Origin of the sequence: Paenibacillus sp. FSL R7-269, from assembly GCF_000517865.1 — a bacterium.
In the GTDB taxonomy this organism is placed as follows: domain Bacteria; phylum Bacillota; class Bacilli; order Paenibacillales; family Paenibacillaceae; genus Paenibacillus_AQ.
Map to the genome: position 1 here is coordinate 1 of NZ_ASPS01000040.1, position 57671 is coordinate 57671.

The 57671-nt window shown below is 53.0% G+C and carries 57 protein-coding genes and 1 riboswitch (1 of these 58 running past the window's edge); of the genes, 54 read left to right on the forward strand and 3 right to left on the reverse strand.

Annotation, left to right across the window (positions count from 1 at the left end; genetic code table 11):
• Window positions 1-305 precede the first annotated feature (305 nt).
• Window positions 306-725, forward strand: coding sequence for a hypothetical protein (locus tag C162_RS18500; RefSeq protein WP_036696346.1), 420 nt, complete (start codon window positions 306-308; stop codon window positions 723-725).
• 84 nt (window positions 726-809) lie between these two features.
• Here the strand turns inward: C162_RS18500 and C162_RS18505 are convergent, their stop codons facing one another.
• On the reverse strand, window positions 810-1334 hold the full coding sequence (locus tag C162_RS18505; RefSeq protein WP_036696350.1) for a hypothetical protein: 525 nt from the start codon (window positions 1332-1334) through the stop codon (window positions 810-812).
• A 210-nt stretch (window positions 1335-1544) separates the two neighbouring features.
• On the opposite strand from C162_RS18505, the gene C162_RS18510 reads away from it, so the two are divergent.
• The 10 genes from C162_RS18510 (at window position 1545) to rsmI (ending at window position 9447) form a co-directional block, all read left to right on the forward strand.
• The gene (locus C162_RS18510; RefSeq protein ID WP_036696352.1) at window positions 1545-1730 is read left to right on the forward strand and encodes a sigma factor G inhibitor Gin; all 186 of its coding nucleotides are present in this window, start codon (window positions 1545-1547) and stop codon (window positions 1728-1730) included.
• A 217-nt stretch (window positions 1731-1947) separates the two neighbouring features.
• Complete coding sequence (locus C162_RS18515; protein ID WP_036696353.1) at window positions 1948-3735, forward strand: aminotransferase class I/II-fold pyridoxal phosphate-dependent enzyme; 1788 nt, start codon at window positions 1948-1950, stop codon at window positions 3733-3735.
• On the forward strand, window positions 3736-4377 hold the full coding sequence (tmk, locus tag C162_RS18520) for a dTMP kinase (RefSeq protein ID WP_036696355.1): 642 nt from the start codon (window positions 3736-3738) through the stop codon (window positions 4375-4377). It abuts the gene before it with no gap.
• Window positions 4378-4491: 114 nt separating this feature from the next.
• Window positions 4492-4821, forward strand: coding sequence for a cyclic-di-AMP receptor (locus tag C162_RS18525; protein WP_036696358.1), 330 nt, complete (start codon window positions 4492-4494; stop codon window positions 4819-4821).
• 38 nt (window positions 4822-4859) lie between these two features.
• Window positions 4860-5303, forward strand: coding sequence for a YaaR family protein (locus tag C162_RS18530; protein WP_036696360.1), 444 nt, complete (start codon window positions 4860-4862; stop codon window positions 5301-5303).
• Between the two features lie 16 nt (window positions 5304-5319).
• The gene (holB, locus tag C162_RS18535; protein ID WP_036696363.1) at window positions 5320-6294 is read left to right on the forward strand and encodes a DNA polymerase III subunit delta'; all 975 of its coding nucleotides are present in this window, start codon (window positions 5320-5322) and stop codon (window positions 6292-6294) included.
• 149 nt (window positions 6295-6443) lie between these two features.
• Window positions 6444-7244 (forward strand): PSP1 domain-containing protein, encoded by an 801-nt coding sequence (locus C162_RS18540; RefSeq protein ID WP_036696365.1) that lies wholly within the window; start codon window positions 6444-6446, stop codon window positions 7242-7244.
• 31 nt (window positions 7245-7275) lie between these two features.
• A complete protein-coding gene (locus tag C162_RS18545) occupies window positions 7276-7638 on the forward strand; it encodes an initiation-control protein YabA (RefSeq protein ID WP_036696367.1) in 363 nt (120 codons plus the stop codon).
• A gap of 130 nt (window positions 7639-7768) precedes the next feature.
• Window positions 7769-8545: a tRNA1(Val) (adenine(37)-N6)-methyltransferase gene (locus C162_RS18550; protein ID WP_156949656.1), complete on the forward strand. Its 777-nt coding sequence runs from the start codon at window positions 7769-7771 to the stop codon at window positions 8543-8545.
• Window positions 8542-9447 (forward strand): 16S rRNA (cytidine(1402)-2'-O)-methyltransferase, encoded by a 906-nt coding sequence (gene rsmI, locus C162_RS18555; RefSeq protein ID WP_036696369.1) that lies wholly within the window; start codon window positions 8542-8544, stop codon window positions 9445-9447. Before C162_RS18550 ends, rsmI begins: the two co-directional genes overlap by 4 nt.
• A gap of 600 nt (window positions 9448-10047) precedes the next feature.
• Here rsmI and C162_RS18560 read toward each other — a convergent pair.
• Window positions 10048-10302 (reverse strand): AbrB/MazE/SpoVT family DNA-binding domain-containing protein, encoded by a 255-nt coding sequence (locus C162_RS18560; RefSeq protein WP_019914502.1) that lies wholly within the window; start codon window positions 10300-10302, stop codon window positions 10048-10050.
• A gap of 275 nt (window positions 10303-10577) precedes the next feature.
• Between C162_RS18560 and C162_RS18565 the strand changes: the two genes are divergently transcribed.
• The 13 genes from C162_RS18565 (at window position 10578) to C162_RS18625 (ending at window position 23248) form a co-directional block, all read left to right on the forward strand.
• A complete protein-coding gene (locus tag C162_RS18565; protein ID WP_036696372.1) occupies window positions 10578-11861 on the forward strand; it encodes an HD domain-containing protein in 1284 nt (427 codons plus the stop codon).
• A 54-nt stretch (window positions 11862-11915) separates the two neighbouring features.
• The gene (locus C162_RS18570; RefSeq protein ID WP_036696374.1) at window positions 11916-12686 is read left to right on the forward strand and encodes a TatD family hydrolase; all 771 of its coding nucleotides are present in this window, start codon (window positions 11916-11918) and stop codon (window positions 12684-12686) included.
• Between the two features lie 199 nt (window positions 12687-12885).
• Window positions 12886-13114: riboswitch (cyclic di-AMP (ydaO/yuaA leader) on the forward strand.
• 287 nt (window positions 13115-13401) lie between these two features.
• Window positions 13402-14562: a 3D domain-containing protein gene (locus C162_RS18575; RefSeq protein ID WP_036696377.1), complete on the forward strand. Its 1161-nt coding sequence runs from the start codon at window positions 13402-13404 to the stop codon at window positions 14560-14562.
• Between the two features lie 161 nt (window positions 14563-14723).
• On the forward strand, window positions 14724-15275 hold the full coding sequence (gene rnmV / locus C162_RS18580; protein WP_036696379.1) for a ribonuclease M5: 552 nt from the start codon (window positions 14724-14726) through the stop codon (window positions 15273-15275).
• Window positions 15272-16156: a 16S rRNA (adenine(1518)-N(6)/adenine(1519)-N(6))-dimethyltransferase RsmA gene (gene rsmA / locus C162_RS18585; protein ID WP_036696381.1), complete on the forward strand. Its 885-nt coding sequence runs from the start codon at window positions 15272-15274 to the stop codon at window positions 16154-16156. The genes rnmV and rsmA overlap by 4 nt, the downstream gene beginning before the upstream one ends.
• A 74-nt stretch (window positions 16157-16230) precedes the next feature.
• A complete protein-coding gene (yabG, locus tag C162_RS18590) occupies window positions 16231-17139 on the forward strand; it encodes a sporulation peptidase YabG (RefSeq protein WP_036696383.1) in 909 nt (302 codons plus the stop codon).
• A gap of 270 nt (window positions 17140-17409) precedes the next feature.
• Complete coding sequence (gene veg, locus C162_RS18595) at window positions 17410-17685, forward strand: biofilm formation stimulator Veg (protein WP_036696386.1); 276 nt, start codon at window positions 17410-17412, stop codon at window positions 17683-17685.
• A gap of 225 nt (window positions 17686-17910) precedes the next feature.
• On the forward strand, window positions 17911-18090 hold the full coding sequence (locus C162_RS18600; protein WP_036696389.1) for a small, acid-soluble spore protein, alpha/beta type: 180 nt from the start codon (window positions 17911-17913) through the stop codon (window positions 18088-18090).
• A gap of 158 nt (window positions 18091-18248) precedes the next feature.
• Window positions 18249-19103, forward strand: a complete 855-nt coding sequence (gene ispE, locus C162_RS18605; RefSeq protein WP_036696392.1) for a 4-(cytidine 5'-diphospho)-2-C-methyl-D-erythritol kinase — start codon at window positions 18249-18251, stop codon at window positions 19101-19103.
• 111 nt (window positions 19104-19214) lie between these two features.
• Window positions 19215-20042: a pur operon repressor gene (gene purR / locus C162_RS18610; RefSeq protein WP_036696393.1), complete on the forward strand. Its 828-nt coding sequence runs from the start codon at window positions 19215-19217 to the stop codon at window positions 20040-20042.
• A gap of 210 nt (window positions 20043-20252) precedes the next feature.
• Window positions 20253-20540: a septation regulator SpoVG gene (gene spoVG, locus C162_RS18615; protein WP_036696395.1), complete on the forward strand. Its 288-nt coding sequence runs from the start codon at window positions 20253-20255 to the stop codon at window positions 20538-20540.
• Window positions 20541-20784: 244 nt separating this feature from the next.
• Window positions 20785-22185, forward strand: coding sequence for a bifunctional UDP-N-acetylglucosamine diphosphorylase/glucosamine-1-phosphate N-acetyltransferase GlmU (gene glmU, locus C162_RS18620; protein WP_036696398.1), 1401 nt, complete (start codon window positions 20785-20787; stop codon window positions 22183-22185).
• Between the two features lie 109 nt (window positions 22186-22294).
• Complete coding sequence (locus tag C162_RS18625) at window positions 22295-23248, forward strand: ribose-phosphate diphosphokinase (protein ID WP_019914487.1); 954 nt, start codon at window positions 22295-22297, stop codon at window positions 23246-23248.
• Between the two features lie 103 nt (window positions 23249-23351).
• On the opposite strand, the gene C162_RS18630 is transcribed toward C162_RS18625, so the two are convergent.
• Window positions 23352-23558, reverse strand: a complete 207-nt coding sequence (locus tag C162_RS18630) for a hypothetical protein (protein ID WP_379254216.1) — start codon at window positions 23556-23558, stop codon at window positions 23352-23354.
• A gap of 84 nt (window positions 23559-23642) precedes the next feature.
• On the opposite strand from C162_RS18630, the gene pth reads away from it, so the two are divergent.
• The 30 genes from pth to folP all read left to right on the forward strand — a co-directional run.
• Window positions 23643-24203: an aminoacyl-tRNA hydrolase gene (gene pth, locus C162_RS18635; RefSeq protein ID WP_036696402.1), complete on the forward strand. Its 561-nt coding sequence runs from the start codon at window positions 23643-23645 to the stop codon at window positions 24201-24203.
• A 90-nt stretch (window positions 24204-24293) separates the two neighbouring features.
• Window positions 24294-24524 carry an anti-sigma-F factor Fin family protein gene (locus tag C162_RS18640; RefSeq protein ID WP_036696405.1) on the forward strand — a complete coding sequence of 77 codons (231 nt, stop codon included), beginning with the start codon at window positions 24294-24296 and terminating at the stop codon, window positions 24522-24524.
• Window positions 24525-24656: 132 nt separating this feature from the next.
• A complete protein-coding gene (gene mfd, locus C162_RS18645) occupies window positions 24657-28181 on the forward strand; it encodes a transcription-repair coupling factor (RefSeq protein ID WP_036696407.1) in 3525 nt (1174 codons plus the stop codon).
• A complete protein-coding gene (locus C162_RS18650) occupies window positions 28168-29217 on the forward strand; it encodes a peptidylprolyl isomerase (RefSeq protein ID WP_036696411.1) in 1050 nt (349 codons plus the stop codon). The genes mfd and C162_RS18650 overlap by 14 nt, the downstream gene beginning before the upstream one ends.
• Window positions 29218-29604: 387 nt before the next feature.
• On the forward strand, window positions 29605-30147 hold the full coding sequence (gene spoVT / locus C162_RS18655) for a stage V sporulation protein T (protein ID WP_036696414.1): 543 nt from the start codon (window positions 29605-29607) through the stop codon (window positions 30145-30147).
• 208 nt (window positions 30148-30355) lie between these two features.
• Window positions 30356-32008, forward strand: a complete 1653-nt coding sequence (locus C162_RS18660) for a putative polysaccharide biosynthesis protein (RefSeq protein ID WP_036696417.1) — start codon at window positions 30356-30358, stop codon at window positions 32006-32008.
• A gap of 72 nt (window positions 32009-32080) precedes the next feature.
• The gene (gene mazG, locus C162_RS18665; RefSeq protein WP_036696420.1) at window positions 32081-33580 is read left to right on the forward strand and encodes a nucleoside triphosphate pyrophosphohydrolase; all 1500 of its coding nucleotides are present in this window, start codon (window positions 32081-32083) and stop codon (window positions 33578-33580) included.
• Between the two features lie 286 nt (window positions 33581-33866).
• Window positions 33867-34139, forward strand: a complete 273-nt coding sequence (locus tag C162_RS18670) for an HU family DNA-binding protein (protein WP_036696423.1) — start codon at window positions 33867-33869, stop codon at window positions 34137-34139.
• Window positions 34139-34417 carry an RNA-binding S4 domain-containing protein gene (locus tag C162_RS18675; protein WP_036696426.1) on the forward strand — a complete coding sequence of 93 codons (279 nt, stop codon included), beginning with the start codon at window positions 34139-34141 and terminating at the stop codon, window positions 34415-34417. The genes C162_RS18670 and C162_RS18675 overlap by 1 nt, the downstream gene beginning before the upstream one ends.
• Window positions 34418-34558: 141 nt before the next feature.
• Entirely contained in the window at window positions 34559-34843 is a 285-nt protein-coding gene (gene yabP, locus C162_RS18680) for a sporulation protein YabP (RefSeq protein ID WP_036696429.1), read from the forward strand.
• Entirely contained in the window at window positions 34840-35403 is a 564-nt protein-coding gene (yabQ, locus tag C162_RS18685) for a spore cortex biosynthesis protein YabQ (protein ID WP_036696431.1), read from the forward strand. The genes yabP and yabQ overlap by 4 nt, the downstream gene beginning before the upstream one ends.
• Before the next feature lie 30 nt (window positions 35404-35433).
• The gene (locus C162_RS18690; RefSeq protein WP_036696434.1) at window positions 35434-35769 is read left to right on the forward strand and encodes an FtsB family cell division protein; all 336 of its coding nucleotides are present in this window, start codon (window positions 35434-35436) and stop codon (window positions 35767-35769) included.
• Window positions 35770-35894: 125 nt separating this feature from the next.
• Window positions 35895-36395, forward strand: a complete 501-nt coding sequence (locus tag C162_RS18695) for a S1 domain-containing RNA-binding protein (protein ID WP_036696437.1) — start codon at window positions 35895-35897, stop codon at window positions 36393-36395.
• Window positions 36396-36966: 571 nt separating this feature from the next.
• Complete coding sequence (gene spoIIE / locus C162_RS18700; RefSeq protein WP_036696440.1) at window positions 36967-39474, forward strand: stage II sporulation protein E; 2508 nt, start codon at window positions 36967-36969, stop codon at window positions 39472-39474.
• 734 nt (window positions 39475-40208) lie between these two features.
• Complete coding sequence (locus C162_RS18705) at window positions 40209-40955, forward strand: hypothetical protein (protein ID WP_036696441.1); 747 nt, start codon at window positions 40209-40211, stop codon at window positions 40953-40955.
• The gene (locus C162_RS18710; RefSeq protein WP_442792452.1) at window positions 40945-41883 is read left to right on the forward strand and encodes a serine/threonine protein kinase; all 939 of its coding nucleotides are present in this window, start codon (window positions 40945-40947) and stop codon (window positions 41881-41883) included. Before C162_RS18705 ends, C162_RS18710 begins: the two co-directional genes overlap by 11 nt.
• Window positions 41884-41973: 90 nt before the next feature.
• The gene (gene tilS / locus C162_RS18715; protein WP_036696447.1) at window positions 41974-43416 is read left to right on the forward strand and encodes a tRNA lysidine(34) synthetase TilS; all 1443 of its coding nucleotides are present in this window, start codon (window positions 41974-41976) and stop codon (window positions 43414-43416) included.
• A 46-nt stretch (window positions 43417-43462) separates the two neighbouring features.
• Window positions 43463-44002 (forward strand): hypoxanthine phosphoribosyltransferase, encoded by a 540-nt coding sequence (gene hpt / locus C162_RS18720; protein WP_036696450.1) that lies wholly within the window; start codon window positions 43463-43465, stop codon window positions 44000-44002.
• Window positions 44003-44113: 111 nt separating this feature from the next.
• Complete coding sequence (gene ftsH, locus C162_RS18725) at window positions 44114-46159, forward strand: ATP-dependent zinc metalloprotease FtsH (RefSeq protein WP_036696453.1); 2046 nt, start codon at window positions 44114-44116, stop codon at window positions 46157-46159.
• 246 nt (window positions 46160-46405) lie between these two features.
• Complete coding sequence (gene nadA / locus C162_RS18730) at window positions 46406-47344, forward strand: quinolinate synthase NadA (RefSeq protein WP_036696456.1); 939 nt, start codon at window positions 46406-46408, stop codon at window positions 47342-47344.
• 39 nt (window positions 47345-47383) lie between these two features.
• Window positions 47384-49000 (forward strand): L-aspartate oxidase, encoded by a 1617-nt coding sequence (gene nadB / locus C162_RS18735; protein ID WP_036696459.1) that lies wholly within the window; start codon window positions 47384-47386, stop codon window positions 48998-49000.
• Window positions 48990-49862 (forward strand): carboxylating nicotinate-nucleotide diphosphorylase, encoded by an 873-nt coding sequence (gene nadC, locus C162_RS18740; RefSeq protein ID WP_036696463.1) that lies wholly within the window; start codon window positions 48990-48992, stop codon window positions 49860-49862. The genes nadB and nadC overlap by 11 nt, the downstream gene beginning before the upstream one ends.
• Complete coding sequence (locus C162_RS18745) at window positions 49862-50629, forward strand: type III pantothenate kinase (RefSeq protein WP_036696465.1); 768 nt, start codon at window positions 49862-49864, stop codon at window positions 50627-50629. Before nadC ends, C162_RS18745 begins: the two co-directional genes overlap by 1 nt.
• Before the next feature lie 51 nt (window positions 50630-50680).
• Window positions 50681-51565, forward strand: coding sequence for an Hsp33 family molecular chaperone HslO (gene hslO / locus C162_RS18750; RefSeq protein WP_036696468.1), 885 nt, complete (start codon window positions 50681-50683; stop codon window positions 51563-51565).
• 9 nt (window positions 51566-51574) lie between these two features.
• Entirely contained in the window at window positions 51575-52519 is a 945-nt protein-coding gene (locus tag C162_RS18755; RefSeq protein ID WP_051493677.1) for a peptidylprolyl isomerase, read from the forward strand.
• A 174-nt stretch (window positions 52520-52693) separates the two neighbouring features.
• A complete protein-coding gene (gene cysK / locus C162_RS18760; protein WP_036696469.1) occupies window positions 52694-53632 on the forward strand; it encodes a cysteine synthase A in 939 nt (312 codons plus the stop codon).
• Window positions 53633-53806: 174 nt separating this feature from the next.
• The gene (locus tag C162_RS18765) at window positions 53807-55429 is read left to right on the forward strand and encodes an anthranilate synthase component I family protein (protein WP_036696472.1); all 1623 of its coding nucleotides are present in this window, start codon (window positions 53807-53809) and stop codon (window positions 55427-55429) included.
• Complete coding sequence (pabA, locus tag C162_RS18770) at window positions 55426-56007, forward strand: aminodeoxychorismate/anthranilate synthase component II (protein WP_036696474.1); 582 nt, start codon at window positions 55426-55428, stop codon at window positions 56005-56007. The genes C162_RS18765 and pabA overlap by 4 nt, the downstream gene beginning before the upstream one ends.
• Window positions 56004-56882 (forward strand): aminotransferase class IV, encoded by an 879-nt coding sequence (locus C162_RS18775; RefSeq protein ID WP_036696476.1) that lies wholly within the window; start codon window positions 56004-56006, stop codon window positions 56880-56882. Before pabA ends, C162_RS18775 begins: the two co-directional genes overlap by 4 nt.
• On the forward strand, window positions 56879-57671 hold the 5' portion of the coding sequence (folP, locus tag C162_RS18780; RefSeq protein WP_036696478.1) for a dihydropteroate synthase. Its footprint extends 65 nt past the window's final position; 793 of the gene's 858 nt are visible here — the first part of the coding sequence; its start codon is at window positions 56879-56881; its stop codon lies off the right edge, out of view. The genes C162_RS18775 and folP overlap by 4 nt, the downstream gene beginning before the upstream one ends.

Sequence of the window (57671 nt, forward strand, 5' to 3'; positions counted from 1 at the left end):
ACTTGGACCGAAGGGTCCTGGGAGAGTAGGACGTTGCCAAGCACACATGAGCCATTGTCGACAATTCGACAATGGCTTTTTTGTATATCCGCGTATATAAAAAGCGGGAAGGGGTATGGTGCTTTAGTATAAAAACGCTTACAAACGAGTGACATTTTTGTTACCGACGAGGCGATGGTTCCAAGTATAATGGGAAAGTGCAATAAATAAGCAAAAGCCTTAATACGAATGAACTACGTATAAATTCTATCTTGGAATTTTCTTGCGTCTTTAGATGCATGGTAGAGGTAAGGAGGATTTAAGGTATGAAGCGAACTCAACCTTTGTGGATATTAGTTATTCTTTGTATAGTCGGAGTAATGCTGGCGGGTTGCGGAACGAAGGAGCCGGCTTGGGAGACTTTTAACGGTGCACTTAATGAGGAAGACTTCCCCGTGCCCAAAGAGGCAAGCTCACCCGACAGAACAACTACAAACGTAGCTATGGACTATGTACGGTACTCCCTGCCGGGGTTGAAGGAGAAGAAAGGCGTTCCGGAGCCTTATCTTGCTGCCATTAAGGCGTGGGGCTGGGAAGAGCAGGAACAGAAAGCAGACGATTCCGGAAGCTCCCGTGTTTTTCAGAAAGAAGGACTTATTGTACATCTGACCGTGCATGATGACTATTTCATCGTGATGATTCCGAAGGAAAAGAAGGTCACAACCAAAGGCTTGAAGAACAGATAAAAAATCGCCGTCCGGTTATGGATGGCGATTTTTTGTGTGCATGCTTGGCCGCTTAAATACAGAGCTATGTATATCTGGTTGGGATCACTGGGCGTAATAGGAGGCGTCTGCTGCATTGAACTTGAGCATCCCATCTTTGGCTACACTCTTTAACCGCAGCAGCGCATACAGACGGGGGAGCAGCAGCCACAGGTGGCATACCGCCAGCGAAGCCGTGAAGGCGGGCGGAGCCCAGACGATGAAGAGTGCGGCTATACAAAGACCGATCCAGAGGTTATGCAGCTGTACGGAGCGGAAGATGCCGTAATTGATATATTGATCAGGCATGTAACCGGGCCAGGGCAGGCGCAGGGACAATTTCCAGCGCTTGGCGATAGGGTGTCCGCTAATCAGCAGGACGGAGCGTGAGATGACATACTGAATCCACAGCATGACAGGTCCGGCTATAATCATGAACAGGATACTCAGCCAGGAGAGAAAGACACTTTCGAGCACAAGACATATAAAGGGTAGGGTGATATAGACCCGCAGCAGTAATGCTGTAATAGTAATTTTTTTGATAAGCTTGTATTGATAGAATGTAGCGGCACCTTTGGTGTTTGGTTCCATACCTGGAATTCGGACCTCCTCGCAAGTTCTCTTGTTATTATTATCGGCCTGCTCCTGTGTTTTATTAAACAACGGGCTCAGATTCACAGAATGGGTATCAGGCGAATATATATATTTTAGGCTATGAAGGATTAGGAAAAAACTATGAAAAGGTTTAAAATGATAGAAGGTGTACCATACTGTTCTTAAAAGAGTCAAGGTGGGATGAAAATGGAACAGCAAACAGGGCAGGCTTGCATTATCTGCGGGCAGGAAAAGGAAGAGGGCATTGTGATTGTCTCGCATTTCATCTGTGAAGACTGTGAGAGTGAGATGGTGCGTACGGAGGCTGAGGATGTGAAGTACAACTTTTTCATTAGCCGGATGAAGAAGATCAATCTGCGTATGCATGCTTAATGCACGAATTGCAGTACCTGTAACAAGCAACATATAAAGAGCGGGCGGTGAATCTGTGTCGCGTTGGCTGCAAATACAAAGTTCCTCTTAACGGCTTCTCCGCCCTGACCGGGTGAGGGGAGCCGTTTTATTGCTTGTGGGGTCCCTTGCGGAAGTGATAGGCGTTTGGGTGTAATTGCGTTAAAATAGAAGGTAACCCCCAGGGAAGGAAGAATCTATGGACAAGCTACAGCCTGGCAGGGCACCTGTATACGAAATGCTGGAACAATATAGACTTAAGGGTAATATATCTTATCATGTGCCGGGACACAAGAACGGGGAGGCTTACCGGCGTACTGTCAGTGCAGAGAGTGCGGGGTATCTCACGGAAGTAATGCGTTACGATGTGACGGAGATTACCGGAACGGATGATCTTCATCATCCGGAAGGGGTAATAAGGGAAGCACAGGAGTTGGCCGCCGATTGTTATGGCGCGGAGGAGAGTTATATGCTGGTGGGTGGCAGCACCGCCGGCAATCTGGCTCTGATCCTGACGGTGTGTGCAGAGCCCGGAAGGCTGCTTCTCTTGCAGCGCAACGTCCATAAGTCCGTAATCCATGGACTGATGCTGGCAGGAGCGCGTGCAGTCTTCCTGGAGCCGCAGATTGATCCGGGCAGCGGACTCGCCGTGGCTCCGTCTGCTGAGACGGTGCAGGCGGCGCTGAATGCCTATCCGGAGGCAGCCGGTGTCATGGTCACAATGCCGAACTACTACGGCATGGGCATTGACCTTGCGCCCCTCGCGCAGGCCTGTCACACAAGCGGCGTGCCGCTGTTGGTAGATGAGGCGCACGGGGCGCATTACGGACAGCACCCGGCGCTTCCAGCCGGGGCGCTTGCCGGGGGCGCAGACGGAGTGGTGCAGTCCACGCATAAGATGCTGACCGCGCTGACGATGGGCGCCATGCTGCATGTGCAAGGGCCATGGCTGGACCGCGCGCTGCTGCGGCAGCGCCTGGCCATGGTGCAGAGCTCCAGCCCATCGTACCCCGTGATGGCTTCGCTCGATCTGGCCCGGCGCCTGCTGCACAGCCAGGGCGCCAGTGCCTTCACGGCGGGGCTCGCCGCCGTGGATGTCCTGCGGCGCGGCCTGGCGGCGCTGCCGCGCTTCGGGCTGCTGCAGCCGGCTTCGCTGCAGCAGCCTGTCTGCGGCGAGGCGGGCGCCGCAGGAGCGAGTACGCCGCCGCTGCGCGGGGCGGCGTACGTGACCCAGGACCCCTTTAAGGCGGTCATTTATGACGCCGCAGGGGTCCTGGGGGGCTTCGAGCTGCAGCGCAGGCTCGAAGAGAGGGGAATCGTGCCGGAGATGAGCGACGACCGGCACGTGGTTCTGGCCTTCAGCCTCGGCTCGAAGGCTGAAGAGGCAGCGGAGCTGCTGACAGTGCTGCAGGACATTGCAGCGCTGACTTCCTTGGCAGAGCCGCAGACAGGCGGGACCACTGCCTCATCAGACCTTGATCATATTGCTGGCTCTGATCATATCTCTGATCCTGAACCTGTCTCTGGTCTAGATCTTACCGCTGGGCCCGGCCAGTCTACTTACTCAGACACTGCCTCAGCTCCCGCTCCCCAAGGCGGAGAATCCTTCTCCAGCTCACGGAACGCAGCCCAGGCAGTGTCATATAATAGCAGAGAAGGGGACTCAACCTTCTCCGGCGATATTTCCACGTGGAACAATTTTGACATTCCGGCAGCATCAGCTCCGGTTGCGTTCTCAACCCGGCCGGTCGCTGCCGGTGAGACAGAGAGCATAGAGCTTGAGGCAAGTGTGGGCAGGATTGCGGCAGAGATGGTTATTCCCTATCCGCCTGGCATTCCGCTCCTGTATCCAGGAGAGAGCATTACAGCGTCTGTCTGTGACAGGCTGATCCGTCTGCGTACAGGCGGGGCGAAATTCCAGGCCTGTACTGATCCGGCCTTACAGCATATTAAGGTATACAACATTCAGAAGGGCGGAGAAGCATAAGTGAAGCGAGAAGGATTCTTCATTACACTGGAGGGAGGCGACGGCTCCGGCAAAACAACCGTACTAGGCAGGGTGGCAGCTTATCTGCAGAACCATTCCATGCCCTATTTAATCACCCGTGAACCGGGAGGGATTGAGATTGCCGAGAAGATCCGCTCTATTATCCTCGACCCGGCGCATACGGCCATGGATGCCCGGACAGAGGCACTCCTATATGCGGCAGCAAGAAGCCAGCATCTGGCGCAGGTAGTCGAGCCTGCCTTGCAGGAGGGAATTACCGTGCTCTGCGACCGTTTTGTAGATAGCAGTCTGGTTTACCAGGGTTACGCCAGAGGGCTGGGCATCGAAGAGGTGCGGGGGATTAACCGGTTTGCGACTGGCGGGAGAATGCCCGATCTTACCTTTTACCTGGATGTAGATCCTGAAGTGGGCCTATCTCGGATTGCCGCCAATCAGAACCGGGAAGTGAACCGGCTGGATCTGGAGAGCCTTGAGTTCCACCAGAAGGTAAAAGCGGGCTATGAGCTGGTTATCGGCTCCGATCCGGAGCGGATTGTAGTGCTTGATGCCAATCGTCCCATCCATATGGTGGAGCAGGATATTGTACGTGTACTGAAGGACAGGATATTAAAGGATTTCTAAGGTGTTTTGTCAAATAGAACATAGAGGTATAATGAATGAACAGGGCTTCTCTGCAGATTGAACTAATGCTGTGCGGAAAGCCTGTGAACATAACTAATAGGAGGGGATACGAAGATGAATTTGATCATTGCAATTATCCAGGATAAAGACAGCAACCGGCTATCCAGTGAACTGGTGAAGGCGAACTTCCGCGCCACCAAGCTGGCCAGTACAGGCGGATTTCTCCGTGCGGGTAACACTACCTTTTTGATTGGGGTAGATGATATTCAGGTAGACGCAGTACTCAATGTAATCCGTAACAGCTGCAAAGTGCGTGAGCAACTGGTCACTCCGGTCACGCCGATGAGCGGCACGACAGATTCCTATTTGCCGCTTCCTGTCGAAGTGCAGGTGGGCGGAGCTACCGTATTCGTACTTCCCGTCGATCGTTTCGAGCATTATTGAGCATAATGAGCATTAGACCATAAGGGCGGTAGATATCCTTGAAAATCAACCCGGGCTACAGGCCCTTAAAAAGCGAAATGCTGACCACGGAGGCTGAGAGGCGGCCGGTCCAGCAAAAAAACTTCAACGATGTATTTCAACAGCAAAGCCAGCAGAAAACTATAGATGAGTTGAACCGTCAGATTAAAGATATCCAGTTGCAAGGCGACCGGCTCTCCAAATCCATGACTGTACGTGAGCTGTCGATCTACCGGAACCTGATCAAACGGTTTCTGGAGGAGACGGCCCGCCGTGGAGTGATGCTGAAGGACACCAAAGGCTGGGACCGGCGGGGCCGCGGCAAACGCTACAAGCTGCTTGAGGAGGTTGATGCCGCTCTGCTGAATATGGCAGATGATCTGCTCGACAGCGAGCAGGGCCGGATCGATCTCCTGGGACGGGTTGGAGAGATCCGCGGGCTGCTGATTAATCTTTCTTTCTGACAACTTGGAGGAACCTATGTCTTTTCATGAACTATTAGGCCAGGAGGACGCCAAGCGGCTGCTTCAGAATGCCTTACGTAAGGATGCTGTCAGCCATGCCTATCTGTTCACGGGTCCGGCAGGCAGCGGGCAGGTGAAGATGGCACTGACGTTCGCCCAGGCGATATTCTGTACCGCCAGCAAGGATGATGCCTGCGGAGAGTGCCTGGAATGCCGCAAGGTGGAGCATGGCAATCATCCTGATCTGACCCTGCTGCGTCCCGATGGGGCCAGTATTAAGATCGACCAGATTCGTGAGCTTCAACGTGTTTTTTCCTACCGCTCGGAAGGGATTAACCCGAAGGTCTATATTATAGAAGGAGCGGACAAAATGACGGTGCAAGCCGCCAATAGTCTGCTGAAATTTCTGGAGGAGCCGCCAGCCCCGGCGGTTGGTATTCTGATTTCGGATAACAGCAGTTCCCTGCTTCCGACGATCCAGTCCAGAACCCAGCGCATTCCGTTTAGCCCGCTGCATCCAGATATTATGCTGCAGGCGTTGTCCGGCGAAGGGGTTCCGGTGCCGCTGGCGCGATGCGCGGTATCGCTGACTGCCGGTCTTGACGGCTGCAGGGAACTTTTGGCACAGAATTGGTTTGCAGAAATGAGAAATCTAGTGTTACAATTAGCGAAGGAGTCTCTGGGCAAGGGCAGCACTGCGGTGGCAACCGCGGGTTCGAAGCTGTTCAAGACCGGACTTGGTGAACATTTGGATACTCTATTCAGCATGTTCCACTTATGGTTCAAAGATATGCTCTACTTCCTGTACCGAAAGCACGAAAGTATCGTTTTCATAGATCAGTTAGACTTTATTTCGAGGGCTGCCCGTCAGAGGAGTACGCAGCAGTGGGTGGCTTATATGGAATATGCGGCGGAGAGCAAGCGGAAGCTGCGTTCCAATGCCAATGCCCAGCTGTGTCTGGAGCAGTTTTTAATCCGGCTGGAAAGCTAGAGGTTCGGGTTATTTATAATAGATCCTCCGGGATATAATCCTCAGCCCTGGAAAGACCGGGTATAGCGGACGAGGAAGGACAAGCATGGATCATCAGGGAAGCAGTCTTGCTTAAGGGTTCCTTTACCGTCAAACAAGGGGGTTAATTTTTGTACAGCGTAGTAGGTGTCCGCTTCAAAAAAGCGGGTAAAATATATTATTTCGATCCGCTTGATTTCCCGATTGAACGCGATCAATGCGTAATTGTTGAGACTGCAAGAGGGGTCGAATACGGTAAGGTTGTCGTAGGCAAAAAAGAGGTGCAGGAAGCAGACGTTGTACTGCCGCTCAAGAAAGTCATGCGTATTGCCGGCGAGACCGACGCGCGCGTGGTGGAAGAGAACAAGGGTGCAGCGAAGGATGCTTTTACCACCTGTTTAAATAAAATCCGCGATCATGGCCTCAAAATGAAGCTGGTGGATGTGGAGTTTACGTTTGACCGCAACAAGATTATTTTCTATTTCACGGCCGAGGGACGCGTGGATTTCCGCGAGCTGGTGAAGGACCTGGCCAGCATTTTCCGTACCCGCATTGAGCTCCGGCAGATTGGTGTGCGTGATGAAGCCAAGATGCTGGGCGGACTAGGACCATGCGGACGTGTGCTCTGCTGCTCCTCTTGGCTTGGTGATTTCGAGCCGGTGTCCATCAAGATGGCGAAGGATCAGAATCTGTCGCTTAACCCGACCAAAATCTCGGGATTATGCGGACGGCTGATGTGTTGTCTGAAGTTTGAGCATGATAATTATGAGAGCACGAAGGAAGAAATGCCGGCCGTAGGCAAAATGGTCGTTACTTCACTGGGTGACGGCAAGGTAGTCGGTATCAATGCCGGTAGCCGCACGGTTCATGTGCAGCTGTTTGAAGTGGGTAAAGTTAAAGAACTTCCAATGGATGATGTTGTCGTCAAGTAAACCATTATAAGGTTACTTTCGGGGTGGAAACTTGGAGAAGAAAAATATATTTATACACATGCAGGAGATGGAAGCGCAGATGGATGAGATGCGCACCACTCTGAGCGATTGGAAGCAGACGGTCAAAGAGCTGATGGAAGCGAATCAGAAGCTGAGTCTGGAGAACGAGCAACTTCGTATCATATTGAAAAGGGAAGCGCCTGTAGATAAGGCCGCGCTGTCTGCAGAGGCGGAGGCTATACTTGCTGCCGAAGGGAAAGAGGAGGTTGTCGGGGAAGGCTACGATAATCTGGCCCGGCTGTATCACGAAGGCTTCCACATCTGCAATGTCTACTTTGGGCATTTGCGGACGGAAGGCGATTGTCTGTTCTGCCTTTCTTTTCTTAATAAATGAGGATATCCAGCCGTAGGAGATTGTCGCCTACGGTTTTTTTGAATGTAAGGCTATGCTTCCGAAGTAAGTTTTGTTTCGAAGAATATACAGATTGAAGCATATGCTCAACAAAAACTTTTAGGAGATTACAATGACCCATTCAATGAACAATACACCTGTATCCTTGCATGAAGCAGAACGGATTGATGATCTGCTCACCCATGATCTGAGAATTATCCAGAGTGACGAAGTATTTAGCTTCTCGATGGATGCCGTGTTGCTGGCACGGTTCGCCAGTGTACCGCCGCGCGGACGGGTGCTTGACCTGTGTACGGGTAACGGGGTAATTCCCATGCTACTGTCTACACGGACGAAGGCTTCTATTGAAGGAATCGAGATTCAGCCCCGTCTGGCGGATATGGCCCGGCGTAGTGTATCGCTTAACGGTCTGGAAGAGAAGGTACAAATTCATGAGGGCGATTTGCGGGAACTTCATCTTACAGCGGGCTATGGCGTATACGATGCGATCACGGTGAATCCCCCCTATATGCCGCTGAACGGGAGTGATCTGAAGCTGAATTCCCATCAGGCGATGGCCCGTCATGAAATCGGTTGTACTCTGGAGGAGGTCATTCAGGCCTGTGTCCGGCTGGTCCGTACCGGAGGCAAAGTCAGCATGGTGCATAAGCCGCAGCGCCTTGTAGATATTATCAGTCTGATGCGGAAGCACCGGCTGGAGCCGAAGCTGATCCGCTTTGTGCATCCCCGCGCCCATCTGGAAGCGAATATGGTTCTGATTGAGGCTGCGCGTGACGGGAAGCCCGAGGTGCGTTTACAACCGCCTTTAATCGTATATAATGAGGACAATCAATATTGCCCTGAGATTATGGATATTTATTACGGAAACAAAGAGGATACGAGCCAATGACCATACAATGCCAAAGCAGCTTTCAAAACAACCATGACGGAGCGAAGCCCGAAGGATGCGGGTGCCTGTATCTGGTGGCTACACCGATCGGCAATCTGGAGGATATGACTTACCGGGCAGTGCGCATGCTGAAGGAATGCGATATTATCGCCGCTGAGGATACGAGGCAGACGCGTAAGCTGCTGAGCCATTTTGAAATTACACCGTCCATGCTGTTCAGTTACCATGAGCATAACAAGGCGGCCAGTGGGCCGGAGCTGATACGCTATATAATAGAAGGTAAAAATCTGGCACTTGTCAGCGATGCTGGTCTGCCGGCGATTTCCGACCCTGGTGCCGATCTGGTAGCTCTGGCTGTCAGCCATCAGATTCCGGTGATTCCAGTGCCTGGGGCGAATGCCGCATTGTCGGCTTTGATTGCCTCAGGACTGCCTACCGCCAGCTTCACATTCATCGGCTTCCTGCCTAGGGAGCGCAAGGATATCCGGGCTGTTCTGGCACCTCTGCGTTCTGCCCAAGGGACACTTCTCTTCTATGAATCACCTCACCGCGTTGCCAAGACACTCGTTCATTTGCAGGAGGCCTTCGGCAACCGCCGGATTACACTGGCTCGTGAGCTGACTAAGCGGTATGAGGAGTTCCTGCGCGGAAACATTGAGGAGTGTCTGGCCTGGCTGGAGGAGCATCCCCCGCTTGGCGAATACGTGATCGTACTTGAGGGAGAGAGTAAAGAGGAGGCGGAGTTGGCCGAGTCTTCCTGGTGGCGCCAGCTTAGTACCGGGGAGCATGTGGCTCATTATGAAGCCTCAGGTTTAACACGTAAGGATGCTATGAAAAAGGCAGCGTCTGACCGTGGCCTGTCCAAGCGCGATATTTATAATGAACTCCTGGAGCGGGAATAAGGGATAAGGCTGACACCAAGTTGGAACTTATAAATGGGTTATATAATCAGTGAAACCATTGAAATAAATGTATTATGAACACTTTTATGGTTGAAAATCTACCTTAAACTAGTTTTAGATGTAGTTTATACATTTATGTGTATAGGTAAATAGATATTATAAAGGTTTTATCTGGATATAAATACATGAAGTACTACTAACCTGCCCGGGCGGACATTATACCAGTAAATAACTGTATAGAATACAGCTATCCAAATTTTCCATCCGAAAATATTCTACTTTGTATAGCCAGTAACCAGTGCAGTTAAGTGTATCCCGCACGGAGAGCGCTCCCTCGTAAAGCCGTATCCTGTAGGCAGAACGCTCCGATGTAAAGTGTATCCCGCAGGGAGGCCGAACAGGGTCGGTCCACCACCGAACCCCGCTTCCTTCCGCGCTAGCTACAGAGATCCACCAAGCTTCCGGGTGTCCAGAGGGCTGGGGCCCTCCCTGTAGAGAGGGTAGACATAAAAAAATACCTCCCGCGCGAACGGGAGGCCAAGGAGATATAAAAAGGTTAGAATTAACAATTGGATTAGTTCCTATTATACCCTATTTATTTTAGTTTGTCACAGGGGTAGGGATAGCCGAAATGCATTCATGACAAACAATTTTACCTTTGAAGTAAGTTACATTCTCAGCATTGCCGCAGAAAATGCAAGCAGGCTCGTATTTCTTAAGCATGATCCGCTCACCGTCCACGTAAATTTCGAGCGCATCTTTTTCCCCAATGCCTAGGGTACGACGCAATTCTATTGGAATAACGACCCGTCCAAGCTCATCTACCTTACGTACAATTCCTGTTGATTTCATCATTACAATCGTTGCTCCTCTCAATGTTCAAAAGCGTCATTATTCGACATTCTTCACTGTTTTATGATATTTATAATACCAACCATTCCCAAAACAGTCAACCTTTTTTCAGGCGAATTTTAAGGAATATTTTGAGACTACATTTACTCCGCGTTTGATAGGGCAACTGAGTCTAAAATAGCTTATTAAGATGTTTGTCGATTTGGCAGTATATGAATCGCTAATATTCGACAAAGAGCGACAATATATTATATAAAACAAGAAAAGGAGATGATTTCATGAAGCAACCGCTGTCAGAAGAGAAGGTATTTAAGGACCCGGTTCACAACTACATCCACGTACAGGACACTATTATCTGGAGACTGATCAATACTATGGAATTCCAGCGTCTGCGGCGCATCCGGCAGCTTGGGACCTCCTATTTGACCTTTCACGGGGCAGAACACAGCCGCTTCTCCCATTCTCTGGGGGTATATGAGATTACGCGGAGGATTATCTCCCAGTTTGAACGGAGCGGCTACAAGGACTGGATGCCGGAGGAGAGACTACTTACCCTGTGTGCGGCACTGCTGCATGATTTGGGGCATGGACCCTTTTCCCATTCTATAGAAGAAGCTTTCGAAATGGATCATGAAGACTGGACCTGCCGTATCATTCTGGAGGATACAGAGATCACTGCTATTCTGCGTGATGTGGCTGAAGATTTCCCCGATAAAGTGGCCTCAGTCATCTCCAAAACCTACGAGCATGAAATTGTTGTCAATTTGGTGTCGGGACCACTTGATGCTGACCGAATGGATTATCTGCTCCGGGATGCATATTATACGGGGGTGAATTACGGAACCATCGACATCGACCGGATTCTGCGGATGCTACGTCCTTATGACGGCCGGGTGGTTGTGAAGGAATCGGGGATGCATGCGATTGAGGATTACCTAATGTCACGGTATCAGATGTACTGGCAGGTCTATTTCCACCCGGTAACCCGCAGCTCAGAGATTATTCTCAGACAGATTCTCCGCCGGGCCAAGGAGCTGGTGCAGCAGCAGCATGCTTTCCGCTTCATGATTGAGCCCTTAAGTGATCTGTTCAGCGGAGAGGTAACGGTAGGGCAGTATCTGCTGCTGGATGAAGCCTTGATGCAGACTGCCTTCATGCAGTGGACGCTGGAGGAGGATGACATCCTGAGCGACTTGTGCAGCCGGTTTATCCATCGTAAACTGTATAAATATGTGGAAATGGAGCATTTGGATTCTGACACAATTGACGAAATCCGCCGCAGCTTCGCCGGTGCGGGACTCCGGCCCGATTATGACCTGGAAATTGATTATCCCACCGATCTTCCCTATGATGTGTTCCGTCCGGGAGAGGGCTTTGACAGCAAGCAGATCCTGCTTTTGGACAAGCATGAGCGGCTGAGGGAAATCTCCGAGGTATCGGACATTGTACGCTCCATCAGCGGTATTCACCGCGGCAGATACCATCTGTATTTTCCACAGGACAGGCTGCAGAAAGCCCTTTCACAGTTGCCGCCGTCCATCGCAGAGATTTTTGCCAAATAATCAGATCAAGCTTGGAATTATAGATAACACAACAGGCCGAAAGGATGTAATGTAATGCAGTTATTCGACACCCATACCCATCTGGATGCTCCACAATTCGACGAAGACCGCGAAGAGGTCATTGCCAGAGCGCTGGAAGCCGGCGTCAGCAAGATGATCAACATTGGCTTTAACCGGGACACGATACCGACGACCATGCAGCTTGCCGAGAAATATGATTATATTTTTGCAGCCGTAGGATGGCATCCCCAGGATGCCATCACGATGAGGGACGGAGACCTGGAATGGATCGCCTCCTTATGCTCTCATCCCAAGGTGGTTGCCATCGGTGAGATCGGGCTGGATTACTACTGGGACACCTCCCCTAAGGATGTACAGCATGATGTATTCCGCAAGCAGATCGGTCTGGCCCGTGAGCTGAAGATGCCAATCTGTATTCATAACCGAGATGCTCATGAAGATGTGATCCGTATCCTCCGCGAGGAGAAGGCGGGCGAGGTTGGCGGCGTAATGCACTCCTTCTCCGGCAGCTGGGAAAGTGCCAAGATGTGTCTTGAACTAGGATTCCATCTTTCTTTTGGTGGACCGATTACGTTCAAGAATGCCCGGGTGCCCAAAGAGGTGCTTGCCCAGACTCCGCTAGACCGGCTGCTGATCGAAACCGACTCCCCATATCTAACTCCGCACCCCTTCCGGGGCAAGCGAAATGAGACCGCTCATGTGAGGCTGGTAGCGGAGGCGGCCGCGGCAATAAAAGGGATTGAATTACAGGAATTGGCTGAAATTACGTATGCGAACGCACTGGAACGATTTGGGATACTCTGAAAACGGGAGTAAAAGCGGTGAAAAATGAAGTATAGCGGATGTATTAAACTTTTTTGACTGAAAAACGGCCGATTATTACAATATTTTAATCATTTTTTTACGTAAACGTGGTTGAATCGTCCTTTACAACATGTATCAAAACAGGATATCATCTTTTCAGTGCAGTGAGCTGTTGTAACTGTGACAGTCACTAATTTCATGGATCGTCTCGCTGAGTCTCCGTATGGAGAACGGGGGAACCAATAATGCGCTGCCGCATGAACGTACAAGAGTACTGGCACAGAATTGCCGCAGGCATTATTTGATTTCTTTACGTGGTCTTTGGGGTGAATTTGAGGGCAACCGCCGTGAGCGGGTGACCTGAGATAGGGCGTCTCTCTTATGTCCGAACCCGACAGCTAACCCCGTAAGCGCAAGTAAGAGAGGAAACCTCGTGCATAAGCATTCCGACGTATTCGACACCGGGAAGCCACGAAAGAGTCCTCTAAGAACTCTTTTTTAGGCTTCTTTTGTTTTGAATAATGAGAATGCTCCCGGCATACTGTTATATAACAGATCTCCGGAGTAACTATGCCGAGCAGGCGATCCATGAGCAGGAAACGCTGAAGCAAGTGCGGGCGTATCCTGTTGCAAACTCAAACTTAGTTTCGTCAGAAGTGATACAGTCACCTTGATATAACTTGGACGACGGGGCTATGTAAGGAGGATGGAAAGAGTGGGCGTATTCCAACCAGAGGTATCCCATGATTCGCAATCATCCAGCAGGTCTTTCGCATTACGGTTGAAGCAAGTGAATCCCCGCGTAGTTTTACTTGCCGGTGTGGCATCGATTGTTATCGCACTGTTAATACTGCTGTACGTACACGGTCAGAGCAAAAAAGAAATTACCCTAGTAATAGACGGACAGGTACAGACACTGGAGACGCGGGAAACGCTGTTCAGTGATATGCTGGCTAAGGAACAGATTTCGCTGCAGGCGCATGATGAATTATCTATTGGCCTTAGTGATGAAATAAAAGACGGCGACCGTATCGTGATTAACACTGCGCAGAAGTTCGCTCTTACCGTAGACGGAAAGACCGAGACGTTATTTACGACCGAGGATACTATTGGTCAGGCCATCGACAAGCTGGGCTATAGCCTGGAAGGCTTAGACAAGATTTACCCTTCGCTAGAAACCGCAGTATCTGCAGACATGGAAATCAAAATTGTCCGGATTAACAAGCATGTGGTTCAACGGACAACTAATTTGCCTTTCCGGGTCATTAAGACAGCAGACCCCTCATTGACCAAGGGAACCGTAAGAGTGGCACAGGCAGGTAAGCCGGGCGTAATGATTCAGCACATCGAGAAGATCTATCAAGATGGCGAGCTGGCATCCATGCGCATGATCGGCAAGGAAGTACAGACTGTTACCAAGGACAAAGTCATTGCCATTGGAACCAAGCCGCTTCCTAAGCCCGTCGTAGTTACTGCCAAAGTCTCCAAACCTGTAACAACCTCCAACTCATCTAAAGCCAGTGCAAGGGTCAGCAATGTTACCAGTAAGGCTGGTCTGGATTTCGAGTACAAAAGAATGATCAAAAACGTATCCATGACTGCGTATTCGTCGCAGGAACCGGGTATTGGAACACGTACTGCCTCCGGCACACGCGTAACGGAAGGCCGCACTATAGCTGTAGATCCTAGTGTTATACCGATTGGCTGGTGGGTGTACATTGAAGGATTAGGGTTTCGCCGAGCAGAGGATACCGGCGGTGCCATCAAAGGCAACAAGGTGGATGTCTATTACGATTCATTGAGCCATGCCCGTAATTTCGGCCGTAAGTCGCGCACACTCTATGTGATCGGACCTGTGAAGCCGGAGCTGAACTAAACGTAAAGTCTTTTGCAAATTAGCGGTTAATACGATATAGTGAGGGAAGCACTTACGAAATTTCAGAGAGCTGCCGCTCATCACTTATACATTCTTTAGCCAAAAAGAAGGGGAGCGAATCCTCTTCTTTTTGCGTTCTGGAGTAAGGAGTAAAAATATTTATGATTAAAGAGCTAATTGTGGTTGAAGGGAAAAGCGATACTGTTGCCGTTAAGCGGGCGGTTGAGGCCGATACGATTGAAACCGGGGGTTCGGCAGTGGATAGCAGGGTCATTGCCAAGATCAAGCTGGCCATGGAGCGCCGGGGTGTAATTATTCTTACCGACCCGGATCATGCCGGAGAGCGAATCCGCAAAATCGTTGCGGCCAAGGTACCGGGCTGCAAGCATGCCTTCATCCCTGAGAAGGATGCAACCCGCAAAGGCGATATCGGAATAGAGAATGCTTCGCCTGAGGCTATCCGCCATGCGCTGGAGCATGTACATACCTCCTTCGAGGGGGCGCCGCCTATTATCGGGCTGGATGAGCTCATGGCCGCAGGGCTGATGGTGCATCCTCGGGCGGCTGAGCGCAGAATGCAGCTTGGCAATCTGCTCGGTATCGGTTATTGCAATGGCAAACAGCTATACAAACGTCTGGCGATGTTCGGCATTACCCGCGAAGAATTCGCGCAGGCCCTCGCCCAAATTGATCAGGGAGGCATTACTTCATGAGCGGTATCGAGAATATCTCGTCCCCAACAAGAACCAAAGCAATAATTCAGCGTTACGGATTCTCTTTCAAAAAAAGTCTGGGCCAGAACTTTCTGATCGATCAGAATATTCTGGACAAAATCGTGGATGCCGCCGGTCTGGACAGCACAGCCGGTGCACTTGAGATTGGGCCGGGAATCGGAGCACTGACGGAACGGCTGGCGATGACGGCCGGGGCTGTTACTGCAGTAGAGATTGACCGCAGGCTGATTCCGATTCTCAGGGATGTCCTGTCGCCATATCCCCATGTGAAGATCCGCAATGACGATGTGCTGAAGGTGAATCTGCAGGAGCTGTTCGCTGAGGATTTCGCGGGTAACGACCGGGTTAGTGTAGTAGCTAATCTGCCGTATTATGTGACTACTCCCATCCTCATGAAGCTGCTGGAGGAGAAGTTGCCGCTGGATAATATCGTGGTCATGATCCAGAAGGAGGTTGCCGAGCGTATGGCGGCGTCTCCGGGCGGCAAGGAGTACGGCAGCCTGAGTATTGCCGTCCAGTATTACAGCGAGCCTGAGCTGGTCTGCATGGTGCCGCGTACGGTGTTCATCCCGCAGCCGAACGTTGAATCTGCTGTGATCCGGCTGAAGGTCAGAGAACGTCCTCCGGTGGAGGTAGCGGACGAGAAGCATTTCTTTGGTGTGGTTCAGGCGTCCTTTACCCAGCGGCGCAAGACGATTGCCAATAATCTTAAGGCCCGCTTCTTCCCGGAAGAAGGGCGGGAGCGCCTGGAGGCGCTGCTCTCCGAAGCCGGTATTGAACCCTCGCGGCGCGGCGAGACGCTTAGCATTGAAGAGTATGCCCGGCTCAGTGCGGTTCTTCTGGCCGCAGGCATCGCATAGAATACAGAAAACCCTCCCGGCGGATGAACCAACCGGGGCTTTTGCCCATAACATGGGGTAGAGGTGGTGTTGTGATGAATCTAGGAGACTTGGTCATTCGTAAATCCTATGGCGGCGATGTGACCTTCCGGGTAGACAATATATTGCAGAATAGAGCAGTCATCAAAGGCACGGAGTTCCGTCTGTTGGCGGATTCTCCGCTGGAGGATCTGGTTCAGGTGCCTCCTACACGGGTTACCGAGCGGGGACAGCGTGCACAGATCAAGGCAACAGAATCTCTAACCTGGCTGCGTAAAGACCGGCAGGTGCAGAGCCAGCGAAGCGGAGAGAGTGTATCGGGGTCCACGGGAACCTGGGGCCAATCTCCGAAGGAGGCGGCTTACTTTGAAGTGCCGGGCAAGGTCCTGCATCTGGACGGGGATGCGCTCTATCTGAAGAAGAGCCTGAGCCTCTACGAGCAGCTGCGCATACCGGCGGAGGGACATCATGTCAACGAATCCAAAATGGCAGAGACGCTGTACCGCCTGCTGCCCCGTGTGCGTCCCGATATCGTAGTGATTACCGGCCATGATGGAGTACTTAAGCAACAGCAGAATTATGATCTGTACAGTCTGAGCAGCTATAAGAATTCACAGAATTTTGTGGCAGCCATCCGGGTGGCCCGTGAGTACGAGCGGAATTTCGATGCCTTGACGATCGTAGCCGGAGCCTGCCAGTCGCACTTTGAGGCTCTCCTGGGCAATGGTGCCAACTTCGCCAGCTCCCCGGGCAGAATACTCATTCATGCCCTGGATCCGGTGTATATCGCGGCCAAGGCCTCTTTTACCTCCATCCGGGATACAGTGAACTTAAGCGATGTGCTGAGCCATACGATCAGCGGCAATCAGGGGATGGGCGGAATAGAGACGCGGGGCAGCTTCCGGATCGGAATGCCCCAACTGCAGAACCTGGCTACGCTGAAGGTAGCGCCTTCGATGCTGTAGCCGGGCAAGTGATAACTGAACAGGCGGAAGGAATAGGGTAAGCATTCGTGCTTATCCTATTTTTGCTGCCATGCAAGCAGCTTCTAACACAAGATGGGCCAGGGAGCAGCCAGTCTTCATTACTGATAACAAGGTGCTTGAGTCAGGACTTTCCCCGTCTAAAAAAATTCCGTTGACAACTTTTTTATCATCATCTATAATTATTTATTTAATTTGACAAGTGGTTATAGAAGTTGTATAATGGACAAGGAAAGAGGTGGTCGTCAGGCAATGGCTAATAACGCGCTGTTGGAAATTAAACGCAGTCTTGAAGCTCACGTCGGTCATAAGATCACGTTGCGGGCTAACGGTGGCCGTCGGAAGACCGTTGAACGCACCGGTGTCCTGGAAGAAACGTACCCTTCTGTATTTATTGTCAAACTCGATCAGGAGCAGCAGACATTCAAGCGTGTCTCCTATAGCTATGCCGATATACTTACTGAATCTGTGGAAATCACAGTTACCGAAGACGATGGGCAGATGCGGATTATGTATATCAAAGCTTAGCGTCATGACAGTCTCCCTGCAGGGGGGCTGTTTTTTGATAGAATTTTTATGTTTTGGGGTCCCCGCAAAGTACCTGGGTCATCACCTACGCTAAAGCCCCACTTTGTGGGGTTATTTTGCATGTAGGGGTCTTCCTGAATTATGCTGCATGACACTGGCCTCCTGGCTGCATACTACATAGGCAGTACATTCATCATAGAGCAACATACAAGGGAGGAATTTGTAATGAGCCGCAGAAGACGGAGCATGATGTCGGAGGAATTGAAGACGGAGCTGGCTAAGGAGCTTGGGTTCTACGAAACGGTTGAGCAGGAGGGCTGGGGCGGAATCCGGGCAGTCGACGCCGGGAATATGGTGAAGCGGGCAATTCAGCTGGCAGAGCAGGCTGCTGCGCGGAAATCGTAAGTTGCTGTAGCGGTGTCATGCCGCACCGGGTATCGCCTGCGGGCGGTACCTTTTCTTCATCATAGAACCGGATGTATATTTAATGGACTTCACTGTCAGTTTCTCATATAATATGTTAAGTTGTTTTGTACGGGAAAAGCTGAGGGTGGGTGAACGCCTTGAAAATGTATGAGAAGGCACCGGCAAAAATTAATCTGATGCTGGATGTGTTGCATAAGCGGGCTGACGGATTTCATGAAGTGGAAATGATAATGACAATGGTCGATCTGGCGGACCGTCTGGAGCTGTCGGAGCTGAAGCGGGATTCGATTATTATCTCAAGCCAGGCCGGATATATTCCGCTGGATGAGAAGAATCTGGCCTTCCAGGCGGCAAGGCTGATCAAGGACCGGTATAACGTCAGAAGCGGCGTACATATCCATTTGGACAAAAGAATTCCGGTTGCTGCCGGTCTCGCCGGCGGAAGCAGCGATGCCGCGGCTACGCTGCGCGGCCTGAACCGGCTCTGGCGCCTGGGCATCCCGGTGCAGGAGCTGCAGGAGCTGGGCGCTGAGCTGGGCTCAGACGTCCCGTTCTGCGTCACAGGAGGCACTGCCCTGGCGACGGGCAGGGGCGAACGGCTGACCCCAATCGCGAATCCGCCGCAAATGTGGGTTATCCTGGCGAAGCCGCCGATCAATGTATCGACGGCTGAGGTATACGGACGTGTGCGCGCTGGCAACATAGCGGTGCATCCGTCCGCGCTCCGCATGCAGCAGGCTCTGGAGGCCGGTGACTTCTCAGCCGTCTGTGAGGGCCTCGGCAACGTGCTGGAGGATGTGACCCTGAAGCTGCACCCTGAAGTGCAGCAGCTCAAGGAAGCGATGCTGAAGCTGGGTGCGGACGGCGTGCTGATGTCGGGAAGCGGTCCGACCGTATTTGGCCTTGTCTCCAAGCACTCCAAGGTGGCGAGAATCTATAACGGTCTGCGCGGATTCTGCAAGGAAGTCTATGCAGTGCGTTCGCTTAGCTAAGCGGAACGGGACCATGCTCTCATAACGGCGGCAAAGCGGTTTCCGCTTGTGTAAATCCGTACAATAATGATATTATTCATAGTAATATTCGGTTTTGGCGAGGAGCATTCCGTGAAAAAACTTAAACGAAGCCAACGGTTAGTTGACATGACCCAATTTTTACTGGAGAAGCCGCATGATCTGCTGCCGCTGTCCACTTTTGCAGAGCGGTACGGTGCGGCGAAGTCATCGATCAGCGAGGACCTGGCTATTATAAAAGAGGTATTTGAAGGCGAAGGGATGGGCGAGCTGCAGACACTGGCCGGGGCAGCGGGCGGAGTGCGGTATATTCCGAGCATGCCCATGGATATGGCGCTTGCCTTCGTGAACCGTCTGTGCGGGCAGCTTGAGCAGAGTGACCGGATTCTGCCGGGCGGTTATCTGTATATGTCGGATTTGCTCGGCCTCCCGTCCCTGATGGAGCAGGCCGGCAAGATCATTGCCACCGCCTTCTACGGCGTGGAGATTGACGTCGTCATGACGGTGGAGACCAAGGGGATTCCGCTCGCGTACGCAACGGCTGCGCAGCTGGGGCTGCCGGTTGTGCTGGTCCGCCGTGACCATCAGGTAACGGAAGGCTCAGCTGTAAGCATCAACTATGTATCGGGCTCCCATAAGAGCATCCATACGATGTCCCTGTCCAGACGGGCACTGCGCGAGAAATCCCGGGTGCTGATTGTCGATGATTTCATGAAGGCGGGCGGCACCGTACGCGGAATGGTAGATCTGCTGGGTGAGTTCAATGCTGAGGTTGCAGGTGTAGGCGTGCTCGTAGAGTCCGGCGATGTGGAGAACGAAGAGCGTCTGCTGCATGACTACGTATCGCTGGTGAAGCTGACAGAGGTGGACTCCAAGGTACGGCGTATTTCGGCGTTTCCGGGCAACTATTTCTCCTCCTGAATGAGTGATAAATGCCGGTTCTGAAAAGTAGGGCATAATGTCGAAACTGTGAGGATTCTTAAGATAACTGCACGAAATCTGTCGAAATTAGGGTTTCAGCAAAAATAATCTTCTTAATCAGGCATTATTTGGAATGAAAAAGAAGGAATTCGCTTTGCTGTGTGGAATTATACACCAAGTCTCTGATGGAAAAAGGTGGTGAACACACACATGCAAATTACGGATGTCAGACTCCGCCGCGTCAACTCTGAGGGGAGAATGAAAGCAATCGCATCCATTACAATCGATAACGAGTTTGTTGTTCATGACATTCGCGTCATCGACGGGAATAACGGGATGTTTGTTGCAATGCCCAGCAAGCGTACACCTGACGGAGAATTCCGCGATATCGCACACCCGATTTCTTCGGGAACGCGCGAAAAGATTCAATCTGCGGTTCTGGCCGAGTACGAACGTGCCGCTACGGAGGAAGAGGAAGTTATTGAAGAGGGAGCTTAAGCGGTGAACCGCTGACTCTCTGGGAGTTGCTGCCTCCCCAAGGGCGGCACCAGCCCACACCGCTTTATATGTTTCGGGGTCCCCGCAAAATACGTGGGTCAGCCTCGGAGCCAAAGCCTCACTTTGTGGGGTGATTTTATTGGGGTTCGAAGAAAAGGGAACCATGCCTGCATGGTTCTCTTTTCTTTTTGCCCGGAATGAGATATATTCAGTAGTGAGTTCAAGAAGTAGGGGGTTGGCATTCTTGAAAAGAATGGCTGTTGTACTTGCTGCAGGTCAAGGCAAGCGCATGAAATCTAAATTATACAAGGTGCTGCACCCTGTCTGCGGTAAACCGATGGTAGGGCACGTGCTTGATACAGTGAAAGCGACCGGATGCCAGCGTAATGTAGTTGTTGTAGGCCACGGCGCTGAGAAGGTTAAGGCATATTTAGGCGAGGATGCCGAATATGTGCTGCAGGATGTCCAGCTTGGAACCGGTCATGCTGTTAAGCAGGCCAAGGATCTTCTGGGCAGTGAAGAAGGAACCACCATTGTTATCTGCGGCGATACGCCGCTTGTCATGAGCGAGACACTTGAAGGCATGATGGCTTTGCATGAAGCACAGAATGCTGCTGCAACTGTCCTTACTGCTGTTATGGAGCAGCCTGCCGGATATGGCCGGATTATCCGCGGCGAAGACGGCGGAGTGCTGAAGATTGTGGAACAGAAGGACTGCACAGAGAGTGAAGCTTCGGTTCATGAGATCAATACAGGGACGTATTGTTTTGATAATGCTAAGCTCTTTGCCGCTCTGGAGAAGGTTACGAACACCAACAACCAGCAGGAGTATTATTTGACGGATGTTATCGGCATACTCCGGGCGCAGGGCGATATCGTTCTGGGTTATCAGGCCCATGATTCAGCGGAGTCCATTGGTGTAAATGACCGTCTGGCGTTGTCTGAAGCCGAAGGCTATATGCGTCAGCGCATCAACCGGAAGCATATGCTCGGCGGAGTCACTATCATCGACCCGGCTTCAACCTATATCGGGGCAGAGGTTGAGATTGGAGCAGATACGGTGCTGTATCCAGGCACGGTGCTCAAGGGCAAGACAGTGATCGGCGAAGATTGTGTGATCGGTCCGGCAAGTGAAATTGAAGACTGCGTGATTATGGACGGAGCGGCTGTGAAGCATTCCGTACTGAATCAGGCTCAGGTCGGCACACGGGCTTCCGTTGGGCCTTTTGCGTATTTACGTCCCGGCACCGTTCTGGGTGAGGGTGTTAAGGTCGGCGACTTCGTAGAGATCAAGAATGCTACAATCGGCGACGGCTCCAAGGTATCTCATTTAAGCTATGTAGGCGATGCTGAGGTCGGCAAGAATGTAAATATTGGCTGCGGCGCGATCACCGTAAATTATGACGGCTATAATAAGTTCAGAACTGAGATTGGCGATGATGCCTTTATCGGCAGCAACGTGAACCTTGTTGCTCCGGTTACAGTGGGCAAGGGCGCATTTATTGTCGCCGGTTCCACCATTACGCGTCCAGTTTCGGAGAACGATCTGGCGATTGCCAGAGCAAGGCAGGAGAATAAGCCGGGTTATGCAGAGAAGATCCGCTCCCGGGCCAAGGCGAAGAAGGGCCAGCATAGTCCATCGTAAAGCGTGTAAGCACGAAAGCAGCTGTAGGCTTAGAGCGCCGGACGGACTTCTTGCACATCCGCGCCGGTGCTTTGGCCAGTTAAATTCCGTCACGGAGGGTTTATATTTTATGACTTATTGTGATTCCAAACTCAAGATTTTCACCTGCAACTCCAATCCTAAGCTGGCCAGCCAGATTGCTGATTATATCGGCATTCCGATGGGCGAGTCCCATACGACCAGCTTCAGTGACGGAGAAATTCAGGTTAAGCTGTCGGAGAGTGTCCGGGGCTGTCATGTCTATATCGTACAGTCCACCTGCGGACCGGTGAACGACAATCTGATGGAGCTTCTGGTGATGGTAGATGCGCTTAAGCGTGCCTCAGCGAAGAGCATCAATGTCGTGATTCCTTACTACGGGTATGCCCGTCAAGACCGTAAGGCCCGTTCCCGTGATCCGATTACGGCCAAGCTGGTAGCGAACCTGATTGAGAAGGCGGGTGCACATCGCGTCATTACTATGGACCTTCATGCAATGCAGATTCAAGGCTTCTTCGACATTCCTGTGGATCATCTGCTGGGTGTTCCGATTCTGGCCCAATACTTCCGTTCGAAGCAAATTCAGAACCCGGTGGTCGTCTCTCCTGACCATGGCGGTGTGGTGCGTGCCAGAAAGCTGGCCGACTTCCTTAACGCTCCGCTGGCGATTATCGACAAGCGCCGTCCTGAACCGAACGTTAGTGAGGTTATGAACATTATCGGTAATATTGAAGGCAAAACGGCGATCCTGATCGATGATATCATCGACACGGCAGGAACGATCGTTCTGGGAGCCAATGCTCTGATGGAAGGCGGCGTGAAAGAAGTCTACGCCTGCTGTACGCATCCTGTATTGTCCGGTCCGGCGCATGAACGTCTGGAAAACTCTCCGATCAAAGAAATAATCGTGACGGATACCATTCCAATTCGCAGCAGCAACCCGACCTCCAAGCTCAAGGTGCTGTCGGTAGCTCCGCTTATGGGCGAAGCTATCATTCGCGTACATGAAGAGCTGTCGATCAGTAAGCTGTTCGAAATCGAATAGGCCGCAGGCAGATCAGCAGAAAAAGGGTTACACCTTTCGTCAAGCGGAAGGTGTAACCCTTATCGGCGTGATTCAGCGGCTGGGACTGAGGCTCTTATAAGCTTCAATATCCCGGACGGGAGATGAAGGTGAAGAGGCTGCGGTTGTACAAAGTACCCTGCAGCTCTACGAAGCCTTCGTCCACTGCTGTAATCACACCGATGTCTACGTGCGCGTTCCCCCTATAGACTTCAACAGGCACAGCATATTGAATATGGTACTGGAAATGGCGCTGCAGTGTTAAGATATCGCCCTGATGTGGCATGTTCATCACCTGTCTCCGGAGTATAAACTTATTGTACCAAAAACGGAACTCTTCTGCTGAGAGTACCGGGCGGAAAGGAAAACCATAAATATGAAATGGATTGTTGGACTCGGGAATCCCGGAACGCAGTACGCGAAGACCAAACATAATGTCGGCTTCATGGCCCTCGATGAGCTTGCGTCCAGACACGGAATTGCCTTTAACCAGAATAAATGCAAATCGGTAATCGGTGAAGGGATAATCGGCGGTGTGAAGACGGTGCTGATCAAGCCGATGACCTTCATGAACCTGTCCGGGGAAGCGGTACGGGCTTATATGGATTATTATAAGGTCCAGCTGGAAGATATGATTGTAGTCTATGATGACCTGGATACGGAGCTGGGTAAGATCAGGCTGCGTTATCAGGGCAGTGCCGGCGGGCACAATGGCATCAAGTCCATCATTCAGCATACGGGCACCCAGAGCTTCAACCGGGTGAGGATGGGCATATCCCGTCCGGAGCCTGGCTTTGCTATCGTGGACTACGTACTGTCTACCTTCGCCAAGAAGGATGGAGCAAGGCTTGAGAGCATGAAAAGTGATACTTGCGATGCTGTGGAATTCAGCCTGCAGCATACCTTTGAACAGACCATGGCCAAATTCAACGGATGAAATATAAGGCATAGGGTTCAAGACCCTGCGGCTAAAGCCTTCCCGGGCGGGGCATACTGGAGGTATATACTACCTTCAGGAGGCATATAGATGGCAATACACTATGTATGCAGGCACTGCCGGACGTTCTTGGGAAGCATTGGCAGAAGCGATATTACAGAGATGCAGCTGGGGCTGCAATCCTTGACCCCTGCGGAGCGCAGAGATATAATAGCGTATGATTCAGAAGGCGAGATTACGGTGAAGGTGACCTGCGATTACTGCAAGCAGGCGCTGGATAACAACCCTGAGCTCAGTCTGCTGGCCAGTCCGCTTCAGTAAGGTGGAAGCGCCTGTCTCTATCGTCATCCGCAAGCCTTGGCCTTATCCGCTGAGGCTTGTTTTCGATTCCAATTATAATAGGTGACAGCGGCGCTGCTGCTGTCAGCCTGTTTAGTAAGAGAGGTGCACCTGTTGTTACAAGGTCTTATAGAAGCTTTTTCCAAGGATACTGATTTCCAGTCTGTCACCCGTGGCATCGCAGCAGGTATGAAGGAACAGCTTATCTCCGGTCTGTCCGGCTCGGCCAGACAAATCATGCTGGCTGCCCTGCATGAGGAGACGCAGCGTCCGCTGCTGGTTGTGACCCATAATATGTTCTCAGCCCAGAAGATGGCTGATGATTTACAGGAAGCGCTTTCCCCGGAACGGGTGCTGCTCTACCCGGCGAATGAGCTTGTGGCGGCTGAGGCCGCTGTCTCAAGCCCGGAGACGCTGGCCCAGCGGATTGATGTACTGACGCGCTGCGCCCAAGGCTTCCGTGGAATTGTAGTCGTTCCCTACTCCGGCGTTCGGAGGCTGCTACCCGCTCCGCATGTCATGGCTGAAGCCCAGCTTACGGTTTCGCAGGACGGAACCTTGCCACTGGATGACTTCCTCATGTCCATGATTGAGATGGGCTATGAGCGGGTGGAGCGTGTAGAGAACCGTGGTGAGCTCAGTGTACGCGGCGGTATTATCGACTTCTATCCCATGACCTCTCCACTGGCTTACCGGGTGGAGCTGTTTGATGATGAAGTAGATTCCATCCGCACCTTCGACCCTATGGATCAGCGCTCCATTGATAAGGTCCGCAGTGTGAAGATTACACCGGCCAAGGAGATTATATTCGATCAACTCCGCCAGGATGCGGCTTCTACCGCTGCGTCTGCGATGCTGGAGCGGCAGCTTGAGAAGATGAGTGACCGTCAGGCCAAGCTGCGTCTGCGTGAGGAGATGGGCCGGGAGCTGGAGATGCTACGGCAGGGCACCTATTTCCCGGAAGTCTATAAATATATCAGTCTGCTCTACCCTGAACGCATTCATCTGTATGATTACATGGCTCAGGATACTTTGCTTGTCCTGGATGAGCCGGCCAGACTTCTGGAGACCGCCAAGCAGCTGGAGCGTGATGAGTCGGAATGGAATATGCACTTGCTGCAGAACGGCAAAACGCTGCCTGAGCTGCAGCTCTCTGTTGACAGCGATGTTATTATGTACCAGCGTCCGTTCCAGAGCCTGTTTATGTCGATATTTCTGCGTCAGGTTCCGCATATTCAGCCACAGAATATCTTAGGCTTCATCAGCCGCGGAATGCAGGACTTCCATGGCCAGATGAATGTGCTGAAATCCGAGATGGAGCGCTGGCACAAGTCCGGCGTGAAGGTTATCATGCTGGCGAACGGCGAGGAGCGGACGGAGCGTATCCGCCGGGTACTGGATGACTATGGCATTGAGGAGCCGACGATCCTGCAGGGCAACCTGGGTTCCGGCTTCGAGCTTCCTTCGATTCATCTCGCGGTGATCACTGAAGGTGAGATGTTCTCGCAGAAGCAGCGTAAGGCGCGGAAGGTCTCCAAGGGCATTGATAATGCCGAACGGATAAAGAGCTATACCGAGCTGAAGATCGGGGATTATGTGGTTCACCAGAATCACGGGATCGGTAAATATATGGGTATCGGGACGCTTGAGGTCAGCGGCATCCACCGCGACTATATGCATATCCTCTATGCAGGAGGCGACAAGCTCTCTGTTCCAATTGAACAGATTGACCTGATTCAGAAATATGTCGGCTCGGAAGACAAGGAGCCGAAGGTATATAAGCTGGGCGGCAATGAATGGACCCGGGTTACCAGCAAGGTGCGGAGCTCGGTTCAGGATATCGCCGATGATCTGATCAAGCTGTACGCAGAGCGCCAGAGCGCGCTTGGCTATGGCTTCGAGAAGGATACGCAGGAGCAGCACGAATTCGAAGAGATGTTCCCGTATGAGGAGACCCGTGACCAGTTGCGGGCGATCGAAGAGATCAAGAAGGATATGGAGCAGAACCGTCCGATGGACCGGCTGCTCTGCGGCGATGTAGGCTATGGCAAGACAGAGGTGGCGATCCGGGCTGCTTTTAAATCTGCAATAGAGGGCAAGCAGGTGGCGGTGCTCGTGCCGACGACGATTCTGGCGCAGCAGCACTACGAGACCTTCCGCGAGCGCTTCGCCAATTATCCGCTGAATATTCAGGTGCTGAGCCGTTTCCGCAGCCGCAAGGAGCAGAATGATACGATCAAGGGAGTACGCCAGGGAACAGTGGATGTCATTATCGGCACACACCGGCTGCTGTCACAGGATCTGGTCTTCAAGGACCTCGGCCTTCTGATTGTCGATGAAGAGCAGCGTTTCGGCGTGACCCACAAGGAGAAGCTGAAGCGGCTGAAGACCAATGTTGATGTATTGACTTTGACGGCTACACCGATTCCCCGCACGCTGCATATGTCGATGCTCGGGGTGCGTGACTTGTCAGTTATTGAGACACCACCGGAGAACCGCTTTCCCGTACAGACGTATGTGGTGGAGCATAGCCAGACGCTGACCCGGGAAGCTGTGGAGCGCGAGCTGGCCCGTGGCGGGCAGGTCTACTATCTGTACAACCGTGTACAGGGGATTCAGGAAATGGCGGCGCAGATCTCCATGCTGGTGCCGGAGGCAAGAGTGGGTATCGGGCATGGACAGATGTCGGAATCGGAGCTTGAGAAGACGATTCTCGACTTCCTGGACGGGGAGTATGATGTGCTGGTCAGCACCAGTATTATAGAGACGGGTGTCGATATTCCTAATGTTAATACCCTTATTGTTCATGACGCTGACAAAATGGGCCTGTCCCAGCTCTACCAGCTGCGCGGCCGAGTCGGCCGTTCCAACCGGATTGCTTATGCCTACTTCACCTACCAGCGCGATAAAGTGCTGACAGAGGTGGCTGAGAAGCGTCTGCAGTCCATCAAGGAATTCACAGAGCTCGGGTCCGGCTTCAAAATTGCTATGCGCGATCTCTCCATCCGGGGAGCAGGCAATCTGCTGGGGGCGGAGCAGCATGGCTTCATCGCCTCGGTTGGCTTCGATCTGTACTCACAGATGCTGGCGGAGGAAATCCGCAAACGCAAGGTGAGCGTGCTGGGCGAAGAGGATACTTCGCTTAAGCAGGGGAATACGGTCATTGATTTGTCGATTGACGCCTACCTTCCTTCCGAGTATATTTACGACAGTATCCAAAAAATAGAAATCTATAAAAAAGTGGCTGCAGTTGACTCCTTCGAGGATGCCTCCGAGCTTGAAGATGAGCTGCTGGACCGGTTCGGCGAATTGCCGGAAGCCGTTATTAATCTGCTTTCTGTGGCCCGGCTGAAGGTATACGGCAAGCTGTACGGCATGGAATCCATGGTCCGGCGCGGGGATGAGGTCCTGCTTAATTTCCACGAGGGCAGCCTCGGGGCCTTTGATACGGCAAAGCTCGCCAAAGTTGGTAATAGCTTTGAAAGGCGTGTACAATTTGATAAGGATGCCCAGGCAACAATTCGGATCAAAGCTAAGGATTTAGGTGATAAGGAGCTGCTAGATGTGCTGGAGCAATTCCTGACGGCAGCCAAACAGTCTTTAAAATCGAAGGGAGAATTACACAATGTCGTTAAATAAAAAATCCTGGAAGGTACTGGTGGTCTCGCTGACCGCAGCCCTGTCCTTCTCCATGCTTGCTGCCTGCAGCAATAAAAGTGATGATACTGCGGTGGCAACGTATAAGGGCGGAACCATTACCCAGAAGGAATTCAATCTGGATACCCGCGTAATGAAATTCCTGTCCCCCGAGCAGGCGCAGTATCTGGAGATTGATATGTTCAAGGAGTCCATCCTGAAGCAGGAGGTCGCATTCGAATACCTGGCGGACAAGGCCACGGATGAAGCGAAGAAGGCTGCGGAGAAAGAAGTCGATACACAGATCGGCTCGATCAAGACTGCGCTGGGCGACAAATACAAAAGCACGCTGAAGGAACAGGATCTGAGCGAGTCGGACCTGCGTTCCTATATGCAGCGTGTACTTACCGTATATCAGGACATGCTGCTGAAATTAACGGACGAGCAGGTCAAGACCCATTATGAAGCCACCAAGGCTGATTATAGTGTGGCTACGCTGCGCCATGTCCTGGTTGGCCTTACTGATAGCGCCGGCAAGGAGCGGACGGATGCCGATGCGCTGAAGCGCGCTCAGGAAGTGAAGGCGAAGCTGGATGGCGGTGCGGACTTTGCTGCCGTTGCCAAGGAATACTCGGATGATACCAGCACGAAGGAAACCGGCGGTGAATATAAGGACAAGGCTCTGGTAGATTATGTAGCAGAGTTCAAGGCTGCGGCCCACAGTCTTCCGCTGAATACGATCAGTGAGCCGGTCAAGACTACTTACGGATATCACATTATCAAGGTGGAGGCCCGCAAGGACACTACCTTCGATACGCTGACTGCCGACCAGCTCAAAGCCTTGAAGAACGCTGCGGCTTCTGCCAGCCTGGAGACCTTCCTGGAGAAGGACCTGGATAGTCTGGAGATTAAAATCAATCTGCCGAAGAGCTCTGCTGCTGCAGGCAGCGCGGGAGCCACAGCTACACCAGCTCCTGCTGCGGGTTCTGACACGCCAGCCGCTACAGATGCACCGGCTGCTACAGAAGCTGCAAAATAAATTTAGGCTGGACAAGCCGCCGGATGCGCCACGCATCCGGGCGGCTTTTTTAAAAGAATTTATATGTTTTGGGCTCCCCGCAAAGTACCTGAGTCATCATCCAAGCTAAAGCCCCACTTTGTGGGGTTATTTTTTGTCGATACAGAAGGAACCGGGAAGAATGGTGTGGTGGTATAGAAACCCCCGTTAGTGATCATAACTGGAATGATGCGGGACCGGGGCGTTCTCATTCTGCATGAACAATTATATGCGGGGTGACGGATGTATAAGGAACTGGGAAGAGATGAATACTATGGTCAGATATTACGATAAATCACTGGGATTAACCATTCCCATAATGGACAGTAGTTGGACCATACTTCTTAAGAAAGCGGGGCAACATGTGAAATGAAAGCTACTGGTATTGTAAGACGTATTGATGACCTCGGACGAGTTGTTATCCCCAAAGAGATTAGACGCACATTGCGGATTCGTGAGGGCGATCCTCTGGAAATTTTTGTAGACCGCGATGGTGAGGTTATACTGAAAAAATATTCGCCGATTGGTGAATTGGGCGATTTCGCCAAGGAATATGCAGAGTCGCTGTATGAAGGAACAGGGCATATTACCATGATTACGGATCGGGACACGTTCATCGCGCTCGCCGGCGGCTCCAAGAAGGATTATCTGGAGAAGCAAGTGGGTGTACTGCTGGAAAAGGTAATGGAAAGCCGTAAAACGATGCTTGAGAACAATGCAGGCAGCTATGACATCAGCAAGGACCACACGGAGCTGTTATCCACGTATGTGGCAGCGCCTATTATCTCCGGAGGAGACCCCATCGGCTGCGTAGTGCTGCTGAATAAGGATGATTCGGTCAAGATGGCCCAGATGGAAGTGAAAATGGCTGAGACAGCCGCTGCCTTCCTGGGCAAGCAAATGGAGCAGTAATCAGCTGGTGCTGGAGAGCCCCGCTTTTCCTTTGGTTATGATAACCTTAAGGGAATGGCGGGTTTTTGCTGTGGAGGCGGTCCCTCAGGAATGTATGCATGGCCATTTACACTTCTTCCCTTAGATAAGTTATAATATAGAAATTCATTTGCTTAGGTTAAAGCAAGCTCTATATTATGGCAGTTATGGCTGTAGAAGCAGGTAAACGATGACATCCAATACTCAAGGCTCGAAGCTGCTGCAGGGCGCTTTTATTCTTAGCGCGGCAGCTATTTTCTCGAAACTGATCGGTACGCTCCAGAAGATACCGCTGCAGAATATGGGCGGTGACGCCGCGTTCGGCATCTACAATACGGTCTATCCGCTGTATACCATTCTGGTTACGGTGGCGATGCTCGGGCTGCCTGCCGCCATCTCGCGGTTCGTGGCCGAGGCCTCGGCGGCACAGGACACGCAGAAGGGGCGGCGGGTGCTGCTGCTATCAGCCGGAATTACGGCGGCCAGCGGCCTTTTGCTCGGCATTCTGGTCTACGCCGGGGCTCCGCTCATTGCGGTATGGGTCGGCAGCTCCCATATTGTCCCTGCTCTGCGCAGCAGCGCCTGGGGGCTGGCGGTGGTACCGCTGATGGCGGCACTGCGCGGCTACTTCCAGGGGCTGCATAATATGATGCCGACCGCCGTATCACAGGTGGTCGAGCAGTCTGTCCGCGTGGCGGTCATGATCGCACTTCTGCTGTATCTGACGGGCGCTGGCGCAGATGCGGCAGGAATTGCTGCCGGTGCGATGCTGGGGCCCGCTGGAGGCGGTATCGCCGGTCTTGGCGTAATGCTGCTGTATTGGCGAGGCCACCGCCGGGACTTGCAGGACAGGCTGCCCCAAGCTTCGTTTAAGAACAGAACAGCATCAGCCGTACGAAGTGCTAAGCAGGGCGTTCCTGCCCGCGAGCTGTTGGCCTATGGCCTCCCGGTGATGCTTGGCGCACTTGCGGTTCCGTTAATCGGCCTCGTCGATGTCTTCACAGTTCCCCGTCTGCTGGCGGGGAGCGGGAGCAGCGAGACGGCGGCGATGGCCCAGTTCGGCATCTATAACCGCGGGCTGCCGCTCGTGCAGATCGTAACGATGCTGGCGACCTCACTCTCGGTCGTCTTCATTCCGGCGCTGGCCGAAGCGAAGTACCAGCGGGATGAGGCCTTGATCCGCACGCGCACCACGCTGTCGCTGCGCTGGTTCTGGCTGCTCGGGCTGGCCGCCTCCGTAGGCCTGGCCGTGCTTGCAGAGCCGGTGAACACGGCTCTGTACGGGGACGCCGCCGGCAGCGGCGCGATGACCTGGCTGGCCTTCACCGCCGCAGGCGGTACGGTCAGCATCATCTCCGCCGCGCTGCTGCAAGGCCTGGGCGCCGTGCGCGCGCCGGCGCTGCATCTCTTGGCCGCCGCTCTGCTCAAGGCGGCCCTCAACCTGCTGCTAGTCCCGCAGCAGGGCATTACCGGTGCGGCCATCGCCGGCGTGGCCGCACATCTTTTCGCAGCAGCGCTGAACGTGCTGCTGCTCTACCGGCAGGGACATCTGCGGCTGCGCGCCGCAGATGTCCTGCTGAAGCCCGCGGCGCTGCTCGCGGGCCTGGGGCTGGTTGCCGCAGCCGTGAGCCACGGCGCAGCCAGGGCGGCAGACGCCGCCGGCTTCGGAGGCGGGCGGACCGCGGCCCTGGCGCAGAGCCTGCTCGGCGTGCTCGCAGGCTGCGCCGTCTTCGCACTCGGCGCAGTGGCGCTGCGGCTGCTCAGCGAGAGCGAGCTGCGCCAGCTTCCGGGCTTCGGCCCCCGCTTGGCGGACAAGCTAAAAAAGCTGCGCCTGTTCCCTTAAGGCGCTGACCATACATAGCGCAGCCGCCTCTGCGCATAGCAGAGGGCGGCTGCCTGGAAGGAGTAGACTGGCATGAGCGCAACATTAACGATCGTCGGCCTGGGCTCCGGGAATCCGGACCGGCTGACACTGGGCATCATCAAGAAGCTGAAGGCGGCCTCGGCCGTATACGTGCGGACCGCAGAGCATCCTGTTATGGCTGCACTGGCGGAGATGGAGATCGCCTGGGAGTCCTTCGACGGGCTGTATGAGACGCTGTCGTCCTTCCCTGAGGTCTATGAAGCCATTACGGCAACGCTGATCGAGAAGGCTGCGGCCGCTCCGCAGGGGACGGAGATTGTCTATGCCGTGCCGGGGCATCCCATGGTGGCCGAATCCGCTGTCTCCCTGCTGCGCGGGCGCTGCCCGGAGGCAGGCATTGAGCTGAATATCCTCGGCGGAGAGAGCTTCCTGGATGAAGCGTTCGTCCGTCTGGGCTTTGATCCGATTGAAGGCTTCCAGCTGCTGGATGCCTCTGGTATCCGTAGCTCCCAGCTTCACCCGGAGCTGCATACCCTGATCGGGCAGGTCTATGACAGCTTCACCGCATCTGAAACCAAGCTCTGCCTGATGGAACTGTACCCGCCTGAGTATGAGGTGATCGCTGCACATGCGCTTGGTGTGGAAGGCGAGGAGCAGATTCTCCGTGTGCCGCTGTACGAGCTGGACCGGCTGGACGGCTATGGTAATCTGTCACTGGTATATGTTCCGGCGAGCCGTGCGGATGAAGCGCGTAACCGCACCTTTGCCCGGCTGCATGAAATTGTCGATATTCTGCGGAGCCCTGAGGGCTGTCCCTGGGACCGTGAGCAGACGCATGAATCCTTGCGCAAAAATCTAATCGAAGAGACCTATGAGGTGCTGGAGACGATTGACGAGGATGATCCGGACCATATGAAGGAAGAGCTGGGCGATCTGCTGCTCCAAATTATGCTGCACTCCCAGATGGAAGAAGAGCTGGGAGCCTTCAGTGTCTACGATGTCATTGAGGGGCTGAATGAGAAGCTGCTGTTCCGCCACCCGCATGTCTTCGGTGATCAAGCGGCTGGCAATGCCGAGGAGGCACTGCAGAACTGGGAAGGGATGAAGGCCGAGGAGAAGCGGCGCAAAGGCGTGGAGCCCGAAGCCCTGTCCGCACTTAGCGGGGTTCCAAGGGATCTGCCGGCACTGATGAAGGCGTACAAGCTGCAGAAGAAGGCATCTAAAGTCGGATTCGACTGGGACAATACCAGCGATGTGCTGGCTAAGATCCGCGAGGAGATTGACGAGCTTCAGGAGGCGATTGAGACGGGACAGTCTGCCGGGGAGCAGATGCTGGAGCTGGGCGACCTGCTTTTCGCAGCCACCAATGCGGCCCGCTTCATTGGAGCCGATCCGGAAGAAGCACTGACCCGCACCAACCGTAAGTTCGTAGCCCGGTTCGAATATATTGAGCGGCGTCTGCGCGATAAGGGGGTCCGGCTGGAGGACAGCCCGCTCGAAGAGATGGAAGCCCTCTGGCAGGAAGCCAAGGCGGAAGAGCGGAAGCAATAGATTCTAGAATTATAGTCTTCTGCAGTATATCCCGCGCGGTTCACGGCAATGCTGTGACTACGGCGCTAATCTCTGATTTGAAATGCAATGAGAGGTTTATAATGTTATAGTGCTATATGCCCCCATATCCTACGCAAGATGTTACTTTTTCAAAAAAAACGGCGGAACGTGGCAGGAATTGAGGGTGGAATCCAGAATATCATAAAGACGAAATGACGATTTGCCGTGATTTTCCGGTAAACCTGATTTTCATTTATTTTTTGTATCCTAGGAGGAACTTCAAATTATGAACAAGACAGATCTGGTAAACAACATTTCCGAGAAAAGCGGATTGGCCAAAAAAGACGTAGAAACCGTACTCAACGGAGTTCTGGGCGAAATTACAGAAGCTCTAGCAAGCGGAGATAAAGTACAGCTGATCGGTTTCGGTACTTTTGAAACGCGCAAACGTTCCGGCCGTACCGGCCGTAACCCGCAATCGGGCGCACCTATCGAAATTCCTGAATCCACAGTGCCGGCCTTCAAGGCAGGCAACAAGCTCAAAGAAGCCGTTAACTAATGCGACTGGACAAGTTCCTGAAGGTCTCCCGTCTGATCAAGCGCCGCACCGTGGCCAAGGATGTGTCCGAACAGGGCCGCGTGTTGATCAATGGACGGGAGTCCAAACCAAGCAGTACGGTGAAGATCGGTGACGAGATTACCGTGCAGTTCGGCCAAAAGCTTGTGACGGTCAAAGTGGAAAAGCTGGTGGAAACTACCCGCAAGGACGAGGCCGCCGGAATGTATACCCTGCTCCGTGAAGAGCCGGTTGTCAAAAGTACTGGACTCGATTGGTAGTAGATCATCGAAGTGTAAGGTTAAGAGGTATTCCCAAAGCCGGAAGACGGCGGAGCGGAATACCTCTTTTTTCTTCTTTTAACCGGTTCTATACCCTGTCCTTCCTTCATAGATTAGAACCAAGAAGGAGGGGTACATGCTATGATCGAGCCAGCCAAAGTGAGCAAACAGCATGATCTGCACATGCGCAGCCGCAAGCAGATTGAGCTTACCGGTGTGCAGAATGTGGAGAGCTTTGATAGCGAAGAGTTTCTGCTGAGTACAGAACTCGGCCAACTGACTATACGGGGTACTCATTTACATATCAAGAATCTAAGTCTGGAGAATGGAATGCTGTCCCTTGAAGGCAATGTTCATTCCCTGATTTATCTGGACCCCGGGACGCAAGGCAAAAATAAAGGGATTCTCCGCAAGCTGTTTAAATGAATCCCTCCGTACAATGGATCACCCTGCTATATATGATTCTGGCCGGCATTGCCATGGGACTGGCCTATGACAGCTACCGGGTGCTGTCGCAGAAGCTGAGGTTTCCCCGTTGGCTGAATGCGCTGCTGGATCTGCTGTACTGGATAGGGGCGGCCCTACTGGTCTTTCGCATGCTTTATGCCGGAAACCAGGGACAATTGAGGTTTTATGTCGTTCTTGGCCTCTTTCTAGGTGTATGGATCTATTTTTTGATCTTCAGTATTACGGTGCAGCGTTTTGTGGTAAGGTTAATTCAGTCGGTTCAGTATGTATGCAGGATGTTATGGCGTTTCGTTACCATAGTCATCGGAGGTCCGATTCTCTGGCTGTGGCGCCTGGTTAAGGGAACAGTGCTGCTGCTCGGCCGGGTCCTTCTTTATATTTGTAAGCTGCTGCTGCGTCTAACCAAGCCAATCTGGGTACTTCCTGTAAGGTGGGCCTCTCCGTATACATCCCGGTTCGTTCATAGCGCCCGGATCGTGAGAATCACCGAGTGGATATCAGGGTGGCGGAAGCGCTGACCTTGAACCCTGGAACTGGAGGTAAGCTGAATGAACAGATTCTCTGCGGAAGAGAAGAATACGAACCACAATGCTTCGGCCGCAGGCGCGAAGAGAAGAAAGTTTATATGGATTCTTGTGATGGCTGTTTTCTTCGGCTGGGCCGGATACACTTTCTTTGCCCAGAGCGCAGCAATCGCCGACAAGAGTGAACAGCTCGCCCGTAAGACAGAGAACAGTGAGAGTGTAACAGCTACGCTGAATCAATTGAAATATGAGGTCTCGCGGCTGAATGACGATGAGTATATCGGACAATTAGCGCGTAAATGGTACAATATGTATCCTGCAGGGGAATCACCTATCCGTACCGAGCAATCCGGGCAATAAAAGCAGGCGAAAAGAGGCTTACGCTGTGTTGCCTTGCTTTGCTCTTTACTGTATAATCAAATCACCGCAGACAGGATGGACATTATATTCGTCTGTATATTTTTAAGGGAGGATCATTTTATTCTATGGCAATTGAAGTGGGCACCAAGTTAGAGGGCAAGGTGACAGGCATCACGCATTTCGGAGCATTTGTGGATCTGTCAGGAGGTGTCACAGGTCTCGTTCACATCTCGGAGATCGCCGATAACTACGTCAAGGATGTTAACGATCATTTGAAGATTGCGGATGTAGTAACCGTTAAGGTGATCAATGTTGACAAGGACGGCAAGATCGGACTTTCCATTAAGCAAGCCGTTGATAAGCCGGCATCGGAAGTACGTCCCCCCAGAGCTCCAAGACCTGAACGTCCAAGCGGTGGAGACCGTTTCGGCGGTGGTGGCGGCAGTGGCGGAGGCGGCGGTGGATTCAATCGTGAACGGGGTGGGCGTCCATTCAAGCCTGCAGCCGGTAAACCTTCATTCGAGGATAAAATGTCACGCTTCCTGAAAGACAGCGAAGAACGGATATCTTCGATCAAGAAGAACACAGAAGGAAAGCGCGGCGGCCGTGGAGCCAAGCGCGTATAATCTGAGTCTTGCACATCATAAATAAACCGCTGGGGCGCTTACGCCCTTCGCGGTTTTTTTGTGTTTGTGCCCGCGGGCCGAATGTAGGCGAAAAACCGACTACAATCGGCAACGTGGAGGCGTACGGACCAAATGTAATCGGAAAACCGACTACAATCGGCAACGTGGAGGTGTATTGACCAAATGTAATCGGAAAACCGATTACAATTTGCTCGCAACGCAGAGTATGAGCAGCCCAGCGCGCCCCAGCTCTATACCGCGCGCCCCAGCTTCCGGCTATTTTTGTCGGTACCCGGCAAATTGCCGACAGCATCCATGCCATTCTCACATAACTCTAGGGCAATCGCTGACGAATGTCCGCGCGGGCATTACCTGCAACCGGCAGTGCGACTGCGGCAGTCCGCAGCCAATCTTTTACCCCGTACGGGATTGGGAGGCTTTTCCGCAGAATGTCGGGACAGGCTTTTTTGTCGGAAATTTTTTACAGATTGCTCTCCGTTTCTGACAAACTTTCTTAAGACCCCCGCTATATAATGAGAACCATAAAATTCATAAACGGGTGGTGCAGGGAATGAGTAAAAGCAATGTGGTGAATTTGCCGGAGTGGACAAGAGCAGGAAGCAAAGACAAAAATCAGAAAGAAGCCTTAGGTACACGCCTTACGGCGTGGGGCACCAAGCTGCCGGTTGTCCAGTTCATCGCGGTCAAGAAGTGGGTGCTGCTGCTTAGCCTAATGGGCTTTTTGCTGGGACGGGCTATGATCCTGGATGAGCTTACCCCGTTTGCTGCTGCTTATTTCGCCGTCATTGTATTTATGCGCAGGGATTCCATGCTGCCTGTGGCCGTAGCCATCGTGCTCGGCAGTCTCTTCACACCGTTTCCGGGTGCCATCGTGGTTGCTGCGGAGCTGATTATTTTTTACCTGATCTATAAAGGGCTGGAGAATTTCCAGCGGGTGGATCTGTCTTATGCCCCGCTGATGGTGTTCGTGGCTACTTTTATGGTGGGATTGTTCCAGGTCGTCATCGGTCCTTCGCTCACATGGTATCCGCTGATGATGGCAGCCATTGATGCCATACTTGGGTTCGTGCTGACGCTTGTATTCCTGCAGGCGCTTCCTGTATTCACCTATAAGCAGAAAAGCAGGGCACTCCGCAATGAGGAGGTACTCTGTCTGATCATCCTGCTGGCTTCCGTCATGACCGGCCTTGTTGGCTGGACCATTAACGGTCTATCGCTGGAGCATGTGTTATCAAGGTTTCTGATTCTGATCTTTGCCCTGGCCGGAGGCGCGCCGCTTGGTGCTGCGGTTGGCGTAGTGACCGGGCTGATTCTCAGTCTGGCCGATATCGGAGCCATCTATCAAATGAGCCTGCTGGCTTTTGCTGGGATGTTGGCAGGCATGATGCAGTCCGGACGCAAAGGGGCGGTCTCGATCGGGATGCTGCTGGGATCAACGATCCTATCCGTCTATTTCATGGGACCGGGCGATGTCATGAATTCTACTTGGGAGACCTGCGCAGCCATAGTGCTGTTTCTTCTAACACCTAAGGGGATGATTACTGCCATTGCCAAATATGTACCAGGCACGGCCGATCACAGCCGTACCCAGCATGAATATGCCCGGAGGGTCCGGGATATTACAGCAGACCGGGTGACCCAGTTCTCACAGGTATTCCAGCAGCTCTCCAGCAGTTTCGGGCAGATTCCCCGGGCCGCAGAGGCGGGCAAAAGCGACCGTGAGATGGAGGACTTTATGAATACGGTAACAGAAGGAGCCTGCGCCGGGTGCATCCGGCGGACCCACTGCTGGGATGCCAAGTTCTATCAGACCTACAGGTATATGACGGACATGATGACCACGGTCGAGGAGTGCCCGGACATTACCGCTGCCCAGCTGCCGCCGGAGTGGAGCCGGATCTGCGGCAGGACGGGGGAGGTTCTTGAGGTGATGAAGGGCCAATATGAGCTATACCAGCATGATATGCGCTGGAAGCGGCAAATATACGACAGCCGCCAATTTGTGGCCGAGCAATTATCCGGCGTCTCGCAGGTCATGGAGGACCTGGCGAAAGAGATTAAGCGGGAAGGGCAGGCGATGTACCGGCAGGAGAGCCAGATCCGGGAGGCGCTGGAGAAGCTGGGCCTCTCCATTCACAGCATTGAGATCCTGAGTCTCGATCCCGGCCGTGTGGAGATTGAGGTTGTACATGCCTACACCCGGGGCTTCGATGAATGCCGCAAAATGATCGCTCCGCTGCTCTCGGATATTCTGGAGGAGAATATCGCAGTGGTCAGTGAGACTGCCATCCATCCACGCGAGGGTCTGTCGATGGTGACCTTTGGCTCGGCCAAGGCTTATGAGATAAGCTCCGGCGTAGCTGCCGCCGCCATGGGAGGCGATATGCTGTCGGGGGACAGCTTCAGCACGGTGGAGCTGGGTAACGGTACCTTTGCCGTCTCTATCAGTGACGGAATGGGCAACGGGGAGCGGGCCCGGATGGAGAGCAGCGCTGCGTTATCCATGCTGGAGAAGCTGCTGCAATCGGGAATGGATGAGAAGCTGGCGGTGAAATCCGTCAACTCTATTCTGCTGCTGCGCTCCCCAGATGAATTCTATGCGACAGTAGATATGGCGCTGATCGACCAGTATTCTGCACAGACCATCTTCATGAAGATTGCTTCTGCTCCGAGCTTCATCCGGCGGGGCAGCGAGGTGATTCCCGTGACGGCCAGCAATCTGCCGATCGGCATCATCAAAGACATCGAGGTGGATCTGGTCACCATGCAGCTTCGTCCCGGCGATATCCTGATTATGATGACCGATGGTATTTATGATGCGCCCGGATATGCCGTTAATAAGGAGATATGGATGAAGCGTCTGATTCAGGAACTGGAGGGCGATGACCCGCAGGATATGGCGGACGAGCTGCTGGATAAGGTAATCCGCTATCAGGGGAATGAGGTCCATGATGATATGACCATCGTGGTCAGCCGTGTGGATCATTACCATCCGGAATGGTCCAGCCTGCATATGCCTGGCGTCGGCCGGATGGAGCGCCCGCGTACGGTTAGCTAACCAGCTAGCCATTGACCTGACAACTAATTAGTCTATTGAGTGAGTAAGCTGGAAATGTTGCACATAATGCAGCTTGACGCTGAAGATACCCCGGTACTTTAGTGGATTGTTGCATAAATTGCAATATTCTTTCGGCTAATTGACTTACGGGGGGAGGAATCCTGCCTTTTGTGCAACATATTCCTTACCAGGAGGGATTATTGAGAGGAATGTTGCATTTTAGGCAGGATTATTGGATTCGGAGCTGGAGAAAGAGTAGGAGGCTGTAGGCAGAGTAGGGGACTGGTGTAAGTGCATGAAGCATGAGTAACAATATGAGTTAGAGTAACAGTAACATTCAAGGGCCGAGTGCACAGTCAGTGCTGAAAGGCGGGTGTCTTTAAATTATTCGGCGGGTGCATTCCAGCCACTCGCCAGCCCTTGCTCCGCTCCGTTTCAACCGCTGCTGGTTAGGGGGTTGAAGGGTAGGGTTTGAATAACATAGTAAAATAAACGGAACGGAGAGAATTTTGGAGCCGCAGAAGCGTCAGCGTTCGCCTTTGTCTTCCGATTTCAACCGCCAGCCGCGGTACTATAATCAAGAAATCGGAAGACAACAGCGATCGGAGGCCCAAAAGTCTCGCAGAGACTCATTTTTACGTAGTATTTTCAAATCAACTTCCAGTGTCCAGCGGCGTTTGAAATCTCTCTACCTTGGCAATGCTAGTAACTAGACAAGGAAGGGAGGAACGGTCATGAAGCAAATTCTGCTGATCACGGACGGTTGTTCAAATGTGGGGGAGAGTCCGGTGCTGGCGGCTGCACACGCCCGTCAGGAGGGCATCACGGTCAATGTTGTGGGGGTTGTGGATTATGGAACCATCGGTGAGCTGGGCAGCCGTGAGATTGCCGATATTGCCAAGGCAGGGGGCGGTATCAGCCGGATCGTGGGAACCCCGCAGCTGGCCCAGACCATTCAGATGATGACACGCAAGACGGTGGTTCAAACCATTCAGCAGGCGGTTAATAAAGAGGTGCAAAAAATTCTCGGCGACGGCTCGCTGGCGGAGCTGCCTCCGCAGCAGCGTTCGCAGGTGGTTACCGTGGTCGATGAGCTGACCGAGATATCGCCGCTGCGCATAGCGCTGTTAATTGACGCAAGCGCGAGCATGAAGCCGAAGCTTGGCGCGGTAGAGGACGCCATCCGTGATCTGGCGCTTAGTCTGGAGGCCCGGGAAGGGCGCAGCGAGATTGCCGTGTTCCATTTTCCCGGCCGCTCAGGCAGTGAGGATGCCATGCTGGATATCGACTGGACCCGGAATGTGTCCGAGGTCCGCTCCCTCTTTTCCAGACTGAAGATGCGGGGGGCAACGCCGACCGGACCGGCTATTTTCAAGGTGCTGGAACATTATCGTTATGATAAACTGGAGGAACATCGTAATTATCTTCCAGGGGAAGATGACGGGGCAAGAGAAGGGATGATTGATGGGTATGTCGTCTAATCCATCCTATCCGGCAGGCACAGTGATTACCGGCAAATGGCGGGGGAACCGTTATGTCGTGGAACGTGTGCTGGGGAAAGGGGCAAACGGAACCGTATATCTGGTGCAGCGGGAAGGCCGACGGGAGCGGTATGCGCTTAAGATCGGATACGATACGCTGGAGCTGCAGTCTGAGATTAACGTGCTGACCTCCCTGCAGTCCTGCCGCAAACGCAGAGAGCACCGGGCACGCAAGGAATCGCCGCTATCCTCCTACCTGCTGGAATCGGATGATTTCAAGGATCGGGACCAGGCGCCCTTTTATGTGATGCGCTATGTGGAAGGAAGGCCGCTGCATCATTTCCTGTCCAGGAATGGTGCCTCCTGGCTGGGGCTTGTCGGAATGACGATTCTGGAGAAGCTGCAGACGCTACATGAGTGCGGCTTCGTATTCGGAGACCTGAAGCCGGAGAATGTCATGGTATCCAGCTACGGGGAAGCCGAGCTGATTGATTACGGAGGGGCAAGTCCCATCGGACGCAGCGTGAAGCAGTTCACCGAATGGCATGACCGCGGATTCTGGAATGCCGGCAGCCGGACAGGTGACCAGAGCTATGACCTGTTTGCTTTTGCCGTCCTGTGCCTGCGTCTCCTTAATGAAGAAGGGCTGAAGTCTGCCGCCCAGCAGCTGCCGCAGACAAGGAGCGTAGAGGAGCTGATGAAGCTGGCCCGGGAGCTGCCGGACAAGAAACTGTCCTCCTGGCTATGCCTCGCGCTCAAAGGCGGTTTCCCCGGTTCTGCGCAGGCTGCGGAGATCTGGAGAAGCCACATCTACAGAGGACGGAAGACCGGACATGAGACGATGGCGACCCCGCGCTGGCTCAAAAATGCGTTCGCGCTGTCTTTATTTCTGCTGGCATTCACGCTATACTGGGTTTTCCGTTTCTGATAATTAATTGTATGCTGTAATCGTACATAATCACCAAGATGCTGACCGCCGGATCAGGCCGTGTTAGGGATGGCAGGAAAGGAAGCCCCTATGGAGCACAGGAAGGAACTGGTGGAATCCGTAATGGAGGCTGCGGTTGAATATGAGCTGTGGGCGCCTCATGACACCATTGTAGTCGCAGTTTCCGGAGGGCCGGACTCTGTGGCTCTTTTGCGTATTCTGCATGAGATCTCCCAGACCCGGATGCCGCTGACGCTGATATGCGCCCATGTCAATCACGGTTTCAGAGCCGAATCGGCAGAGGAAGCAGAGCTGGTCCGGACCCTCGCGGCAGAGCTGGGCGTTCCCTTCGAGCTGGGCGAATTCGATATTCCATCCATCATTAAGGAGAGCGGGCTTGGCCCGGAAGGCGCTGCACGGGAGAAGCGTTACCAGTTCCTGATCGCAACCGCACACCGTTATCAGGCGCGATCGGTGGCGCTGGCCCATCATGCAGACGATCAGGCCGAGACGGTGCTTATGCGGCTGCTGCGGGGGAGCGGGCCTTCGGGCCTTGCCGGCATGCGCTGGAAACGGACTGAAAAAAAGGTGGAACTCATCCGCCCCTTCCTGCGTATTAACAAAACGGCTCTTGTCGGCTTTTGCCGGGAGGAGGGCCTGGCCTATGCGGAGGATGCGACAAACCTTCTGACGCAGTACAAGCGGAATGCAGTTAGGCTGGAGCTGTTGCCTGTGTTGGAGCAGCATAATCCGAGAGTGAGACAATCGCTTCTGCAGCTGGCTGAAATTGCCTCGGCGGAAGATGAATATATGGAGGCGAATGCGGCAAAATGCTTTGATGAGCTTGTTTTCACCGAGCATGGAAAATACACCTTGAAAAGAGCTGCCTTTGCGGCCATACCCTCCGCTTTACAACGGCGTTTGATTAAACTAATATTAAATTATCTGTCGGCGGATTCATCATTCATGGATTTTTCCAAGATTGAAGCAGTACGCCGGGGAACGCTGCAGGAATACCCTACCGTCTGGACGCTGGATATGGGTGGCGGTTATGTCTGCGTGCGGCAATATGATACCATTGTGTTCTCGTCCAAGCCCTTGACCCGGCAGGTAGGCTATACATACCGGCTGTCTTTGACTCATCCCCGGATTAAGCTTATGGAGATAGGAAAGGTTATGACGATGAGGGGGCTTGCGGGGGAAGTTTTTTCTGCACAGGAGGAGGATTACGGGAAGAACTCGGCTTGGTTTGACTGGGATGATCTTGTCCTGCCGCTCACCATTCGTTCCCGGTTGCCTGGAGATACCATAAGGGTTATGGGATTAAACGGAAGCAAAAAGGTAAAAGATATTTACATTGATGATAAAATACCTTCTTCCGAACGGCCTGCAATTCCCCTCGTATGTGATGCACTCGGCAATATCGTCTGGATTCCGGGCGTAAGGCGCTCGGTGCATGCCGCAGTTGGGCGGCACACGGCCTCGGTTCTGCTCCTGACCCTGGAAGACCTGGAACAGGGCGAAGAATCGTAATGGCCGAAGTAAGTCTTTCATAAGTATATCTTAGGAGGTTCGCAAGTTGCAGAATGATATTCAGGAAATCTTGATCAGCGAAGAAGAAATTCAACAAAGAATCAGGGAGCTTGGCGCCCAGCTGAGCAAGGAATATGCAGACCGCACACCTTTAGTGATTTGTGTACTCAAAGGTGCGTTTATTTTTATGGCGGATCTGGTTAAAGTGATTACAGTACCCGTTGAAATGGACTTCATGGCGGTATCCAGCTACGGCGGTACAACTAAATCATCCGGCGTAGTCAAAATCATCAAGGATTTGGACACATCGGTTGAAGGCCGTGATGTTCTGATTGTCGAGGACATTATCGACAGTGGCCTTACACTCAGCTATCTGATTGACATGCTGCAGGGGCGCAACGCTGCTTCTGTCAACGTAGTCACTCTGTTCGACAAGCCGTCAGGCCGTGCAGTGAATCTTGAAGCCCAGTATACCGGCTTTGTGATTCCTGATGCATTCCTCGTAGGCTATGGACTGGACTATGCCGAGCTGTACCGGAACCTCCCTTATGTCGGTGTACTGAAGCCTGAGATTTATACCAAATGAACTACCCGACAGCCTTAGATCTACGGATCACTTTTCTGGATTTCCTGACAATTTGAGGAGTCCGGTCAGGCTATGGTACAATAACTTGAGCGTTGCGAGAGGAGGTAGGGGATGAATCGGTTCATCCGGAATTCTGGTTTTTATTTGATTTTATTTTTAGTCGTGGTGGGCATAGTCCAGTTTGTAAGCAATGGAAATGAATCCGCCGATCTCCCTAGATATGACGAGTTGCGGCAGGAGATCTCGAACAATAATGTGAAGAGCATGACGGTTCAGTTTGAGGGGAATGCATTTCTGGTTACTGGCGAATATAGAGAGCTGCCACCCGAGGCTAAATCGAAGAATTTCTCCACTTATGTTCCTCCTACAGACCAGGCCCTTGATGAACTTGTGGCTGCAAGCGATAAGAACGGCGTAGAACTGAGCCAGAAAAAAATGGAAGGTGACAGCATCTGGCTGACATTCCTCTCTTCCATGATTCCACTGGTCATCATGTTCATCCTGTTCTTCTTCCTGTTCAATAATGCACAGGGCGGCGGCGGCAAGGTGATGAACTTCGGCAAGAGCAAGGCCCGGTTATATAATGAAGAGAAGAAGAAGATCAGCTTCGAGGATGTTGCAGGGGCTGATGAAGAGAAGCAAGAGCTGGTTGAGGTTGTTGAATTCCTTAAGGACCCCCGCAAATTCGCAGCGGTGGGTGCCCGGATTCCGAAGGGGGTACTCCTTGTAGGTCCTCCGGGAACAGGTAAAACCTTGCTGGCCCGTGCAGTTGCAGGGGAAGCAGGCGTTCCGTTCTTCAGCATCTCCGGTTCCGACTTCGTGGAAATGTTCGTCGGTGTCGGCGCATCCCGCGTACGTGACTTGTTCGAGAACGCGAAGAAGAACGCACCTTGTATTATCTTTATTGATGAGATCGATGCTGTGGGACGTCAGCGCGGCGCAGGACTTGGCGGCGGACATGACGAACGTGAACAGACCCTTAACCAATTGCTCGTTGAAATGGACGGCTTTGGCGGCAACGAAGGCATTATCATTGTCGCGGCTACCAACCGCGCAGATATTCTTGACCCGGCGCTGCTCCGTCCGGGCCGTTTCGACCGTCAGATTACGGTTGACCGTCCAGATGTGAAGGGCCGTGAAGCTGTACTGAAGGTTCACTCCCGCAACAAACCGCTGACTAAGGATGTAAGACTTGACGTTATCGCCAAGCGTACTACCGGCTTCACTGGTGCGGATTTGGAGAACCTGCTGAACGAAGCGGCATTGCTTGCTGCACGCCGTAACCGCAAGGACATTACGATGCGTGAAGTGGATGAAGCGATTGACCGTGTCATCGTCGGTACCGAGAAGCGCAGCCGCGTCATCAGTGACCGCGAGAAACGGATTGTCGCTTATCACGAAGCAGGCCATACCATTGCCGGCTACTTCCTTGAGCATGCTGATGTGGTTCACAAGGTTACGATTATCCCGCGTGGCCGTGCCGGCGGATATGTCATTATGCTTCCTAAGGAAGACCGGATGATCGTTACCAAGCAGGAACTCTTGGATAAGGTTACCGGATTGCTTGGAGGACGTGTTGCTGAAGAATTATTCATTGGTGAAATCGGCACAGGCGCTTATAGTGACTTCCAGCAGGCTACGCGCATTGTGCGTGCGATGATTATGGAATATGGGATGAGTGATAAGCTCGGGCCCTTGCAGTTCGGCGCAACCCAAGGCCAAGTCTTCCTGGGCCGGGATATCGGACATGAACAGAATTACAGCGATTCCATCGCTTATGAGATTGATCAGGAAATGCAGAACCTTATCCGCAGCAGCTATGAGCGCTGCAGAGATCTGCTGACTAAGCATTCCAAAGAAATGCACCTGATTGCCAACACCCTGCTTGAGAAGGAAACGCTGGAACTTGATCAGATCGCAGAACTGATTGAGAAAGGCTACCTGAGTGAGGATGGTAAGCCAGAAGAAGGCGATGCTATTACCAATGAAGCGGGCGAGCCGATTATTGATTCCATCGGTGATGTGCGTGTCCGGATTCAAGGTAAGAATGACGAAGAGTCCCCATTAGACCTGTCTAAGGATATTCCGAACAAGCCGGACCCTGAAGAGGGCAACGGACCGGATGACGGGAATAAGGGTGGCGGAAGCCTAATCTAAGCTGTACCGTAGGAAATTGTGTAATCTAGTCCGGAGAACCACTGGTTCTCCGGGCTTTTCTTTTACAATATAAGAATGTATAGGTTTCACATGGTAACTTGTCCTCCGGTTTCGCTCTGAAACAGAGCACCCGCTTGGATTGACAGGGGGTGGAACGTTGTGTACATTAGTGAATAAATATTAAATTTATCATTTATAAGAAATGTATTGGCGGCAAGCCATGAAGACATAAGGGGGAGACTGACCGTGGAAGCTCTGGCGCTTGAGCGCAAGCAGGAACAGAATCGTGAACTTCGTGTGCGCCTCGAACAGCTTAAGAAGGAACGGAATGCTATTATTCTGGCTCATTATTATCAGCGTGATGAAATTCAGGAAGTCGCCGATTTCCGGGGAGACTCTTTTTTGCTGGCCCAGAAGGCAGCGGAGACAGAGGCAGATGTAATCGTATTCTGCGGCGTTCATTTCATGGGGGAAAGTGCCAAGATTCTGGCGCCGAACAAGACGGTCCTGATTCCTGACGAACGTGCGGGTTGCCCGATGGCTGACATGGTCAATGTGGATGGGCTGCGGAAACTGAAGGCGCAGCATCCGGGTGCGAAGGTAGTAACCTATATCAATTCCTCGGCAGAGATTAAGGCGGAGACAGATATTTGCTGCACCTCAGCGAATGCGGTGAAGGTGATCGAATCGCTTGATGCCGAAGAAATCATCTGGGTACCCGACAAGAATCTGGGTCAATATGTGCAGGATCAGACCGGTAAGAAGCTGATTATCTGGGAGGGCTATTGCAATACTCATGACATGCTTACCGTCAAAGATGTGATGGAGATGAGAGCCAAATACCCGGAAGCTGAATTTGTTGTACATCCCGAATGCCGCCCGGAAGTCGTGGCAATGGGGGATTATGTAGGCAGCACTACCTCAATTCTGGAATATTGCCGGAAATCGGACCGCCGGCAGTTTATTGTAGGTACTGAGGATGGAACCGGGTATCAGCTGCGGTTGGACAGCCCGGATAAGGAGTTTCATTTTGCCACCAAATTCCTGGTGTGTCCTAATATGAAGGTTAATAATTTGAAGAAGCTGGTCAAATGCCTGGAGACGATGAAGCCGCAGATCTATGTACCGCCTGCAGTCGCCGACAAAGCCAGAACATCCCTAGAGCGCATGCTACAAGTCCGGTAGCATGCGCTACTCTTTCGTTGAAACAGGTGAAAAGCGGTCATGATTCCACAATATTTGGTTGATTTTGATCTTCAGGGACTTCCTGTAGTTAAGACAGACTGCCTTGTCATTGGTTCCGGTATTGCCGGGTTATTCACAGCAATCAAGGCCAGCGAAGACCGGAAGGTTATTATGCTTACGAAGAAGACCGTAATGGAGAGCAACACACGGTATGCCCAGGGCGGAATTGCAGCCGTCATTTCGGAGGACGATTCGCCGGCGTATCACCGTCAGGATACCCTGATGGCCGGCGCGGGATTGAACTCCTCTGCGGCTGTCGATGTGCTGGTCAATGAAGGACCCGAAGGCGTACGCGAGCTGATCCGGCTTGGCACTATTTTCGATAAGGAGAATGGTGTACTAGCCTTAACCCAGGAGGGGGCGCATAGCCACCGCCGTATTTTACATGCAAATGGGGATGCTACTGGATATGAGATTGTCCGCGCACTCGCTGAACAGGCTGCCCGGCATCAGAATATTGAGACCTGGGATGACCATTATGTCATTGACCTGATTACGGAGGGCGGAGAGTGTCTGGGAGCGCTTGTACAGCGGCCTGATGGAGGGCGGTTATTCCTGCAGGCAGATGCAACAATCCTGTGCTCCGGTGGAGCAGGGCAGCTATACCGTTACACGACCAATCCTGAGGTGGCTACCGGAGATGGGGTAGCTATTGCCTACCGTGCCGGTGCCCATATCCGGGATATGGAGTTCATTCAGTTTCACCCGACTGCACTCAGCTATCCTGGTGCTCCGCGCTTCCTGATCTCGGAGGCTGTGCGGGGAGAAGGTGCTGTGCTGCGGAACATTAAAGGTGAGCGGTTCATGGAACGTTATCATGAGCTGCAGGAGCTGGCCCCGCGGGATATTGTTGCCCGTGCCATTGTAAGCGAGATGGAATTGACCAAATCAACCTTTGTCTATCTGGATATTACACATGAACCGGCGGATATGGTTAAACGCCGCTTCCCGACCATTTATGCGACCTGCATGAGCTACGGGCTGGATATTACAAGTGACTGGATTCCGGTGGCTCCTGCTGCGCATTATATGATGGGGGGCGTGAAGACCGACCTGAGTGGAGAGAGCACAGTTGCCCGCCTGTTTGCCTGTGGTGAGGTATCATCTACTGGTGTGCAGGGAGCTAACCGGCTGGCCAGCAACTCCTTGTCGGAAGCCGTTGTGTTCGGCCGCCGGATTATTGAACGCATCCGCCAGCTTCCGCCGCTTGACCGGGATAACCTGCCCTCAGCCTATCATCAGGCAAGGGTGGAAGCTCCTGCACAGGCGATTGTAGAACGGCGGCTCAAGCTGCAAAAGGCTATGGTACGGTACGCCGGACTGAGGCGGAACCGGGAAATGCTGAATAAAGGCTTGGATGAGATAAAGCGCCAGCTGCCGATTTTTAAGACCAAACTGACAACACGGGAAGAATACGAGTTCGCCAATATGCTTACATGCTGTCTGCTGATCACCGAATCGGCCCTGGCACGGGAGGAGAGCCGCGGTGCGCATTATCGTGAGGATTATCCACTGCGCAGTGACGCACAGTGGCAGAAGCATCTGCTCCAGATTCGCGAACTTGGAATAGTGGAGGAATTAAGTGATGATGTTTAACGGATATAATGAAGACCTGCTTAAGGCTATTAAGGGCTGGCTGCAGGAAGATGTCGGCTCGGGGGATATTACCACCCGTACAACCATACCCGCAGGGCATGAGTCCAAGGGAATTATCCATGCTAAGGAGGACGGGATTATTTGTGGAATCCCCGTGGCCGAGCTGGTGTTCGAGGTCGTTGATCCTGGGCTTGTATTCACGGCGCTGGTCCAGGAAGGGCAGGCTGTCTCCAAGGGCACTGTGCTTGCTGAAGTAGAAGGCAGCACCCATGCCATCCTGACCGGTGAACGGCTTGCTCTCAACTTGATGCAGCGGTTATCCGGTGTGGCCTCACGAACGGCTTCCTTTGTAGAGAAGCTTCAAGGACTGCCGACCCGCCTGGTGGATACCCGCAAGACCACACCAGGCCACCGGATGCTGGAGAAATATGCAGTCCGTATAGGCGGCGGAGCCAATCACCGTTACGGTCTGTATGATGCGGTAATGATTAAGGATAATCATATCAAGGGGGCCGGTGGCATCCGTCAGGCAGTAGGGCGTGCCCGTGCCAATATCCCGCACACCATGACCATTGAAGTAGAGACGGAGAGTCTGGAGCAGGTAGAGGAAGCGCTAGCGGCCGGAGCGGATATTATTATGCTCGATAACATGTCTCCTGAGCAGATGACTGAAGCCGTGAGAAGAATCCGGACCAAGGCGAAGCATGTCACCATTGAGGCATCGGGCAATGTATCTCTGGAGACGGTCCGGGGCATTGCTGAATCGGGTGTGGATGTGATTTCGGTAGGACGGCTAACGTATTCCTTCGCGAGTCTCGATATCAGTCTGGACCTGAACGCCAAGAAGGAGGGAACCCTCTGATGATACTTGTCGTTGATATCGGCAATACAAACATCGTACTGGGTGTCTACCGGGGCAGTGAGCTGCTGCACCATTTCCGGCTGAGCACTGCCCGCGGGTCCACTGTCGATGAATACGGTGTGATGATTCATAATCTGTTCAACATGTCGAATCTGTCGTTCAGGGATGTCGAGGGGGTCATCATCTCATCCGTTGTTCCGCCGCTCGTGCAGGTCATCGTGGAGATGTGTGTCAAATTCATTGGCAAGGACCCGCTGCTTGTGGGACCCGGTATCAAAACCGGGCTTAATCTGCGTTATGAGAACCCGCGCGAAGTGGGGGCGGACCGGATTGTGAACGCCGTTGCGGCGATTGAGCAGTATAAATGTCCGCTTGTCGTTGTTGATTTCGGTACGGCAACCACCTTCGACTGCATTGATGCCGGGGCCAACTATCTGGGCGGTGCTATCGTGCCGGGTCTGGGCATTTCCACGGAGGCCCTGTATCTGCGGGCATCCAAGCTGCCACGGATCGAGCTGGAGAAGCCCAAGAAGGTAATCGGACGCAATACTGTACATGCGATGCAGGCAGGGATAATTTTTGGCTATGCCGGTCAGGTTGAGGGTATCGTCAGACGCATCAAGCAGGAGATGAACGCTCCTGTTCTCAAGGTTATTGCCACCGGGGGGCTGGCCTCACTGATTGCCAGTGAGACAGAATGTATCGACGAGGTTAATCCGATGCTGACGCTTGAAGGATTGCGCATTATTTACAACCGTAACAAATAATCTTAAAGATGAACCTATACAGAACAGATAGATAGGAGGAGTATGCACCCAATGGATAATAAGAAGGACCGGCTGGTCCGGGGGACGGCTATGAACGGAAGAGTCAGAGCGTTCGCTGTCCGTACCACAGAGCTTGTCGATGAATTGCGGCGCAGACATGATACGTATCCGACGGCTACGGCAGCGCTTGGACGTACGGTTACGGCCGCAGCTATAATGGGGGCCATGCTCAAGGGGCAGGAGAAACTCGCGATTATGGTCAAAGGAAACGGTCCACTCGGGCAGATTACGGCTGAATCCAATGCCCTGGGAGAAGTTCGCGGCTATGTTAACAATCCTCATGTTCATCTGCCAAGCAACAGTATGGGCAAGCTGGATGTCGCAGGGGCGGTAGGAACGGAAGGCTTCATTGATGTCAGCAAGGATCTGGGGATGAAGGAGCCGTACCGCGGCAGTGTGCCTATCGTTTCGGGAGAGCTGGGTGAGGATTTCACTTATTATTTTGCTCTCTCGGAGCAAACGCCTGCTGCTGTAGGACTTGGAGTATTGGTGGAGACTGATAATTCGGTTAGAGTTGCTGGAGGCTTTATTATTCAGTTGCTGCCCGGCCTGACAGATGAGCAAATTACCGAGGTTGAGCAAGCGGTTGGAGCCATGCCTTCGGTTACGTCCGTGCTGGATCAGGGGCTTGAGCCTGAGGAAATGCTGCGGCTGCTGCTGCCGGATGCTGTGATCCTGGATGAGCTGGAGGTCCGCTTTGTATGTCAGTGCTCACGGGAACGGATTGAGCAGACTCTGGTCAGCCTGGGTGAGCACGAACTGGAACGGCTGATTGAAGAAGATGATACGGCAGAAGTCGTCTGCCATTATTGCAATGAGAGCTATGTATTTAACAAGGATGAACTGCAGGTAATCCTCGATCAAGCGAAGTCTTAGGGATATGAGATGGTGACAAGACAGGAGCGCGCGCTGCGCAATGCCGTTATATTACTTGCCGTGGCAACGCTGGTGCTGGGAGGGCTATTATTCTGGAGCCTGCGTGCCATGGCACTGCTGAAGGCAGAGACGGCTGAAGGAGAAGCCTCGGATGTCGCTGCTGCCGGAGGCCAGCCGGTCACGGAACAGGAATGGATAGAGGAGCTTCAGAAGAAGCACGGGGAAGAAGTGCTGCTGAATATGCTCAATCACATTGTGGTGGGTAAGGAAGCTGCAGCGCTGGGAATTACGGTCACGGATGAAGAGATTGAGCAGGAACTGTTGCGCGGTATCTCCGGTTATAGCTCAGAAGAGCAGTATTATCAGCAGATGGAGTCTGAGCTTGGACTATCCCGCCAGGAGCTGCGTGAGGAGACGGCATACCGGTTGACACTCCAGGCAATAGCTACGGCCGGAATTACGGTCAGTGAAGCGGAAATTGATGATTATCTGAAGCAAAATAGCGAGAGATTCATGCCCCGCAAGCAAATGCAGCTCTCTATCATCCAGACCTCCACCTATAACGAGGCCGGTACAGTGATGGACCGCCTGGAGCAGGGGGAGGATTTTGCAGAGCTGGCCCGGGAGGTCTCGATCGACAAGGAAAGCCGCCAGCACGGCGGCAGTATCGGAACGGTCGAGGAGAAGGACCCGTTCTGGCCTGAGGAGCTGCTGGAGACAGCAGCCGGGCTTGAGAAGGGGGATATCGCAGGACCGCTGCAGATTGACGGCGGGTATGCGGTGATCCGTCTGGAGAAGCTGATTGATCCTGTGAAGCCGGACCAGGAGGAGCTGCACCGGATGATCGGCCAGCAGCTGAGACTGGAGCAGGCAGCGCCCTTGCAGCAGGTGGAGCGTGAATTACGGGTCAAATACGATACAGCAATATATATTGACAACAGCCTGCAAGATTGATAATATGAAATTAAATATAAAACCTACTGATTTAGTCGGGAATATTAAGCGGTACAATTTCAACTGTTAGTTACCCAGGCATTGCGAACCGGGAGCTACGGTAATATATGCTGATAGCATCTGTCATAAGTTCCGCACCCTAATTCATTTATCATTCCAAGGAGGTTTTTACTCATGGCTAAAGTCGTCAACAGTGTAACAGATTTGATCGGTGGCACACCGCTCGTCCGCCTGAACCGGATTGTTCCGGAAGGTTCGGCAGAGATCTTCCTGAAGCTGGAATACCAGAATCCAGGCTCCAGTGTGAAAGACCGTATTGCCATCAGCATTGTAGAAGAGGCTGAGAAAGAAGGCAAGCTGAAGCCGGGTGGCACGATTGTAGAAGCAACCAGCGGTAATACAGGGATCGGCCTGGCGCTTGTGGCAGCTGCCAAAGGTTACAAGGCCATTATTGTTATGCCGGAAACGATGAGCCTTGAGCGCCGCAACCTGCTGCGTGCCTACGGCGCTGAGCTGGTATTGACTCCGGGATCGGAAGGAATGAACGGTGCGGTTAAGAAGGCTGAGCAGATTCTGAGCGAGAATCCGGATTATTTCCTTGCGGAGCAGTTCAAGAACAAGGCTAACGTGAAGATCCACCGCGAGACCACTGGACCGGAGATCGTTGAAGCGATTGAATCTGTCGGCGGCCCGCTGGATGCATTCATTGCCGGTGTCGGCACAGGCGGAACGATCAGCGGTGCGGGTGAAGTGTTGAAGAGTCAATATCCGGGCGTGAAGATCTATGCGGTAGAACCTGCAGCTTCACCGATTCTGGCTGGAGGCAAACCGGGCCCGCACAAGATTCAGGGTATCGGCGCTAACTTCGTGCCAGAAATTCTGAACCAGGATATCTATGATGAGATTATTCATGTTGAGAATGATGAAGCGTTCGAAACTGCCCGCCGCGTAGCCAAGGAAGAAGGCGTGCTGTCCGGCATTTCCTCCGGTGCGGCTGTGTTTGCTGCACTGAAGGTAGCGAAGGAACTGGGCGCAGGCAAGAAGATTGTTGTTATCATCCCAAGTAACGGCGAACGTTACCTGAGCACTCCGCTCTATAACTTTGAAGTATAATTGCTGAGAATTCAGCTCGTTAGAAGAGCCTGCCCTATCCGCTTTCACAGGGATAGCGCAGGCTCTTTTTGTGAAAATATAAGAATGAATATATTTCATGCGGCGTTTGGGCTTTTCAAAGTAACCCTATGTACAGTATACTGACAGGCAATAAACTATCGATGAGGCGGGAGAATGGTTGTGGAGATCTTAACGGCTTGGCAGGATTGGGAGCAGTGGGCAGAGGCAGATGAAGCCTGGAGCGTCTTGCCCCTGATCCTGAGGAAACGGCAGGACAATCAGGGCTTGCCCCGCAGCTGGAAGCAGGCCTGGGAACAGGCTTCCCCCTATTCGGTTGTCCTGGAGAGCGGCAAGGGCGGACGCTACACCTATCTGGGTCTAAGTCCTGTCTCCATCATTGAAGGCCGAGGAGCTGTTGCACAGAGCTATACTCCCGGAGCCAAGGCTTCAGGGCATATAGAGTCTGCCGTAACGGAAGGCCAACCGCTGCAAGTGCTGCAGGAATGGATGAGGGAATATACGTCTCCCCGCCTGCCGCTTGACGGTCTGCCGCCATTCACCGGAGGCTGTATCGGATTTCTTGGCTATGATGTGGCCCGTTCCCTGGAGAAGCTGCCGTCGCTTGCTAGGAACAACCCTGAATTTCCGGATTATCTGTTCATGAGACTGGAAGAAGTGTGGATCTACGATGAGCAGGAGCAGCAGCTCTACTGTGCAGTTCATATTCCTGTAACGGATACTTTATCCGGTAACCTGGACGGGCTAAGGAGTCTGTATGAGGCTGCTGTGCACCGTGCGGAGTGGATGCTGGAGCAGTGGAGCCTTCTCTACGCACCGGCAGGGCCGGAAGAAGCCGCCGCTGCAAGGTACGCCGGGCTTACCCGCAGGGTAGAGAGCGAGGCCGAGATTACCGGCGAGTGGCCCGGCATGAGCTCGGATTTCTCTGCTGCGCCTTTCCAGCAGGCTGTGCTGAAGGTCCAGGAATACATCCGCGCCGGGGATGTATTCCAGGTAAACCTCTCGCTGCGCCAGCAGGCGCAGCTCAAATCGACACCCGAGGACGTCTACGAATGGCTCCGTAGACTCAACCCGTCCCCGTACATGGGGCTGCTCCGCACGCCCGGCTTCGCGCTCTCCAGCGCATCGCCGGAGCTGCTCGTCAAGCTGCACGGGGACAAGGTCAGCGCCCGCCCCATTGCCGGCACCCGGCGGCGGGGCCATACTCCCGCGGAGGACGCCGCCATGGAGGCGGAACTGCGCGGGAGCGAGAAGGAGATCGCCGAGCATATTATGCTTGTCGATCTGGAGCGCAGCGACATCGGCCGTGTCGCTGCCTACGGAACGGTCAGCGTGCCGGAGCTGCTGACCGTAGAGCGATACTCGCATGTGATGCATCTCGTCTCGCAGGTCGAGGGAATCGTCGCACCCGGCAGGGATGCGTACGATGTCATTGCCGCCTTGTTCCCCGGCGGCACCATCACGGGCGCGCCCAAGGTGCGCACCATGGAGATCATCGAAGAGCTGGAGCCGGTCCGCCGGGGGCCATATACTGGATCAATGGGCTGGATTGACTATAACGGCAATATGGAATTAAATATAATCATACGTACGCTCGCAGTGAAGGACGGAATCGGCTACATTCAGACAGGTGCGGGAATTGTGATCGATTCGGACCCTTACCGTGAGTACCGGGAATGCCACAACAAAGCCAAAGCGGTAGTCAAAGCCATTCTCTGCAGTGAACGCGAGCAGGAAGAGCGGGCTGCCCTCGGCGCCGAAGGAGGAAGCGCATTATGATCTTGGTCATCGATAATTATGATTCCTTTACGTATAACCTGGTGCAGTATTTGGGTGAGCTGGGGGAAGAAGTTAAGGTAGCACGCAACGATGAGATCAGCATTGAGGAGATAGAAGCATTAGCCCCCGATCATATTCTGATCTCTCCGGGTCCCTGCACACCGAATGAGGCAGGCATCAGCCTTGCGCTGCTGCAGCATTTCAAAGGCATCATCCCCATATTCGGCGTATGTCTCGGACACCAGGCGATTGGACAGGCTTTTGGCGGTAATGTCATCCGTGCAGAACGTCTTATGCATGGCAAAACCTCGCCGATTCATCACAACGGCACCTCCGTATTTGAAGGGCTGGAGTCTCCATTCACAGCGACACGCTATCATTCACTGATCGTGGAACGCGAGAGTCTGCCGGATTGTCTGGAGATTACCGCCGAGACCGCTGAAGGCGAGATTATGGCCTTGCGGCATAAGGAATACCCGATTGAAGGGGTACAGTTCCATCCCGAGTCGATCATTACGAATCACGGGCATACCATACTGCGCAATTTCCTGAAACGGAGAGCCGGAGAACCGGCATGAAATATATAGGACTTAACAACAAAGCAGTCGACGCCAAAGACGCCGTGGTCTCCGCTCTGGATCACGGCTTTTTGTACGGCATGGGTCTGTTCGAGACCTTCCGCACCTATGGGGGGCAGCCCTTCCTGCTGGAGCGTCATCTGAGCAGAATGGCAGAGGGCTGCCGCCAGTTGGGCATTCCCTTCGAGCCGGATGTACGGGGGCTGCGGGAATGGATTCGGCTTGTAATGGACAAGAATGAGCTTAACGAGGCGTATATCCGCTACACAGTTACGGCCGGTGAGGATATTCTGGGTCTGCCATCCGTAGCCTATAAGCAGCCTAATCATCTGCTCTATATCAAAGCCCTTCCGTTTACACCAGCCAGCCTTTACACGGAAGGCAAAGAACTTCAGCTTCTGAACCACCGGCGTAATACCCCGGAGGGCCCGGTAAGACTCAAATCGCTGCACTATATGAACAACATTTTGGCAAAACGTGAATTAGCCGGGTATCCGTCCGCAGAGCGAGGGGCAGAGGGGTTGATGCTGACCGCACAGGGAGAGCTCGCCGAAGGCATTGTGAGCAATATTTTTTTCATCTCCAATAAGCGGCTCTATACCCCCGATATCGCCACCGGCATTCTTCCGGGAATTACCCGGGAAATGGTGCTTGAGCTGGCAGCGGCCAGCCTTCAGCCTGAACAGGGCTTGTACCGCTGGGAGCAGCTTGCGGCTGCGGATGAAATCTTCCTCACCAATTCTGTGCAGGAGATTGTACCAGTAAGCACCTTATGGAATGGAGACCGGCGGGTAACCATAGGCAGCGGGCGCTGTGGAGAGCAGACGGCTGCACTTATGAAGCTGTACAGAGAAAGGACGGATATGCTGATATGAAGCCGATGATCTATGAACGGACTTACCGCTGCGGAAGCAGTGAGCTGAAATTGGGCAAGCGTACGCTGATTATGGGGATACTCAATGTGACGCCGGACTCCTTTTCGGATGGGGGCCTGTGGACGGAGCGGGATAGAGCCGTAGAGCATGCGCTGCAAATGGCGGCAGAGGGGGCCGATATTATCGATATAGGCGGAGAATCCACGCGTCCGGGTCACCAGCCGGTGAGTGCTGAAGAGGAATTGGCCCGTGTACTTCCTGTCATTGAGCGCATCCATCAAGCCGCCCCGCATCTCTCCCTCTCTATAGATACCTACAAGGCGGAAGTCGCCCGTCAGGCGGTTCAGGCCGGTGCGCATATCATCAATGATGTATGGGGAGCCAAGGCCGATCCGCAGATGGCGGCGGTTGCTGCGCAGGCAGACTGTCCGATCATTCTGATGCATAACCGGCATGACCGTAATTATAACGATTTGATCAGCGATATGACGGATGACCTGAGCGAGAGCATTCACCTGGCGCTGGCAGCGGGAGTGAAGCCGGAGAATATTATTCTGGACCCCGGAATCGGCTTCGCCAAGGACTATACAGAGAATCTTCAGGTCATGACCGGTCTGAGCGCACTAACGAAGCTGGGATATCCGGTGCTGCTGGCCACTTCGCGCAAAAAATTCATCCGCACCGCCCTCGGTCTGCCCGCAGATGATGTTCTTGAGGGAACCGCGGCTACTGTCGCCTTCGGGATTGCGCAGGGCTGTCAGCTTGTTCGGGTTCATGATATTGCGGCGA

Excerpts from the sequence above, each read along its gene's own strand:
- C162_RS18500 (WP_036696346.1), top strand. The coding sequence starts at position 306 with ATGAAGCGAACTCAACCTTTGTGGATATTAGTTATTCTTTGTATAGTC.
- C162_RS18505 (WP_036696350.1), bottom strand. The coding sequence starts at position 1,334 with ATGGAACCAAACACCAAAGGTGCCGCTACATTCTATCAATACAAGCTT.
- C162_RS18510 (WP_036696352.1), top strand. The coding sequence starts at position 1,545 with ATGGAACAGCAAACAGGGCAGGCTTGCATTATCTGCGGGCAGGAAAAG.
- C162_RS18515 (WP_036696353.1), top strand. The coding sequence starts at position 1,948 with ATGGACAAGCTACAGCCTGGCAGGGCACCTGTATACGAAATGCTGGAA.
- C162_RS18525 (WP_036696358.1), top strand. The coding sequence starts at position 4,492 with ATGAATTTGATCATTGCAATTATCCAGGATAAAGACAGCAACCGGCTA.
- holB (WP_036696363.1), top strand. The coding sequence starts at position 5,320 with ATGTCTTTTCATGAACTATTAGGCCAGGAGGACGCCAAGCGGCTGCTT.
- C162_RS18550 (WP_156949656.1), top strand. The coding sequence starts at position 7,769 with ATGACCCATTCAATGAACAATACACCTGTATCCTTGCATGAAGCAGAA.
- rsmI (WP_036696369.1), top strand. The coding sequence starts at position 8,542 with ATGACCATACAATGCCAAAGCAGCTTTCAAAACAACCATGACGGAGCG.
- C162_RS18560 (WP_019914502.1), bottom strand. The coding sequence starts at position 10,302 with ATGATGAAATCAACAGGAATTGTACGTAAGGTAGATGAGCTTGGACGG.
- C162_RS18565 (WP_036696372.1), top strand. The coding sequence starts at position 10,578 with ATGAAGCAACCGCTGTCAGAAGAGAAGGTATTTAAGGACCCGGTTCAC.
- C162_RS18570 (WP_036696374.1), top strand. The coding sequence starts at position 11,916 with ATGCAGTTATTCGACACCCATACCCATCTGGATGCTCCACAATTCGAC.
- rnmV (WP_036696379.1), top strand. The coding sequence starts at position 14,724 with ATGATTAAAGAGCTAATTGTGGTTGAAGGGAAAAGCGATACTGTTGCC.
- rsmA (WP_036696381.1), top strand. The coding sequence starts at position 15,272 with ATGAGCGGTATCGAGAATATCTCGTCCCCAACAAGAACCAAAGCAATA.
- yabG (WP_036696383.1), top strand. The coding sequence starts at position 16,231 with ATGAATCTAGGAGACTTGGTCATTCGTAAATCCTATGGCGGCGATGTG.
- veg (WP_036696386.1), top strand. The coding sequence starts at position 17,410 with ATGGCTAATAACGCGCTGTTGGAAATTAAACGCAGTCTTGAAGCTCAC.
- C162_RS18600 (WP_036696389.1), top strand. The coding sequence starts at position 17,911 with ATGAGCCGCAGAAGACGGAGCATGATGTCGGAGGAATTGAAGACGGAG.
- spoVG (WP_036696395.1), top strand. The coding sequence starts at position 20,253 with ATGCAAATTACGGATGTCAGACTCCGCCGCGTCAACTCTGAGGGGAGA.
- C162_RS18625 (WP_019914487.1), top strand. The coding sequence starts at position 22,295 with ATGACTTATTGTGATTCCAAACTCAAGATTTTCACCTGCAACTCCAAT.
- C162_RS18630 (WP_379254216.1), bottom strand. The coding sequence starts at position 23,558 with ATGAACATGCCACATCAGGGCGATATCTTAACACTGCAGCGCCATTTC.
- pth (WP_036696402.1), top strand. The coding sequence starts at position 23,643 with ATGAAATGGATTGTTGGACTCGGGAATCCCGGAACGCAGTACGCGAAG.
- C162_RS18640 (WP_036696405.1), top strand. The coding sequence starts at position 24,294 with ATGGCAATACACTATGTATGCAGGCACTGCCGGACGTTCTTGGGAAGC.
- C162_RS18650 (WP_036696411.1), top strand. The coding sequence starts at position 28,168 with ATGTCGTTAAATAAAAAATCCTGGAAGGTACTGGTGGTCTCGCTGACC.
- spoVT (WP_036696414.1), top strand. The coding sequence starts at position 29,605 with ATGAAAGCTACTGGTATTGTAAGACGTATTGATGACCTCGGACGAGTT.
- C162_RS18660 (WP_036696417.1), top strand. The coding sequence starts at position 30,356 with ATGACATCCAATACTCAAGGCTCGAAGCTGCTGCAGGGCGCTTTTATT.
- mazG (WP_036696420.1), top strand. The coding sequence starts at position 32,081 with ATGAGCGCAACATTAACGATCGTCGGCCTGGGCTCCGGGAATCCGGAC.
- C162_RS18670 (WP_036696423.1), top strand. The coding sequence starts at position 33,867 with ATGAACAAGACAGATCTGGTAAACAACATTTCCGAGAAAAGCGGATTG.
- C162_RS18675 (WP_036696426.1), top strand. The coding sequence starts at position 34,139 with ATGCGACTGGACAAGTTCCTGAAGGTCTCCCGTCTGATCAAGCGCCGC.
- yabP (WP_036696429.1), top strand. The coding sequence starts at position 34,559 with ATGATCGAGCCAGCCAAAGTGAGCAAACAGCATGATCTGCACATGCGC.
- yabQ (WP_036696431.1), top strand. The coding sequence starts at position 34,840 with ATGAATCCCTCCGTACAATGGATCACCCTGCTATATATGATTCTGGCC.
- C162_RS18690 (WP_036696434.1), top strand. The coding sequence starts at position 35,434 with ATGAACAGATTCTCTGCGGAAGAGAAGAATACGAACCACAATGCTTCG.
- C162_RS18695 (WP_036696437.1), top strand. The coding sequence starts at position 35,895 with ATGGCAATTGAAGTGGGCACCAAGTTAGAGGGCAAGGTGACAGGCATC.
- spoIIE (WP_036696440.1), top strand. The coding sequence starts at position 36,967 with ATGAGTAAAAGCAATGTGGTGAATTTGCCGGAGTGGACAAGAGCAGGA.
- C162_RS18705 (WP_036696441.1), top strand. The coding sequence starts at position 40,209 with ATGAAGCAAATTCTGCTGATCACGGACGGTTGTTCAAATGTGGGGGAG.
- C162_RS18710 (WP_442792452.1), top strand. The coding sequence starts at position 40,945 with ATGTCGTCTAATCCATCCTATCCGGCAGGCACAGTGATTACCGGCAAA.
- tilS (WP_036696447.1), top strand. The coding sequence starts at position 41,974 with ATGGAGCACAGGAAGGAACTGGTGGAATCCGTAATGGAGGCTGCGGTT.
- ftsH (WP_036696453.1), top strand. The coding sequence starts at position 44,114 with ATGAATCGGTTCATCCGGAATTCTGGTTTTTATTTGATTTTATTTTTA.
- nadB (WP_036696459.1), top strand. The coding sequence starts at position 47,384 with ATGATTCCACAATATTTGGTTGATTTTGATCTTCAGGGACTTCCTGTA.
- nadC (WP_036696463.1), top strand. The coding sequence starts at position 48,990 with ATGATGTTTAACGGATATAATGAAGACCTGCTTAAGGCTATTAAGGGC.
- C162_RS18745 (WP_036696465.1), top strand. The coding sequence starts at position 49,862 with ATGATACTTGTCGTTGATATCGGCAATACAAACATCGTACTGGGTGTC.
- hslO (WP_036696468.1), top strand. The coding sequence starts at position 50,681 with ATGGATAATAAGAAGGACCGGCTGGTCCGGGGGACGGCTATGAACGGA.
- C162_RS18755 (WP_051493677.1), top strand. The coding sequence starts at position 51,575 with ATGGTGACAAGACAGGAGCGCGCGCTGCGCAATGCCGTTATATTACTT.
- cysK (WP_036696469.1), top strand. The coding sequence starts at position 52,694 with ATGGCTAAAGTCGTCAACAGTGTAACAGATTTGATCGGTGGCACACCG.
- C162_RS18765 (WP_036696472.1), top strand. The coding sequence starts at position 53,807 with ATGGTTGTGGAGATCTTAACGGCTTGGCAGGATTGGGAGCAGTGGGCA.
- pabA (WP_036696474.1), top strand. The coding sequence starts at position 55,426 with ATGATCTTGGTCATCGATAATTATGATTCCTTTACGTATAACCTGGTG.
- C162_RS18775 (WP_036696476.1), top strand. The coding sequence starts at position 56,004 with ATGAAATATATAGGACTTAACAACAAAGCAGTCGACGCCAAAGACGCC.